This is a genomic window from Pseudomonas parafulva NBRC 16636 = DSM 17004, from assembly GCF_000730645.1.
Taxonomy (GTDB): Bacteria; Pseudomonadota; Gammaproteobacteria; order Pseudomonadales; family Pseudomonadaceae; genus Aquipseudomonas; species Aquipseudomonas parafulva.
In genome coordinates, this window is the sequence record NZ_BBIU01000010.1 from 1 (window position 1) to 50690 (window position 50690).

Here is a 50690-nt window from a genome sequence, read left to right on the forward strand (position 1 = left end):
ACAGGCCCCTGCTGAATCAACAGGTTATGTGCGGCTCTACAGGCCAGGCTCCATCACCGCTGCTCAATCGCCACAAATGGCCGCTGCTCCACGCCCACGTACTCGGCGCTTGGGCGGATGATGCGGTTGTTGGCGCGCTGCTCGAATACATGCGCGGCCCAACCTGTGAGGCGTGAGCAGACGAAGATGGGCGTGAACAGCTTGGTCGGGATGCCCATGAAGTGGTACGCCGACGCATGGTAAAAGTCAGCGTTGGGGAACAGGCGCTTCTGCTCCCACATGGTCTTGTCGATGGCCTCGGAAACCGGGTACAGCACCGTATCCCCCACTTCATCGGCCAGCTGCTTCGCCCAGCCCTTGATCACCTCGTTGCGCGGGTCGGATTCCTTGTAGATGGCATGGCCAAAGCCCATGATCTTGTCCTTGCGCTCAAGCATGCGCAGCAACTCGGTCGTGGCCTCCTGCGGGCTCTGGAAGCGCTCGATGAGCTCCATGGCCGCCTCGTTGGCACCACCGTGCAGCGGGCCGCGCAATGCGCCGATGGCGGCCGTGATGCACGAATACAGGTCGGACAGCGTCGAGGCGCATACCCGGGCGGTGAAGGTGGAGGCGTTGAACTCGTGTTCCGCGTAAAGGATGAGTGAAACGTTCATCACCTTCACATGCAGCGCACTGGGTTTCTTGCCGTGCAGCAGGTGCAGAAAATGGCCACCCAGGGTGTCTTCGTCACTGTGGCAGTCGATGCGCACGCCATGGTGGCTGTAGCGGTACCAGTAGCACATCACCGCAGGGAACAGCGCCAGCAAGCGGTCGGTCTTCTCGACTTGGGCGTCGAAGGTGAGCTCGGGCTCCAGCGTGCCGAGCATCGAACAGCCCGTACGCATCACATCCATGGGGTGGGTGTCACGCGGGATGCGCTCGAGCACCTCCTTCAAGGCCTGGGGCAGCTCGCGCAGACCTTTCAGCTTGTGCTTGTAGTCGGCAAGTTCGGCCTGGCTGGGCAGCTCGCCGTACAGCAGCAGGTAGGCAACTTCCTCGAACTCGGCACCGGCAGCCAGTTCGCGCACGTCGTACCCACGGTAGGTCAGCCCGGCACCGGCTTGGCCCACGGTCGACAGCGCGGTCTGGCCGGCCACCTGCCCGCGCAGGCCAGCGCCACTGAGTACTTTTGCTTCGGCCATGGTGTTTCTCCTTTCTTGAATTTGTTATGGGAATGCTGTTTGGCTGATGGAAGCCTTTATCGCGAGCGCTGCTCGCTCCTACAAGGACCGGGGGGGGTCAGGCCTTTTTCTGGGCAAACAGGGCGTCCAGGCTTTGTTCGAACGCGTGGTAGCCGATGGCATCGTAAAGCTCCATGCGGGTCTGCATGGTGTCGACCACGTTCTTTTGCGTGCCGTCGCGGCGCAGGGCCGCGTAGACGTTTTCAGCCGCCTTGTTCATGGCGCGGAATGCCGACAGCGGGTAGAGCACCAGCGACACGCCGACCGAACCCAGTTCATCGGTGGTGTACAACGGCGTGGCGCCGAATTCGGTGATGTTGGCCAGGATCGGCGCCTTTACCCGGTCGGCGAACGTCCGGTACATCGACAACTCGGTGATGGCCTCGGGGAACACCATGTCGGCGCCGGCTTCGACACAGGCGGCAGCCCGGTCCAGCGCGGCGTTCAGGCCCTCGACGGCCAGCGCGTCGGTGCGCGCCATGATCACGAAACTGTCATCGGTGCGGGCATCGACGGCCGCCTTGATGCGGTCGACCATTTCCTGCTGGCTGACGATTTCCTTGTTGGGCCGATGCCCGCAGCGCTTGGCACCAACCTGGTCTTCGATGTGAATGGCGGCAGCGCCGAACTTGCTCATCGAGCGCACGGTGCGGGCCACATTGAAGGCCGATGCGCCGAACCCGGTGTCCACGTCCACCAGCAAGGGCAGGTCGCACACGTCGGTGATGCGGCGTACATCCGTGAGCACGTCATCGAGGTTGCTGATGCCCAGGTCAGGCAGGCCGAGCGACCCGGCAGCCACACCACCACCGGACAGGTAGATGGCCTTGAAACCGGCGCGTTTGGCCAGCAGTGCATGGTTGGCATTTATGGTGCCGACCACCTGCAGCGGCTGCTCGGCGGCAACGGCTTCGCGGAAACGCTGGCCGGGTGTGCTCTTCACGGTCATTTCTCACCTCTTGGGCTGTCAGTGCGGGCGTCCAGGTAGTGGCGCTCGATGTTGCGCTTGGAGGCGCCGATGTGGCGGCGCATCAGGAGTTCGGCCAGCTCGCCATCACGCTCGGCAATGGCATCGAGAATACGGTGGTGCTCGGCAAATGCCTGGCGCGGGCGGTTAGGCGTTGCGGAGAACTGGATGCGGTACATGCGCACCAGCTGGTACAGCTCGCCACACAGCATCTTGACCAAGGTCTGGTTGCCGCTGCCCTGGATGATCCGGTAGTGGAAATCGTAATCACCTTCCTGCTGGTAATACCCCACACCCGCCTGGAAGGCAGCATCTCGCTCATGGGTGTCCAGCACCCGGCGCAGTTCTTCGATGTCGGCCACACTCATGCGCTCTGCTGCCAACCGGCACGCCATGCCTTCGAGCGACTCACGGATCTCGTACAGCTCGATCAGTTCGGCATGGTTGAGCGACACCACCCGCGCGCCCACATGGGGTATGCGCACCAGCAGGCGCTGCCCTTCGAGGCGATGGATGGCCTCGCGCAGGGGCCCACGGCTGATGCCATAGGTGCGGGCCAGCTCAGGCTCGGAAATCTTGCTGCCAGGGGCAATGTCACCTTTGACGATGGCCGCCTGGATGCGCCGAAACACATGCTCGGACAGGGTTTCCGATTCGTCCATCAAGGCCGGGCCAACGGCGGAGAGGTCCTGCATATTGTCGACACCTTATTCAATCCATGCGCTGAAATTAGCTAAAAAGGCATGATCAGTCAAAGGCTAAATATGGATTGTTGACAATTATGCTGACCAGAACTTCTCCTGCCCTGTTGCTGTCAGATCGCGCACCGCTGGCGTCAATACGTCGGCGTGATAGAATGCCGCGCCTCCGATGGAGTATGGATAGCCTGACTGCCAACGCCGTACGCGTGTTGACAGTTCAACGAGGAAGCTTGTGCAGCAGTTGCCAGTCGCCTTACCCCGAAACTTGCACAATACCGCGCCAGGACTATGAGACTTACACCTGCTTTATTACTGCTTTGCCTCACCCTGCTGCCGGCCCTTGGCCAGGCGGCGGGCAAGACCGTGTACGGGCTCAATGAGTACGCACGCCTGGGTGACCTTGACCTGGAGGTGGCGGCCAAGCTCGACACCGGTGCCAAGACCGCCTCGCTCAGCGCCCGCGACATCAAACGCTTCAAACGCAACGGCGAAAGCTGGGTGCGCTTCTACCTGGCCATCGACGCCGCCCACTCTCACCCCATCGAACGCCCGTTGGCGCGGGTGAGCAAGATCAAGCGCCGTGCCAGCGACTACGACGCTGACTCCGGCAAGGCCTATACCGCGCGGCCGGTCATAGAACTCGATATCTGCATGGGCCAGGCCCGGCGCACCATCGAAGTCAACCTCACAGACCGCAGCGCCTTCCAGTTCCCGCTGCTGATCGGCTCTGAAGCCCTGAAACACTTCGACGCACTGGTCGACCCCAGCCTTAAATATGCGGCCGGCAAACCTGCCTGTGCCACCGACGCTCCCAAAGCAGAGTAACCCCGATGCGCTCTCTTACCCTCCACCTGAAAGTCCTGATCACCGTACTGGTGCTTCTGGGCGTAGCCGTCACGGCCTATCAGATCCTGGTGCTCGGCATCCCGGTCACCGAGGATGAAACCGACGACCTGTGGAACATCGACGCCAAGATCGAATTCGTCGCCAGCACCAAGGACCCGGTCAAGGTGCAGATGTTCGTACCGCCACTGAACCGCGACTACGTGAGCCTCAACGAGAGCTTCATCTCCAACAACTATGGGGTCAGCGTCAACCGCGCCGACGGTAACCGCAAGGTCACCTGGTCGGCCCGCCGCGCCAGCGGCAACCAGACGCTGTACTACCGTCTGGTGCTGACCAAGCGCTACAGCACCGAAAAAGCCAAGATCAAGGGCCCGACCTTCCGTGACAGCCTGGCGGTGGACGGCCCCGAGAAGATCGCCGCAGAAGCGCTGATGGCACCGATTCGCCAGCATTCGGCCGATGTGGAAACCTTTGTCGGTGAGACCATCAAGCGGGTCAACAACCTCAACGACGACAATGTCAAGCTGCTGCTGGCCGGCGACACCTCGTCCCTGAAAAAGGCCCAGGTGATCGACCTACTGCTGTCCATCGCCCACGTGCCGATGGAAAGAGTGCACACCATCCGCCTGGTGGCAGACACCCCGCAAACCCCTGAGCTGTGGCTGCGCAGCTTCAATGGCAACGACTGGCTGTACTTCAACCCTGATACCGGCGAACAGGGCCTGCCAAGCGACCGCCTGCTGTGGTGGACCGGTGACGACAACCTGATCACCGTCGATGGCGGCAAGAAAGCCAACGTCACCTTCAGCATGAACAACAGCGAGATGAACGCCATCCGCCTGGCCAAGCTGACCGACGAGAACACCGACGCCGACTTCCTCGAGTACTCGCTGTACGGCTTGCCGCTGCAGACCCAGCAAACCTTCATGATCATGGTGATGATCCCGATTGGCGTGCTGGTGATCCTGATCCTGCGCAACCTGATCGGCATCCAGACCCTGGGCACCTTCACCCCCGTGCTGATCGCCCTGGCCTTCCGCGAAACCCAGCTGGGCTTCGGTATCGTGCTGTTCACGGTGATTACCGCGCTTGGCCTGTCACTGCGCTCCTACCTGGAACACCTGAAGCTGCAGATGCTGCCGCGGTTGTCGGTGGTGCTTACCTTCGTGGTGGTACTGATTGCCGCCATCAGCCTGTTCAGCCACAAGCTGGGCCTGGAGCGTGGCCTGTCGGTAGCACTGTTCCCCATGGTGATCCTGACCATGACCATCGAGCGCCTGTCCATCACCTGGGAGGAACGCGGGGGCGGCCATGCCATGAAGGTGGCCATCGGCACGTTGTTCGCGGCATCCCTCGCACACCTGCTGATGATGGTGCCGGAGCTGGTGTACTTCGTCTTCACCTTCCCGGCAGTGCTGCTGATTCTGGTGGGCTTCATGCTCGCGATGGGCCGCTACCGCGGGTACCGCCTGACCGAGCTGGTGCGCTTCAAGGCATTCCTGAAGAAGGCTGACGCCTGATGTTTGGCCTGATCAAGACGTGGAAAGCCCTGGAGGCCCGGGGCATCATGGGTATCAACCGGCGCAACGCGGACTACGTGTTGAAGTACAACAAGCGCCACCTGTACCCGATCGTCGACGACAAGATCATCACCAAGGAGCGTGCACTGGCTGCCGGCATTCATGTGCCGGAAATGTACGGCGTGATCGAGACGGAAAAAGAGATCGAAAAGCTCGACCAGATCATTGGCGGGCGCAATGACTTCGTTATCAAGCCGGCGCAAGGCGCTGGCGGTGACGGCATCATGGTGATCGCCGACCGCTTCGAGGACCGCTACCGCACAGTGTCGGGCAAGATCATCAGCCACGAGGAAATCGAACACCAGATTTCCAGCATCCTCACCGGCCTGTACTCGCTGGGCGGGCACCGTGACCGGGCACTGATCGAATACCGGGTCACGCCCGACCAGATCTTCAAAAGCATCAGCTACGAAGGTGTACCGGACATCCGCATCATCGTGCTGATGGGCTACCCGGTCATGGCCATGTTACGCCTGCCCACCCGCCAGTCGGGCGGCAAGGCCAACCTGCACCAAGGCGCCATCGGCGTGGGTGTAGACCTGGCCACCGGCGTGACCCTGCGCGGTACCTGGCTGAACAACATCATCAGCAAGCACCCGGACACCACCAACTCGGTGGATGGCGTGCAACTGCCCACCTGGGACGGCTTCATGAAGCTTGCCGCAGGCTGCTACGAGCTGTGCGGGCTGGGCTACATCGGCGTGGACATGGTGCTGGATCAGGAAAAGGGGCCGCTGATTCTGGAACTGAACGCCCGCCCGGGGCTGAACATCCAGATCGCCAACGACTGCGGCCTGACCCAGCGTACCCATGCCATCGAAGCCCACCTGGAAGCGCTGGCCAAGGAAGGTATCACTGAAGATGCCGAGCAACGCGTCCGGGTCGCACAGGGGCTGTTCGGGCACGTGCCCGGCCATTGATCGGGTGGGGCTGCCCTGCAGCCCCTTCCTTCACGTGGCATTGGGTGCGGGGGAATGTAAAGCCCGGTGCTAGGCGCAGTTCCTGCAGCGGTCTACAATTGCCCCCTCGCTTTTACATCGCCGTCCACACTGATGCCGACCTGTACGCTTTACCCCCTGCCCTACCAACCCGACCCCGCCACTTTTTTTGCCCGCCTGCGCCAGGCGCCGGGGGCGATTCTGCTGGACAGCGCACGCCCTGCCGCCGACCGTGGCCGGTTCGACCTGCTCAGCGCCTGGCCTGTGCAGCAGCTTCACGCACGGCCTGGCGAAGACGGCCGCGCGTTTCTGCACCGTTTGCGCGACAGCCTGGCGCAGCTTGGCACTGCACAGTTGCCAGCAGGCAGCGAGCTGCCGTTCGCCGGCGGCCTGATCGGCTACCTGAGCTACGACTTCGGTCGCCGGCTGGAGCAACTGCCCAGCCAGGCGGTGGATGACCTCGGCCTGCCGGATGCACAGTTGGGGCTGTATGCCTGGGCAATGGTCACCGACCATGTGCAGGGCACCACCCAGTTGGTGTTTCACCCAAGCCTGGCTGCTGACGAGCGTGACCGCCTGGTGAGCCTGTTCAGCAGCTCAGCGCCTGGTGCATCAGGCCCTTTCAAACTGCTCGCGCCCATGGCCGGCGACCTGCAGCCGGCACAGTACCAGGCCGCATTCAACCAGGTGCAGCGCTACATTCAGGCCGGTGACTGCTACCAGATCAACCTCACCCAACGCTTTCGCGCACCTTGCCAGGGCGACCCTTGGCACGCCTACCAGGCACTCCGTCGGGCCTGCCCCACACCGTTTTCCGGCTACCATCAACTGGCCGACGGCAGTGCTCTGCTGAGCTTTTCGCCAGAGCGGTTCATCCGGGTCAGCCAGGGCCAGGTAGAAACCCGGCCCATCAAGGGCACCCGGCCACGCGGCAGCACCCCGGCAGAAGACATGCGCAATGCCGAAGAACTGCTGCACAGCCCCAAGGACCGCTCCGAGAACCTGATGATCGTCGACCTGCTGCGCAACGACCTCGGGCGCACCTGCCAGATCGGCTCGGTCAGCGTGCCGGAGCTGTTCAGCCTGGAAAGCTACCCGAACGTGCATCACCTGGTCAGCAGCGTCATCGGCACACTGGCTGACGGCAGGGATGCACTGGACCTGATCGGTGACAGCTTCCCGGGCGGGTCCATTACCGGCGCACCGAAAATCCGCGCCATGCAGATCATCGACGAGCTGGAGCCCACCCGCCGCGCCCTGTACTGCGGGTCTTTGCTGTATGTAGATGTGCGCGGCGAAATGGACAGCTCCATCGCCATCCGCAGCCTGCTGGTCAAGGACGGGCACGTCAACTGCTGGGGCGGCGGTGCCGTGGTCGCCGATTCGCAATGGCAAGCTGAATACGAAGAGTCGATCGCCAAGGTACGCGTGCTGATGCAGGCCTTGCAGGCGCTGTAGAGCCGTCTGCCCCGTATTTTTTTGTTACCATCACCCCATTACGAGCGCACAGCGCCACAGCCAAGATGGAAACCGCCTGATGAGCCAACCCTTCGACGTCGCTGCCCTGGCCGCGGCCTATGCCAACAAGTCCCCGCAGGACATCCTCAAGCTTGCCTTCGAGCATTTCGGTGATGACCTGTGGATTTCGTTCAGCGGCGCCGAGGACGTGGTGCTGGTAGACATGGCCTGGAAGCTGAACAAGCAGGTCAGGGTGTTCAGCCTGGACACCGGCCGCCTGCACCCGGAAACCTACCGTTTCATCGACCAGGTGCGCGAGCAGTACAACCTGCCGATCGAAATCCTCAGCCCGGACCGCAACACGCTCGACCCTTTCGTCAAAGACAAGGGGCTGTTCAGCTTCTACCGCGACGGGCACGGTGAGTGCTGCGGCATCCGCAAGATCGAGCCGCTGCGCCGCAAGCTGGCCACGGTCAGCGCCTGGGCCACTGGCCAGCGCCGTGACCAGAGCCCCGGCACCCGCAGCCAGGTGGCGGCCCTGGAGATCGACAGCGGCTTTTCGACCCCGGAACGCACCCTGTACAAATTCAACCCACTGGCGCAGATGACCAGCGAGGAAGTGTGGGGCTACATTCGCATGCTGGAACTGCCCTATAACAGCTTGCACGAGCGCGGCTTCATCAGCATCGGCTGCGAGCCCTGCACACGCCCGGTGCTGCCTAACCAGCATGAGCGCGAAGGGCGCTGGTGGTGGGAGGAGTCCACCCAGAAGGAATGCGGCCTGCACGCTGGCAACCTGATCACCAAGGCCTGAAACCCATCACGGCCAGCTGCACGACGCTGGCCGGCAGCTGGCCGCAACCCATGGAGCTCAGTGCACAGGCAGTTCGACGCCTTCGAACAGGGCTTCGAGCTCCTGCTTGTTGTGGCACTGAATGGCCTTGGCCATCACTTCACGGGTGAGGTGCGGGGCGAATTTCTCGATGAAATCGCACATGAAGCCGCGCAGGAACGTACCTCGGCGGAAGCCGATCTTGGTGATGCTGGCTTCGAACAGCTCACTGGCATCCAGGGCGACCAGGTCACTGTCGAGCTTGGCGTCCACCGCCATGCCGGCGACGATGCCCACACCCAGGCCAAGGCGCACATAGGTCTTGATCACGTCGGCATCCGCCGCGGTGAAAACCACTTTCGGGGTGAGACCGCGGTGGTTGAAGGCCTCGTCCAGCTTGGAGCGCCCAGTGAACCCGAACACGTAGGTAACGATCGGGTACTCGGCCACTGCCTCCAGGGTGAGCTTAGGCAGCTTGGCCAACGGGTGGCCCTGAGGCACCACTACACAGCGGTTCCATTTGTAGCACGGCATCATGATCAGGTCGCCGAACAGCTCCAACGCTTCGGTGGCGATGGCAAAATCGACCGTGCCGTCAGCCGCCATTTCGGCAATCTGCATCGGCGAGCCCTGGTGCATGTGCAGCGAAACTTCAGGGTACTGCTTGATGAAGCTGCTGATTACCGGCGGCAACGCATAGCGGGCCTGAGTGTGGGTGGTGGCGATAGACAGCGTGCCCTTCTTCTCGTTGGAGAATTCCTGGGCAATCTGCTTGATGCTTTCAACCTTGCGCAGGATCTCCCCGGCGGTGTTGATGATGCGCTCACCTGCAGGGGTGACGCGGGTAAGGTGCTTGCCGCTGCGTGCGAACACTTCGACGCCCAGCTCATCTTCGAGCAGGCGGATCTGCTTGCTGATACCTGGCTGGGAGGTGTACAGGCTCTGGGCTGTCGCGGAGACGTTGAGGTCATGGTGCGCCACTTCCCAGATGTAGCGCAGTTGTTGAAGCTTCATAGGTTTCCCTCGGTTCAGCGATGAGTCAGCGGCAGCGGGCAGCGACGATATATAACTATATTAGTGGTTATTGAAATAAATCTAGAACTATTTTGTTACATGCCTAGGGAAGCGCCCTACACGCAGCTTCACGCTTTCCTACGACCTAGATGCTGCGACAGCGGCACCATGTAGACCGGCACCGGGGACAGCTGCAACAGCCTCACCGCTGTTCTGCCCAGGGGCACGTCAACCCCCGCGCCGGCGCTGTGGCTGCCAAATATCAGCAGGTCGACGCTAAGCCGCTGCGCCTGGTCGAGGATGACCTGCGCAGGGTCCCCCTGGCGAACGCGTACCGCCTTGAGCACGGCAAGGTCGGCGTCTTCACCCAGCTCATCACGCAGGTTTTCCAGCACACGCTGTTCGATGTTGGCCATCACCGTGCTTACGCCCTGACTGTGCAATTGATCGAGAGTCTGCTCGTCCAGGTAGCTCTGCAACAGGGATTCGGCAAACTGGCCCATGGGCTCAACGGCGTGTATCACATACAACTCCGCCGAAAAGGTGCGCGCCAGGGCCAGCGCATGCTGCATCACGAAAGGCGCATAAACACCGAGGTCGGTGGCATACAGCATGGATCGGATCATTCGACCTCCTCGACTGCCGCGGCGGCAGAGCAAGCTAGAGCTTAGCAGCGCGCCGCACACCCGCCTGGCCATCCGGCGCGCCCGCATCTGCCCAGGCCTCAGCGGTTGGCGCGGGCACTCAGGAAGGCCAGCGCCTGGTGGAGCATCTGTATGCGGGGCAAGCTGCAGCCGGCCGCTTGAGCGCGGGCCAGGGGCTCGGCATAGATGGCCTGCAGTTCGAGGGGGCGGCCGTGGGCGTGATCGTGGTACATGCTGGGCCAGTAATCTGGCATGCCTTCCGTCACTTCGAACAACTGCTGGGCGTAGCCCTCAGGCAGCACATGGCCACAGGCCGCTGCGCCCTGCACCACTTCATCCATCAGCGCCCGCACCAGCGCACGGCTGCTACTGTCGGCCATCAACAGCCCGGTACTGGCACCCAGCAGCACGGAAAGCCCGTTGTAGGGCACGTTCCACACCAGTTTCTGCCAGCGCGCCTGCGCGAGGTCGGGCATGGCCTGCGAGGCCACGCCTGCAGCCCTGAACAAACCCGCGCCCTGCTCGACCAGCTGCGCCCCGCCGTCGGCTGCCGGGCCGCTGTGGTAGCCGAGGTTGACGGTACCCAGTGCCTGATGGCAAATCACCCCGGGCGCCTGGCGATTCACGCAGATGAAGCACAGCCCGCCCAGCAGGTGCATGTCCGGGCGTAATGCCGGGCGCAGTTGCTCCTCGACCCCCAGGCCGTTCTGCAGCAGCACCACCTTTGCACCTGGCGCTGCGGCCTGCACGATCAACGGCGCCAGTTGGTGGTTGCTGGTAGCCTTGGCGCCAATCAGCAACCAGTCGCACGCCGGCATCTGGGTGCCCGAGGCATAGCATTGGGCGTTCAGATGCAGGGCACCGTGAACGGCACTTTCCACGGCCAGCCCGCGCTCGCGCACCGCCTCGTACTCGCTGCGCAGCAGAAAGTGCACATCAAAGCCTGCCCGGGCCAGCATCAGCCCGTAAAAGCCGCCAATCGCGCCACTGCCGATGATGCCGATGCGTGGGTTGGTTGTGCGCATGCCGCCCTCCTTGTGGATGTGAGGCTACTTTGTACACCGGATTGACCCATTCAGGTGGGGTAATCCCCATTGTGGCGCCAACGCTAACGCGCTAAGGTTCGGCTCCCCGCTGCGATTATTCTTGCTGCTGGGCCGCACGGGGACTGTTGGCGGCCGGCACCCGTGACCTGACGAGTAACACGATGGCTGATTTACCGATCGATGACTTGAACGTTGCCTCCAACGACACGCTGATCACCCCTGATCAGCTCAAGAAGGAAATCCCCCTCAGCACCAAGGCCCTGCAGACCGTTACAGCAGGTCGCGAAGTCGTGCGCAATATTCTGGATGGCAAGGACCACCGCCTGTTCGTTGTGGTTGGGCCGTGCTCCATTCACGACATCAAGGCAGCCCACGAATACGCCGAGCGCCTCAAGGTGCTGGCCGAGGAAGTGTCCGACACGCTGTACCTGGTCATGCGTGTATATTTTGAGAAGCCGCGCACTACTGTCGGCTGGAAAGGCCTGATCAACGATCCCTACCTGGATGACTCATTCAAGATTCAGGATGGCCTGCACATTGGTCGCAAACTGCTGCTGGACCTGGCGGAGATGGGGCTGCCTACCGCTACCGAGGCACTGGACCCGATTTCGCCGCAGTACCTGCAAGACCTGATCAGCTGGTCCGCCATCGGCGCCCGCACCACGGAATCTCAAACCCACCGTGAAATGGCGTCGGGCCTGTCCTCGGCCGTTGGCTTCAAGAACGGTACCGATGGCGGCCTTACCGTGGCCATCAATGCCTTGCAATCGGTGTCCAAGCCTCACCGCTTTCTTGGCATCAACCAGGAAGGCGGCGTGTCCATCGTCACCACCAAGGGGAACCCGTACGGTCATGTGGTGCTGCGGGGCGGTAACGGCAAGCCCAACTATGACTCGGTCAGCGTCGCGCTTTGCGAACAGGACCTGGTTAAGGCCAAGATCAAGCCCAACATCATGGTCGATTGCAGCCACGCCAACTCCAACAAAGACCCGGCACTGCAACCGCTGGTGATGGAGAACGTGGCCAACCAGATTCTCGAGGGCAACCAGTCCATCATCGGGCTGATGGTTGAAAGCCATTTGAACTGGGGCTGCCAGTCCATTCCGAAGGATCTGGCCCAGTTGCAATACGGGGTGTCGGTCACCGACGCCTGCATCGACTGGTCGGCAACCGAGAAAACACTGCGCAGCATGCGCGCCAAGCTCAAGGATGTGCTGCCACAGCGCAAGCGCGGCTGATCAGCACCTCGCTCAGCCTGACAGGTCGGTATGAATGTCAGGCTTTGCTGGAATGACGCTGCTGGCGTTCCATGTACCGCTCTACATACGAGCAGGACGGGATGACCGTGTACCCCATCTGCTCGGCGTACGCCAGGGCCTGCTCGGTCAAGGCTGCAGCGATACCCCGGCCCCGCAGAGCGTTGGGCACAAAGGTGCGGTAGATGTCGAGGGTCTGCTTGCCCAGGTCCATGTACGTCAGGTAGGCACGATGACCGTCCACACTGGTCTCGAACTGATGACCGGCCTGGTCATGGTGGATGGTCAGCGCTTCACTCATCACTACTCCTCGCAGGTCTTCCTGGCAGACCTTTTCGCCTTACAGCGGGTGGTTCATCCGGCGCACTATGCAGTACGCCGCCTCTTGGCTTTCGACCGATCCGCACAGCAGTGCGTTCGTTCGGATCTGTAGCACTCATAAGATAGTAGGCGCCCTACTAGGGGTTGCTCAAGGTGCGCACCCATGAAAGGGCAAACTCTGCTGTCGCAACTGTGGGTGGCTGCAAGCAATTGCTGTCGGATGTTGTAGGACTGAGACGTCCCATGACAGTGCAAGTCACTATTGGTTCCACAAAAAAGTACAGGTACTACAACCGCTTGCGATTACTGCACCTTTTTGTTTCACGCCTACCTTGCGCCTCTTTCTAGCGTGCAGCAGCGGGCTGTTTTTTTTTGCAGTTCTTGCGCTCTGTCAGTTTACTTACTACAAGTAATGGGTACTATGTACGCCGGCCAGTTTCTCTTTTCTGAGAGATGGCTATTTAATAGAAAGTCCTTGAAGGGGAACACGATGAACAACGTTCTGAAATTCTCTGCTCTGGCTCTGGCCGCAGTTCTGGCTACCGGTTGCAGCAGCGTCTCCAAAGAAACCGAAGCTCGTCTGACTGCGACTGAAGACGCAGCAGCTCGTGCTCAAGCTCGTGCCGATGAAGCCTACCGTAAGGCTGACGACGCACTGGCAGCCGCTCAGAAGGCTCAGCAGACCGCTGACGAAGCCAACGAGCGCGCACTGCGTATGCTGGACAAAGCCAGCCGCAAGTAATAATCCTCACGGATTGTTATCGAGCCGATCCACCTGTGGGTCGGCTTTTTTATTGCCCGCAATAAAGCGGTCGAGCTCATACAAAAAGGCCTGCGCAATGGCAGGCCCTGTCACACAGTAGGCGAGGCTACTGCAGCTCAGCCGGAATAGTGGATACCATCGGCGCATCGCCAGGGCCATTGGCCGGCACGGCAATTTCGACCGGCATGCCATCCTCGGCAGCCACCACGTCACGCACCATGTCCCAGTTCATGCGCACGTTGTTGGCCAGGTCTTCGCGCTTGAGCAGGGCGTTGATAACAGCCGTATGCTTGTCCACGACCGACGGGTTGCCTTGGTCATCCAGCGGCGTGTGGGCCTCCAGGTATACCTTGCCCTGACTGACCCCGAACTTGTAGGGCTCGTTGATGATGCGTACTGGCGTGCCCACCGGCACCATACCCGAGAGCTCCAGCACATTGTTGTTGAGCATGCGGAAGCAACCGTGACTGGTGCGCATGCCGATACCGAACTTTTTGTTGGAGCCGTGGATCAGGTAGCCAGGCACACCCAGCGTGAACTTGAAGGGCCCCAACGGGTTGTCGGGCCCTGCAGGGACGACGGCCGGCAGGATGTCACCGTCCGCAGCATGCTCGGCACGAATGGAAGCAGGCGGGGTCCAGGTGGGGTTCGGCGTTTTGGCAGTGATCTTGGTGTTGGCGACCGGCGACCCCCACCCCTCGCGACCGATACCCAGCGGGAAGGTGTGCACCACATTCTGCCCCTTGGGGTAGTAGTACAACCGGTACTCCGCCAGGTTGATGACGATGCCTTCACGCGGGCCCGGCGGCAGGATGTAGCGCGTGGGCAGGATGATTTCCGTACCGGCGCCAGGCAGCCAGGGATCGACACCGGGGTTGGCCGCGATCATTTCAAGGTAGCCCAGGTCGTTGGCGGTGCCGATGTCGGCGAAGGTGTCCTCATACTTTGCCTTGATGACGTGCACCTGACCGACCAGGTCATCACCGGGCGGTGGCAGCGGCAGCTCCAGCGCGGCGGCGGGGCCCGCTACCAGCAGGGCGGCCAGGGACAGGCTACGGGTGACGGCAGGAAAGCGCGGCAACATCCGGTAAATCCTTCGAAAGGTGAGTCAAGAGGTTCGATTGTACACCCGCCCCCGGGCCAGCGGGAGGCATTGGCGCGTTGCAAGCCTTTGCAGATGATGAAAGGGCCCGGCTTCAACTGGCCTGCAGTTCGGGCCAGATGGGCCGCATGCCACGCCGTTGTGCATCGAGTATGGCACGGCACAGGTCACACAGGCGGCCATCGCGGTAGATCGACTGCGGCACCCCGGACCAGCGAGGGTGAGCCGGCAGCAACCCCCCGCACAATGTCCTGTCGACCGGCACGCCCAACTCGAGCTGGCGGGCGACCAGGTGGACACGCACCTCCTGGCAGGCGAACAGGTCAAGCTGCTCGTCGGGCTCGATCAGTTGATAGGCATACAGGGACCAGGCGGGGCGCGGCATCGGGGGCACTCGAAACGGGGGGCGCAACATTAGCCGAAAGCCGGCCCCGTTTAAAGCGTCATAGCAACGGTTTTAGCGCCGGCCAGGCATTTTCCAGCAGGCGTTGCTGAGCACCTTGCGCAGGGTGGATACCATCGGCCTGCATCAATTCCGGCACACCCCCTACCCCGTCGAGGAAGAACGGCACCAACGCGACGTGTTTGTCCGCTGCCAATTGCTGGTAGACCTGTGCAAATGCCTCGGTGTAACGCACGCCATAATTTGGCGGCAGTCGCATGCCCAGCAACAGCACCTTGGCGCCGGCCTTGTGCGACTGCTCGATCATCGAAGCAAGATTTTGTTGCAATTGCCCGGGCGGCTGCCCACGAAGGCCGTCATTGCCCCCCAGTTCCAGCACTACCACCCCAGGCTTGTGCGCCGCAAGCAGCGCCGGCAGCCGCGCCTGGCCCCCCGCGCTGGTGTCACCGCTGATGGAGGCATTGACCACCTTGTCGTCGAAACCTTCCTGCTGCAGGCGGGTCTGCAACAGGGAGACCCAACCCTGGCGGGTATCCAGCCCGAAACCGGCGCTGATACTATCGCCAACGATCAGCAGTGTCCCCGCCGTGGCGTTCTGGGCCAGGCAACACAGGACCAGCACGGCACTCAACCACCTTCTTCGCATTGGATTCTCCATGGGCCCCAGCATTCTCGTTGCGCAGAACCTTAGCAAAGTGGTCCCCAGCGCGGAAGGCGAACTGGTGATTCTGCACGCGTTGTCACTGGATCTTGCCGCCGGCGATTCGCTGGCAATCGTCGGCGCCTCCGGCTCCGGCAAATCCACCCTCCTCGGCCTGCTGGCAGGCCTTGACCAACCCAGCGCCGGTCGCGTGCTGCTGGCAGGCCACGACCTCGGGCCGCTGGATGAAGACCAGCGCGCCAGGGTGCGCGCCGAACACGTGGGTTTCGTATTCCAGTCGTTTCAACTGCTCGACAGCCTCAACGCCCTGGAAAATGTCATGCTGCCCCTGGAGCTGGATGGCCGCCGCGATGCCAGGGAACATGCCCGCACCCTGCTGGAACGCGTTGGCCTGGGCCAGCGGTTGAGCCACACACCCAGGCAGTTGTCCGGTGGCGAGCAGCAGCGGGTGGCCATCGCACGCGCATTCGCCGCACAACCCGCCGTGTTGTTCGCCGACGAACCCACCGGCAACCTCGACAGCCACACCGGTGAGCGCATCAGTGACCTGTTGTTCGAACTGAACCAGGAACGGGGCACCACCCTGGTGCTGGTCACCCATGACGAACGCCTGGCGCGCCGCTGCCGCCGTCAGATCCGCCTGGATGCCGGCCACCTGGTCGCGCCATTGGAGGCAGGATGACACGGATGCCCCTGGCACGGCTGCTGGGGCTGGCTGCGCGCCAGCTGCTACGAGACTTGCGCGCCAGCGAAGTGCGCGTGTTGTTCTTCTCGTTGCTGGTGGCGGTGGCGGCAAGCACTGCCATCGGCTATTTCGGCGCCCGCCTGAACGGCGCCATGCAATTGCGTGCCAGCGAGTTCCTGGGGGCCGACCTGGTGCTGCAAGGGAGCGCGCCGGCTGCCGAACCGCAGATCACCGCGGGGACCGCCCAGGGTTTGCGCCACGCTCAAGTGGTGGAGTTCACCAGCGTGGTGGGCGGCGACAGCGGCATCGAGCTGTCCAGCGTCAAGGCCGCCGACAACGCTTACCCACTGCGCGGGCAACTGCGCAGCGCCGCCCAGCCCTATGCCGAAGAAACCCCCGGCGGCCTCCCCGCCCCCGGCGAGGCGTGGGTGGAGCCCCGGCTGCTGGCGGCACTGGGGCTGAAGGTAGGTGACAGTATCGACGTGGGCATGAAAACCCTGCGCCTGAGCCGGGTGCTGACGTATGAGCCAGACCGCGCCAACAACTTCTATAGCCTAACGCCGCGGGTACTGATGAACCTGGCGGACTTGCCCGCCACAGGCGTGGTCCAGCCAGGCAGCCGGGTTACCTATCGCGAACTGTGGAGCGGCACTACCGACGCGCTGGCGCAGTATCGCCAGGCTGTAGAGCCGCACCTGGCAGCCAGTCAGCGCCTGCGCGATACCCGTGATGGCAACCAGCAGATTGGCGGCGCGCTGGGTAAAGCCGAGCGCTACCTGAACATGGCGAGCCTGGTGGCGGTGCTGCTGGCGGGCGTTGCCGTCGCCATGTCGGCCAGCCGCTATGCCTCCCGGCGGCTCGATGCCAGCGCGCTGCTGCGCTGCCTGGGGCTTTCGCGCCCCCAGGCGCTGACCCTCTACAGCCTGCAGTTGGCCATGCTGGGCATCGCGGCGGCAGCCGCCGGTGCCGGGCTTGGCTGGCTTGCCCAGTTGGGCCTGTTCCGGCTGCTGCAAGGCCTGCTGCCCAGCACCGTGCCAGCGGGGGACGCCGCCCCTGCCCTTGCGGGGGTCGCCACCGGATTGGTGGCGCTGGCAGGTTTTGCCCTCCCGCCCATCGCAGCCCTTGGCCGGGTGCCGCCGCTGCGGGTGCTGCGCCGCGACCTGCTGCCCGTGCCGCCGGGCAGCTGGTTCGTGTACGGCGCGGCCCTGCTCGCGCTCGGCCTGATCATGTGGCGCCTGAGCCTGGACCTGCTGCTGACCTTCGCATTACTCGCCGGCGGCCTGGTGACAGCGCTGGCACTCGGCGGCCTGCTGTTGCTGAGCCTGCGCAGCCTGAGGCGCTTGCTGGCGAACGCGCCACTGGCCTGGCGCCTGGGGCTCGGCCAGCTGCTGCGCCACCCCATGGCGGCGGCGGGGCAAGCCCTGGCATTTGGCCTGATTCTCCTGGCGATGGGCCTTGTCGCCCTGCTGCGCGCAGAACTGCTGGACACCTGGCAGGCGCAACTGCCCAAGGATGCCCCGAATTACTTTGCACTCAACATTCTGCCAGACGATCGCGAACCCTTCGCGGCGCACCTGAAACAGATCAATGCAGCCGCAGCCCCGCTATACCCGGTCACCCCGGGCCGGCTGGTGCAAGTGAACGGCGAGCCGGTGCAGCAGATCGTCAGCAAGGACTCGGCGGGCGAGCGCGCCGTGCAACGTGACCTGAGCCTGACCTGGGCTCAGGACCTGCCCACGGGTAACGCCCTGACTGCGGGCCACTGGTGGCAAGGCCTGCCGGCAGGCGACGAAGTGCCCGGCGTGTCGGTAGAGGCGGAACTCGCTGTCAGCCTGGGGTTGAAGTTGGGTGACCTGCTGGCGTTCGATATCGGCGGGCAGCAACGTCAGGCCCGGGTGATCAACTTGCGCAGCGTGCACTGGGACAGCTTTCAGCCCAACTTCTACATGATCTTCCAGCCCGGCACCTTGCAGGGCCTGCCTACCACCTACCTGACCAGCTTCTACCTGGCGGCGGGGCATGACCTGGACGTCGTCGCGCTGTCGCGTGCATTCCCTGCGGTGACGCTGTTGCAGGTTGACGCCCTGCTGGATCAACTGCGCAGCATCCTCGCGCAGGTGACGCTGGCTGTGGAGTACGTCCTGTTGTTTGTGCTGGGTGCGGGGCTGGCCGTGCTGTTCGCAGGCCTGCAAGCCACGCTGGATGAGCGTATCCGCCAAGGGGCACTGCTGCGGGCGCTGGGGGCGGCGCGACCATTATTGGTAAAAGCGCGCCGTATCGAGTTTGGCCTGCTGGGCGCAGTCAGCGGGTTGTTGGCAGCCGCGGGTTGCGAGCTGATCACCTGGGTACTGTACCGCTACGCCTTCGACCTGCCCTGGGGGCCGCACCCCTGGCTGTTAGTGATGCCGGTGGCTGGCGCACTGCTGGTGGGCGGCGCCGGCGTGCTGGGCACCCGTAGGGCGCTGAATGCAAGCCCACTGGCCGTGCTGCGCGATGGCTAAGGCGACAGAGGAAGGCTTTGCGCCTACTGGGTGTAACTGATGGTGTTGATGTACCAGCTTGCCTCGCCGGTAGGGGTGTGCACCACCACCTCATCGCCCTGCTGTTTTTTCAGCAAGGCACGCGCCATGGGTGAATCGATCGAGATGTAATCATTGCGCCCATGGATTTCGTCGTAACCGACGATGCGAAAGCGCAGTGATACGCCGTCGTCATTCTCGATTTCCACCCAGGCGCCGAAGAACACCCGGCCTTCCTGCTCGGGCGCATAGCTCACCACTTTCACGTCCTCCAGGCGTTTGCGCAGGTAGCGCACCCGCCGGTCGATTTCGCGCAGAAGCTTCTTGTTGTACTGGTAATCGGCATTTTCGCTGCGATCACCCAGCGATGCCGCCCAGGTCACTTTCTGGGTGATTTCCGGGCGATAGACCCGCCAGAGATGATCCAGCTCTTTCTTAAGCGCCTCATGGCCCTGAACAGTGATGATGTTGGTACTCAACTGAGCGCTCCTCAGCGGCCTGTGATCAGGCCTTGGCGGGCAATGCGCACCAGGTTGCCGATGATTTCGGCAGCGTCTTCCGGCGCGGGCGCCTGGATGACCGCCAGGTCAAAGCGATCATTGGCGTACTGGGCAAGGTGCTGCCCGGTTTCGGCAAACTGGATCAGAAAGGCGCGGGCCTGGCCTCGGCGGCGAGACAGGCCTTCGAGATGGCGCAACAGGGTGGGCTGATGCTGACCACCGAGCAGGATGCGCGGTGTACGGGACGCCTGGCTGGCAGGCAAAGGGCTTAAACAGACACTGGTACGTGGGCAACTCATGGCGCTTTCTCTGCCTCGCAAATCCCGCTGGGCAGCGGTGGGAGGCATCACCGAACCAGCGCTTTAGCGGTATTTGAAAACACCCCTGGGGCGTTTTTGCGCCCCGCAAGTAGCTGTTTAAATCGGCGCAAGCGGTATGCTAGAGCGATGTGCCACAACTTGCAAGCGGCTCGGCTACAGCCTCCGCCAGCCTGGCCGCTCAGCGCTTCACCACGCGCTCGAGCACCCCACGCTGGCGGTTGAATGCCACGTAGTACTTGTTCACGCTGTTGACGAAGTTGACCGGCCCCATGCCCACCTGCTCCATGGCAATCCGTTCGGTCTGGAAAAACCACTGGTTACCGTTGAGGCCGCGTTTGCGGGCTTCGGCGCGCATGGCCTGCACCCGCTCCGGGCCCAGGTTGTAGGCCGCCAGAACGAAGGCCATGCGCTCACGCTCGTTGATGCGCGGGCTGGAGAAGAACTTGCGGCGGATCAGCGCCAGGTAGCGGGCACTCGCTTGCACATTGCCATCAACCGTTGACGTATTGCTCACACCTACCCGTTGAGCCGCCGAGGGGGTGATCTGCATCAACCCATGCGCCCCACCCGCGCCGCGCGCCGTCGGGTTCAGGGTCGACTCCTTGAACGCCAGCGCCGCCAGGTTCAGCCAGTCGATCTGCTGCGCATCACCATGCTTCTGCAAGACCGAGCGCACGGAGGCCAGGCGCTGGCGGGCCTTGCTTGCCAGGGGGTCATGCACACGGTACTGGCGGCGGTAGATACGCTCGAAAGCAGCGTCCTGGTTGCCCGGTGCACGGTAGCCCTGAAGAAACCGGTCGACCGCGGCCTGCAGCTCGGGCGTATCGCGCCCCACATACCAGCGCATGGCCTGCGGCGGCCCAAGGTGTACACCCGGGTTAAGGCGCAGGCGTGGCATCACCCTGGACCAACGCTGGGCAATCGGCTGCTCGACCACCGTGAGGTGATAGATGCCGGCCTGCACCATTTCCAGTACATCCTCCACCGCCAGCGTTGAATCCACCCATTCCACCTTGATGGGCGGGCGCTTGCGCAAGGCCAGCCGCTGGTTGACCTGCTGGATGAGCGGGCCGGCGGCACTGGCACTGGTCAGGGCGATGGTACGCCCAGACAACTGCTCCACCTGGGTGAAGCCGCGCTCACCCTTGCGCCCGACCAGCGTCAGCGCTACGTGGTCGCGTATGGGCGCAGTGGCCGTGACGCCACGCACTACCCCAGGGTCGAACAGTTCGCCCGGTGCTGCCAGGTCACCCTCGCCCCGCGCCAGGGCGCCCAGTAACTGCTCCTTGGCCCGTGGGATCAGCTTGAGCTGCAACCGCTGGCCGTCCTCGACACGCGCGTTGAGAAAATGCTCCAGGGCCCGTAGCCGGTAATATTCGATGCCCACCGGTTCGCCCTTCACTTCACCCGAACTGTTGCGGCTCTGGTTGACCAGCACGCGCAACACCTTGCTGCTGCGTATCTGCTGCAGGTCGCGGGCCTTGGCCGCAGGAATGTGCTGCGGGCCTGGCGCCCGCGCCTGTGCATGCGCAGCCATGGGCAGGCAGAGCGTTAGCAGGAAAACAAGCCAGTATCGCGGCATGGGCAGCGTATCCGTGGGGTGTGGGGGCCGGTCAACCAGGCCATCGCCACATGAGGTTTGACGGCAAAAGACCTCTACAAGCACATGAAGTTCTTGGATTTTCAGTAAAACGCAAGCTTTTGCTATGCTGGCCGCCCCGCGGCACGAGGTAGCACCATGCAACTGATCGATATCGGCGTCAACCTGACCAACAGCAGTTTCCAGGGCCGAGAGGCCGAGGTTTTCCAACGCGCCCTGCAGGCGAATGTGACGCAATTGGTACTGACCGGCACCAGCCTGCCTGTCAGCGAACAAGCGCTGGAGCTGTGCCATCAGCTTGACGAAACGGGCGCGCACCTGTTCGCCACGGCAGGCGTACACCCCCATGACGCCCAAGGCTGGGACAGCTTGAGCGAGCAGCGTTTACGCCAGTTGCTTAAAGAACCTCGGGTGCGAGCAGTGGGTGAATGCGGGCTGGACTTCAACCGCGATTTTTCCCCTCGCCCACAGCAGGAAGCCGCCCTGCATGCGCAACTGGCGCTGGCGGTGGAAACGCAGATGCCGGTTTTTCTGCACGAACGCGATGCCAGCGAGCGCCTGGTCGCGATTCTCAAGGAGTACCGCGACCACCTGGTAGGCGCGGTGGTGCACTGCTTCACCGGTGAACGTGAGGCGCTGTATGCGTACCTGGACCTGGATCTGCATATAGGCATTACGGGTTGGATTTGCGACGAACGGCGCGGCACTCACCTGCATGCGCTGGTGGGCAATATGCCTGCAGGCCGGCTGATGCTCGAAACCGATGCGCCCTACCTGTTACCCCGCAGCCTGCGGCCCAAGCCAAAAAGCGGTCGCAACGAACCGGCCTACCTGGGCGAGGTGCTGAGGGAGGTTGCGCTGCACCGCTCCGAACGTATCGAGACAACCGCTGCGCACACCACGGACACTGCACGCACCTTCTTCAGCCTGCCTTCAGTGCCCGTTGTTTCTTGATACATATCAACACCGTCGATGGCAGCCAGCGGCACAATGATGGCACCTTGCCAATGTTGTTTCCGCTCAACTCAGAGAAGACCTACCCATGGGTGCCTGGCTTAGCAATGTTTCACTGAAATACAAGTTCTGGGCCGTCAACGCGGTGGCCTTTGTCACGACCCTACTGCTGGTGCTGTATGCCGTGCACCTGGAGCAGCGTGCGCGCGCCGAGGCAGCGCAGCGCCAGGCCGTGGCGCAGGCTGAAGTGCTTGCGGCCTGGCCGGCAGGCCAGGCACTGCCTCGCGCTGCCGCCATCGTCAGCTGGTCGACCGGGCAAACGCCGACCTTTGCCGGCGAGCCCCTCGACGATCTGCGTAACGCTCAAGGCTGGGTGAGCCTGCCTGGCGATCACCTGCTGGGTGAGGACCCCATCGAGGGCGCGCAGGTACTGAGCCTGGGCGACCGCCAGGTCGCCGTGATCGCACAGGCGCCCAGCCTGCGTCAGGTGTTCGTGGAGCGGTTCACCAACTACGCGGTGTGCGTATTGATCCTGATGCTGGCCATGCTAGGTGCCTCGCAGTTGCTGATCCGCTTCTTGCTCAGCCAGCTGAACACCCTGAAGGATGTGATGCTGCACGTGGAAAAGACCGGCGACCTGGCCGCCCGGGTACCGCTGGCCTGCGGTGACGAAGTTGGCCAGATGGCCGGTGCGTTCAACGCCATGCAGACAACCTATCACCGGGTGGTCAGTACCGTCGCCCACACGGCAGCGCAACTGGACTCCGGCGCCGTACGCCTGGCTGCCAGCATGAGCGACGTGCGTCACGGCATGCTGGGCCAGCAGAGTGAGACTGACCAGGCGGCCACGGCCATCAATGAAATGTCGGCCACGGTGCACCACATCGCCCAGCACGCAGGGGCCACCCGTGACCTGTCGCAGACGGCCGACACCCTGGCAGGCAGTGGCAAGGAAGTGGTGAGCCGCGTCCAGACGTCCATTTCGGGGTTGTCCAGCGGCGTGCAGCAGACCGCCGAGATGATTCGCCAGCTGGCGGAAGACAGCCAGAAGATCAATGGCGTGGTCAGCGTGATTCACAGCATCGCAGAGCAGACCAACCTGCTGGCACTCAATGCCGCCATCGAGGCGGCGCGTGCAGGTGACCTGGGCCGTGGGTTTGCAGTGGTGGCAGATGAAGTGCGCAACCTGGCAAAGCGCGTGCAGACCTCCACCGACGAGATCACCACCATGGTGTCCGCCTTGCAGTCAGGCACCCGCGACGCTGTGGACTTCATGCAAGAAAGCTCCTACAAGGCCGACGACTGCGTCAGGCAGGCTCAGGAAGCCGGGGCCGCACTGGCGGAAATCACCGGGGCTGTGGCGCAGATGCGTGAGAGCAATACCCAGATTGCCGTGGCGGCCGAGCAGCAAAGCCAGGTTGCAGAAGAGATGAACCGCGCCGTGGTGAGTATCCGCGATGTCACCGAGCAGACGGTGCAACAGACCGTGGGCTCGGCCAACACGAGCACCGAGCTGGCTACCCTGGCCGGTGCGCTGAACAAGGCCATAGGCCAGCTAAAGCTATAGTCGCCATAGCCAGCCTCGATTGGCCCTCTGCATGGGGCCGCACTAAGCTTTGGGCATGACCGAGAGGAACTGCCCATGAACAAATACTTGCCCCACCTGCCCGCTTGGCAATGGCGACGCCACGCCCACAATCACCGCCACTCGGGCAACCCTGCGCCACACTTCATTGCCGTGCCTTTGTGCATACTGGGTGGGTTACTGGTGCTGTCAGGCCTGTTTGGCATCGACCTGACGCAAACTGCCGTCGGCGCCATTGCCCTGGTTGCAGGCGCAAGCCTGCAGCGACACAGCCATCGGCATCCGGGCTAGATCAGGCGAATACGGTGACAGTCTGCCGGCTCAATGCCAGTAAAGCCCCATCGGCGGCCCACAACGCGGCCGCCGCATGGCCATAACCGTCACGCGCATGTTCGGTTTCCACGCAGTAGCGGTACCAGTCAGTCGCAGACGCCTGCGCGATCGGCTGGACGAACTCAATGGTCCAGGTCAACGTGCTGCCCGCAGCAGGATGCTTCAAGAACGGAAGCAGGCTGGGCGGCCAGGCATCCACCAATGCCAGCAGGTGAGCTTCACTGAGCGGCTGCGCCGCGATGTCGCGCAGGCGCACCCAGCCACCCATCTTGCGTGCGCTGCTGCCTGTGAACGGCAAGTCGCCCACGCCCCAGCGCAATGCCACGTGCCGCATGAACGCGGGTGTAATCCCTGGCATGAAGGGCAGTTCCTCCGCTGAATCAGCCAGGGCTTTCATGGGTTCGGGCGGCAAGGCAGGCACCTGCACCACCGAAGCGCGTGAGGCACCGAAGTTACCCTGGACCAAGGTGACCACCTGGCCGTCCTGCACGGCCCGACCCAACAAGGTGCTGACCCCCTTCCCCTCGCGCAATAACTCGATTTCGAGCCGAAGCGGTACCTCGGGCGCCGCCGGCGCAACAAAGCTGATAGCCAGCGAGCGCACGGGGCGATCACCCTCCACCCGCTGGCGCATGGCCTCGAACACCATCGCTGCCATCAGCCCCCCAAACACCGCCCGCCCCTGGCCCCAGCTGACCGGCACGGTGATCTTGTCGGGGTTGGCCCTGGCGGCCTCGAGCATCTGAGTGAAATTCATCGGGCAATTCCTGAGCAGGTCGCAATCGACATGTCTGCCCATCCTAGCCACCAACTGCTCACACCACAGCCTTCATATCGGTCAATGTCCAGGCTTGCGACGCACCAACGCCTTGCGCAGGGCCTCCAGCGTCTTGTCAGACCTGCGTTCAGCCTGATGCAGCTCCTGCTCCCACTCACCTTGGCAAACCAGCAAGTCTGGATATTCACGCACCTGAAGCAGCCACTGCAGGCGGTCATGCCAGTCTCCAAGGTCGCCTTGTGCGCGCTTGAGCACCTGCTGCAGGCGCTTGCCGGCGTGGTTGAGCTGCGGGTACGCCTCATCGCCGTAACGTGCGCGCTTGATCAGCAGGCGCAGGCGGTGGCGGTCGTGCGCAGGGTCCTTCAGGGCAGCTTCGAGTTTTCGCCACTGCTTGATCAGGCCCTTGTCGATGCGTTTGCTCAGGGACCTGGTGAGGCCTTCGCGCCCGGCTGCCCGCAGGAACAACGGGAACGCATCGACAATGGCCAGCACGCGTGTCAGCTGCGGGCTGGCGGCGACGCTGGCATAGCCGCTGGCGCGGCCTTCCAGGCGTTTTTGCCCAGGCTGCGCATGCCCTCGCGCCACCAGCTCTGCAGCCAGCACCTCATTGTCGCGCAGCGGTGTCGTCAGCGTGCCCAGCGACTTTGCAGCCTCTTCGAGCTGCTCGACACCGGGCAGCCCACGCAGCGGCCGCAGCAGGCTACGCAAGCGGCGCAAAGTAGTCCGCAGGTCGTGCAGGGCCTCGCTGTCGGTGTCAGCAGCAAGTCGCTCGCGGCAGGCCAACAGCCGTACCTGTACGGTGATTACCTGTGCGACCAGATGATCGAGCATGTCAGACATGTGGCGCTCCTTGGTCAGCGACCGGCACGCGACTCACGAATGTAGAAACGGGCCTTTTCGGCTTTGCGGGTGCAGCTCTCATACCCTTCGAACTGTTGCTGGGTCTTGGCACCGGTGAGCAGTGACAGCGCCTTGGAGTAACTCACTGCGCCTGCGAAGCCTTCAGCCTTGGCCAGGTCCAGCTCTTTCCAGGCCGTATCCAGTTGGGTGGCACAGCTGTCGCGGTACGCGGTTTTGCCTGCGCAGCCGGCAAGGGCCAGGGCAATCAGGGGAAGGCAGATCCAGGCTTTCATTGTTAAGACCTCGAAGATAAGAAAACAGTGGCGTTTGGACGCTCGGGCATCTGAAAAGTGCCCCCCTGGCCCCGGCTTGCTGCACCACGCGGGTAGCCCCGCACAATGCGCATTGAAGCCCGGGGTGGGTTCAGTGCATTGTAGGCTCATGGTTACACGGGCTGGGGACTGTACATGAGCAAACGCGTGGCACTGGTACTGGGATCGGGCGGCGCCCGGGGGTATGCGCACATCGGCGTGATCGAGGAAATCGAACGCCGCGGCTATGAAATCGCCTGTGTTGCCGGCTGCTCCATGGGGGCGGTGGTGGGCGGCATCTATGCTGCAGGCAAGCTGGGCGAGTACCGCCACTGGATCGAAAGCCTGGACTACCTGGATGTGCTGCGCCTGGTGGATGTCAGCTTCCGCCTTGGCGCGATCCGAGGCGACAAGGTATTCGGCCAAATTCGCAAGATCGTTGGCGAAATCAACATCGAGCAGTTGCAAATCCCCTACACGGCAGTCGCCGCAGACCTCACCAACCAGCAGGAAATCTGGTTCCAGGAGGGTTGCCTGCATCAGGCCATGCGCGCCTCGGCCGCCATCCCCAGCCTGTTCACCCCAGTGATGCAGGGCAACCGCATGCTGGTCGATGGGGGCATCCTCAACCCGTTGCCGATCGTGCCTGTGGTATCCAGCCATTGCGACCTGATTATTGCAGTCAACCTCAATGCCACCAACCAGAAGCACTACCAACTGCCGGTGATCGAGCGGCCGGCTGCTTTCAAGATGCGTTTCGACGCGCTGTTGAATTCATTGGGTTCACACTTGCCGTTCCGCCGTAAACCAGCCGAGCAGCTAGTGCGCATCGCTCAGGGCATGGGTACCGAAGGCTTGGTGCCGCCAAACCCCTGGCTGGCCGATGCAGCTAACCCGCAGGCCCAGCAACCCACCGCCGCGCCCGAGCACGAGGGGGCGCCGAAGTCGGCAACAGGTTCGTTCATCATCGATAACGTGGGCCCTGCTTCCCTGCTGGACCTCATCAACCAGAGCTTCGAGGTGATGCAAACCTCGCTGGCACAGTACAAGATCGCCGGTTATCCGCCAGACGTCCTGATCAACGTGCCCAAACGTGTTTGTCGGTTCTTCGAGTTCTACAAAGCGCCAGAGCTGATTGCGCTGGGGCGGGAGATTGCGCGAGACACGCTGGACAATTACGAGGGGGCCAAGCGCTAGCGCAAGGCTGGGAGATGGGGATTGAATACTGGGGCTGCTGTGCAGCCCCAGGTGATCATCTCAGTAGCGGGTGATGTCGGCGTTGGCTTCCAGCTGCTTGCGGTACGCAGCGAAGTCCTGCTGGCCGGCGCGGGAGGCAAGGTAGCGGCGGATCTGCTGCTTCTCTTCGTCAGTCGCTGCGGTGCCTTCGTTCACCCCCTTGAGTTGCAGCACCACCAGGCTTCCGTCACGCAGCACCACGCTGCCATAGACTGGTTTGTCCTTGGCCTGAGGCTTGCCCAGACGGAAGAGCGCCTGCAGTTCAGCCGGGTCAATCCCGTCCTCGCCACGGGTCACCGCCTCATAGGCCTTCCAGCCCTGGCCTTCGTGCACGCTGCCAGCAGCGATGGAACCGTCACGCAGGCCGGCGATCAGCTTGTCCGCCTTGGCTTTGAGTTCGGCAGTTGCCTTCTCCTTGGCCAGGTGGTCGCGGATACTCTTGGCGACTGCCTCCAGCGGCAATTGCTCAGGCTTGCGGTGCTCCTTGACGCGCAGCACGACGGTGGTTTCCGGGTCCAGCTCGATGGCGGTGCTGTTGGCACCCTCCTCCAGCACTTCTTCGGAGAATGCAGCCTGCACCACGGAACGGTTGGCGGTGATGCCCTCGCCGCCTTCACGACCGAACGGCGCGGAGGTATGTACCTTAAGGTTCAAGTCCTGAGCAGGTTGCCCAAGGTCGGAAGCCTCGTAGGCCGCGTCCTGCAACTGCTTGCTGGCATCCACGTAACGCTGCTCTACCATTGGCGTCTTCAGGTCACGGGTCAGCTTGTCTTTCAGGCTGGCGAAGCTCGGCACCTCAGGCGCCTCCACACCCAGCAGCTTGATCAGGTGGTAGCCGTACTCGGTACGCACCGGAGTAGAGACCTGGCCATCGTGCAGCTTGTACAGCGCCTGCTCGAATGCCGGGTCGTAGACCCCAGGGCCCGCGAAACCGAGGTCGCCGCCGTTGCTGGCCGAGCCTGAGTCCTGGGAATACTCCTTGGCCAGCGCGGCGAAGTCCTCACCTTTGGCCAGGCGCTTCTCGATCTCTTCAGCGCGGGCCTTGGCCTGGGCGTCGGTGACCTTGTCGTTGACCTCGATCAGAATGTGGGCGGCACGACGCTGTTCGGCAAGGTTGGCGATTTCCTTCTCGTACTGCGCCTTGAGTTGCTCGTCAGTAACCTTGGCCTGGTCGAAGAATGCCGACTTCTTCAGCTCGACATAATCAATCACCACCTGGTCGGGTGACATGAATTCCTTGGCGTGCTGGTCATAGTGCTGCTTGACCTCTTCATCGCTGACCTTCACCGAGGCCGGGTCGACCTTGAAGGTGAGGGAGGCAAAATCGCGGGTCTGCTTTTCCAAGCGGGCGAATGCATCTACCTGCTGGTCGGTCACGAAGCTGCTGCCGGCCAGGCCGGTACGCAGTTGCCCGATGAGCATTTCTTCGCCGAGCATGTCGCGGAACTGCATGCGGCCATAGCCCATCTGGCGGATGACCTGGTCGAAGCGGTCGGCACTGAACTTGCCATCGACCTGAAATTCCGGCGTCTGCAAGATTACCTGGTCGAGGGCAGCATCGGAGAAGGCGAACTTGGCATCCTTGGCGCCTTCGAGCAGCAGCTTGCGGGCGATCAGGCCCTTGAGTGCTTCTTCGCGCAGCAGCTTGTCATCCAGCAGCGCAGGGTCGAAGTCCTTGCCCAGCTGTTGCACCAGCTGGCGGCGCTGCATGTCGGCTGCCTGGCTCAGTTCGTTCTGGCTGATGGTTTCGCCGTTGACCTTGGCGGCGTCCTGGCTATGGGTGGCGGCTTGGAAGATAGCTTCGAAACCGGTCAATGCCATCAGAACGACGATGAGGCCGATGATGGTCTTGGCAATCCAACCTTGTGAATTGTCCCTGATATTTTGCAGCATGCGTCCCCCAGAGACGGCTGTACCACTGCGTCGACAACCGCGGAGCGTGGGTAGAGTCCTGATAAAAGAAAGGCGCATCCGAGGATGCGCCTTTTCTTAGCAAACGTGTCAGGCGAGAACGTTTGCGCCTCGCCTTCGGCGTGCTCGAACCTGGCAGTGCCCGGTTCGGCTGAAAGAGACGACTTGTTAGTTAACGGCGTCTTTCAGACCCTTGCCAGCCTTGAAGCCCGGCACCTTGGCAGCGGCAATCTTGATCGCCTTGCCGGTTTGCGGGTTACGGCCAGTGCGCTCAGCGCGGTCTTTTACAGTGAAAGTACCGAAGCCCACCAGTACCACATCGTCGCCTGCTTTCAGGGCACCGGTCACAGACTCGATGACTGCGTCCAAGGCGCGACCAGCAACAGCTTTCGGGATGTCAGCGGATGCGGCGATAGCGTCAATCAGTTCCGACTTGTTCACTCTAAGTCCCCTTATCTCTCTAATGAGTATGTTTCTAAGTATGTAATCAAAAACGTTTGAAACGTACGCTGGGTGGCCTGATGACAATAGCGTGCCGCTTTATAGCAAGGCCCCGAAAATACTGTCAAGGAAAGCCCCCCAGCCTAAAACTGCTAGTGCGTGCTGATTCTTTCCTTAGCATCGCTGTCGCGCTTTTCGTCCTTGGCGACAATCTCGGAAGCCACATCTGGCAAGGGCTCCGGGGCGTATTGCAGCGCAATTTGCAGGACTTCGTCAATCCATTTGACCGGTTTGATCTGAAGATCCTGTTTGATGTTTTCAGGAATCTCCTTCAAATCGCGCACATTCTCCTCCGGGATGATCACCGTCTTGATGCCGCCACGGTGAGCCGCCAGCAGTTTTTCCTTCAAGCCGCCGATCGCCAGCACCTGCCCGCGCAGTGTAATTTCGCCGGTCATGGCGACGTCGGCGCGTACGGGTATCTGGGTCAGTGCCGATACCAGCGCCGTGCACATGCCAATGCCAGCACTCGGGCCATCCTTGGGTGTAGCACCCTCGGGCATATGGATGTGAACGTCATGCTTTTCATGGAAATCAGCAGCGATCCCCAGGCTACGCGCCCGGCTACGCACAACCGTCTGCGCGGCCGTGATCGACTCGACCATGACGTCACCCAGCGAACCGGTCTTGATCAACTGGCCCTTGCCAGGAATGACCACGGCTTCGATGGTGAGCAGTTCACCGCCAACCTGCGTCCAGGCAAGGCCTGTGACCTGGCCGATCTGGTCCTTCTGCTCCGCCAGCCCGTAGCGGAACTTGCGTACACCCAGCAGGTGCTCAAGCTGTTCGCCAGCCACCTTGACCTTCACCTGCTTCTGGCCAGCATGTTCCTTGACCACCTTGCGGCAGACCTTGGCAATCTGCCGCTCCAGGCCACGCACGCCAGCCTCGCGGGTGTAGTAACGGATGATGTCACGGATCGCCGATACGTCGACCTCCAGCTCGTCCTTCTTCAACCCGTTGGCCTTGACCTGCTTGGGTACCAGGTATTTGACCGCGATGTTGATCTTTTCGTCCTCGGTGTAACCCGGCAGGCGGATGATCTCCATACGGTCCAGCAACGCTGGCGGAATGTTCATCGAGTTGGAGGTGCACAGGAACATTACGTCCGAAAGGTCGTAGTCGACCTCCAGGTAATGGTCGTTGAAATTGTGGTTCTGCTCGGGGTCAAGCACCTCGAGCAGCGCCGAGGCCGGGTCGCCACGCATGTCGCTGCCCATCTTGTCGATTTCATCGAGCAGGAACAGCGGGTTGCGCACGCCCACCTTGGTCATCTTCTGGATCAGACGGCCCGGCATGGAGCCGATGTAGGTGCGGCGGTGACCGCGGATTTCTGCCTCGTCACGCACACCGCCAAGGGCCATGCGCACGAACTTGCGGTTGGTGGCCGTAGCGATGGATTCAGCCAGCGAGGTCTTGCCGACGCCGGGTGGGCCAACCAGGCACAGTACAGGGCCACGGATTTTCTTGACGCGTTTCTGTACGGCAAGGTACTCAAGAATGCGTTCTTTGACCTCTTCAAGGCCATAGTGGTCGGCATCGAGGATTTCCTCGGCCTTGTTCAAGTCCAGGCGTACCTTGCTCTGGGCCTTCCACGGCACCTGCACCAGCCAGTCGAGGTACGAGCGCACCACCGTGGCCTCGGCCGACATCGGTGACATCTGCTTGAGCTTGTTCAGCTCGGCCTGAGCCTTGGTCATGGCATCTTTCGGCAGGCCCGCGGCTTCGATGCGCTTTTTAAGCTCTTCGACCTCGTTGTGGCCCTCGTCGCCATCACCGAGCTCTTTCTGAATGGCTTTCATCTGCTCATTCAGGTAGTACTCGCGCTGGCTGCGCTCCATCTGCTTCTTGACCCGACCACGGATGCGCTTCTCGACCTGCAGCAGGTCGATTTCGGCGTCCAGCAGCGCCAGTACGTGTTCGACACGCGCCGACAGGTCGACAATCTCCAGAATCTCCTGCTTCTGCTCGATTTTCAGCGCCATATGCGCAGCCATGGTATCAACCAGGCGGCCAGGCTCATCGATGCTGTTAAGCGATGACAGGACTTCGGCGGGGACTTTCTTGCCCAGCTGCACGTACTGCTCGAATTGCGAAAGCAGCGTGCGCACGAACACTTCCGACTCACGCTCCGCAGCGTCGGTTTCATCGATCAACGACACTTCGGCACGCACATGGCCATCGACTTCGCTGAAACGCTCGACCGCACCGCGCTGCTCACCCTCGACCAGCACCTTGACGGTGCCATCCGGCAGCTTGAGCAGTTGAAGTACAGTGGCTACGGTGCCGACGCGGTACAGCGCGTCCTCGCCCGGATCGTCATCGGCCGGGTTTTTCTGGGCCAGCAGTAGAATCTGCTTTTCGCCCGTCATCGCCGCCTCTAGGGCTTCGATGGACTTTTCACGCCCCACGAACAGCGGGATGACCATGTGCGGGTAAACAACGACATCGCGCAATGGCAAAAGAGGCAAGTCGAGGGTGGTCTTCATGATTTCGCCTCTACAGCGGCCCTATGGCCGGAAAACGTTGGAAATTATGCTTGGACCTAATGTGGGGGCATGCCTGCGAAATTACAAGCGCTAGCGCAGGAAAAGCAAAAAGGGGCCCGTGGGCCCCTTATGCAGGTACTTCAACCGACCATGCCCGTATCAGGCGTCGGGTGCGGCCTTGGCTTGCGGCTCGCTGTTTTCGTAGATCATCAGCGGCTGCGAAGTGCCTTCGATGACGCTCTCATCAATGACCACCTTGCTGACATCCTTCGAGGAAGGGATCTCGTACATGGTGTCGAGCAGAACGCCCTCGAGAATGGAGCGCAGACCACGAGCACCCGTTTTGCGCTCAAGGGCCTTGCGTGCCACGGCCTTGAGCGCATCAGAGCGGAACTCAAGGTCGACGCTTTCCATTTCGAACAGCTTGGCATACTGCTTGGTCAAGGCGTTCTTCGGCTCGGTCAGAATCTGGATCAGTGCAGCTTCGTCCAGTTCGTCAAGCGTCGCCAATACGGGCAGACGGCCGACAAATTCAGGAATCAGGCCAAACTTGACCAGATCATCCGGCTCGACTTCACGCAGCGACTCGCCAACCTTCTTGCCTTCTTCCTTGCTGCGCACTTCAGCGCCAAAGCCCATACCACCCTTGGTAGAGCGGTTTTGTATGACCTTTTCCAGGCCGGAGAAGGCGCCACCGCAAATGAACAGGATATTGCGGGTATCAACCTGCAGAAATTCCTGCTGCGGATGCTTGCGGCCGCCCTGAGGCGGTACCGAGGCAACGGTCCCCTCGATGAGCTTGAGCAGCGCCTGCTGCACGCCCTCACCCGAAACATCACGGGTAATCGACGGGTTATCAGATTTGCGCGAGATCTTGTCGATTTCGTCGATGTAGACAATGCCCATCTGGGCCTTCTCCACGTCGTAGTCACACTTCTGCAGCAGCTTCTGGATGATGTTTTCGACGTCCTCACCCACATAACCAGCTTCGGTCAGGGTGGTGGCGTCTGCAATGGTGAACGGTACGTTCAACAGGCGAGCGAGGGTTTCTGCAAGCAATGTCTTACCCGAGCCGGTAGGCCCGATGAGCAGAATGTTGCTCTTGCCCAGTTCGACTTCGTCGCCCTTTTTGTCACGCTGATTCAGGCGTTTGTAGTGGTTGTACACCGCTACGGCAAGCACCTTTTTTGCGCGCTCCTGACCAATGACATACTGGTCCAGGATGCCGCTGATTTCTTTCGGCGAAGGCAATTTGTGCGCGCTGCTCTCGGCCTGGGCTTCCTGCACCTCCTCACGGATGATGTCGTTGCACAGGTCGACGCACTCGTCGCAGATAAATACCGAGGGCCCGGCAATCAGTTTGCGTACTTCGTGCTGGCTTTTGCCGCAGAAGGAGCAATAAAGCAATTTGCCGCTGTCCTCGCCGTTACGGGTGTCAGTCATTCGATCGATCCAATCCGGTAGGCTTGCAACACAAGATGAAGGCAATTGCGGGCTTTTTCAAGTCCGCAGGCAGGCGCCATGTGCGCCCACCTGCTCTGGCTGCCAGGGTCAGGAAGCCAGTTGCCGCTTGTCGTATACCGAGTCGATCAGGCCGTACTCGGCCGCGCGCGAGGCGCTCATGAAGTTGTCGCGCTCGGTGTCACGCTTGATGGTTTCCAGGTCCTGGCCTGTGTGGTACGCCAGCAGCTCGTTCAGGCGGGCCTTGATATTGAGGATTTCCTGGGCATGGATCTCGATATCGGTAGCCTGGCCCTGGAAGCCGCCCAGTGGCTGGTGAATCATCACGCGCGAGTTAGGCAGGCAGTGACGCTTGCCCTTGGCACCGGCAGCCAGCAGGAACGCACCCATGCTGCAGGCTTGGCCAATGCAGATGGTGGAAACGTCCGGCTTGATGAACTGCATGGTGTCGTAGATCGACATACCTGCGGTCACCGAACCGCCCGGGGAGTTGATGTACAGATGGATATCCTTGTCCGGGTTTTCCGCCTCAAGGAAGAGCATTTGCGCAACGACCAGGTTCGCCATGTAGTCTTCTACCGGGCCAACCAGGAAAATCACACGCTCCTTCAACAGGCGCGAGTAAATGTCGTAAGCACGCTCGCCACGGGCGGACTGCTCGATAACCATCGGGACCAGGCCGCCTGCAGCCTGGATGTCAGAGCTCTGCTGAATAAAAGAATTGCGGGACATGTCCTGCGCTCACTCCCAAATAGTCATGGCTTGAATACGCACAAGCCAGCGCGAAGGCTGGCTTGTGGGGGTTTCCTACGAGAAGGGCCCGTTACTCGGCTTCGGCGGGTGCCTCGGCAGGTTTAACGGCTTCTTCGTACGAGACCGACTTGTCGGTCACAGTCGCTTTCTGCAGAACAGTATCTACAACTTGTTCTTCCAGCACAACCGAACGAACCTCGTTCATCTGCTCGTCGTTCTTGTAGTACCAGGCGATGACCTGCTCAGGCTCCTGATACGCCGAGGCCATTTCTTCGATCATCTCGCGAACCTTGGCTTCGTCTGGCTTCAGCTCGTTCTGCTTGACCACTTCGGCCACGATCAGGCCCAGCACGACGCGGCGCTTGGCCTGCTCGTCGAACAACTCGGCCGGCAGTTGGTCAGGCTTGATGTTGCCACCGAACTGCTGAACAGCCTGCACGCGCAGACGGTTGACTTCGTTTTCCAGCAGCGCCTTTGGCACTTCGATCGGGTTGGCGGCCAACAGACCGTCCATGACCTGGTTCTTGACCTTGGTCTTGATCGCCTGGCGCAGTTCACGCTCCATGTTCTTGCGAACTTCGGTGCGGAAGCCTTCCAGGGTCGATTCCTTGATGCCGAACTGGGCGAAGAACTCTTCGTTCAGTTCTGGCAGCACAGGTGCCGCAACGCTGTTGACGGTGATGGTGAACTCGGCGGCTTTGCCAGCCAGGTCCAGGTTCTGATAGTCCTCAGGGAAGGTCACGTTCACAACGCGCTCTTCGCCCGCCTTGGCGCCTACCAGGCCTTCTTCGAAGCCAGGGATCATGCGGCCCGAACCCAGAACCAGCGGGGTGCCTTTGGCCGAACCACCTGCGAAGGCCTCACCGTCTACCTTGCCAACGAAGTCGATGTTGACCTGGTCGTCGTTCTGGGCGGCACGCTCGACAGCCTCGAAACGGGTGTTCTGCTTGCGCAGCACTTCCAGCATGCTGTCCAGGTCGGAATCAGCCACTTCGGCGCTCAGGCGCTCGACCTTGATGGTTTCGAGGCCAGCCACGGTGAACTCGGGGAACACTTCGAAGATAGCGACAAATTCCAGGTCCTTGCCTTTTTCGAAGGACTTGGGCTCGACGGCAGGGGCGCCAGCCGGGTTCAGCTTCTGCTCGACGATCGCTTCATAGAAGGAAGCCTGGACCAGGTCACCGAACGCCTCTTGACGGGCATCGGCTTCGAAACGCTGGCGGATCACGCTCATCGGCACCTTGCCTGGACGGAAACCGGCAACCTTGGCGCGCTTGGCAGTCTGCTGCAGACGCTTGTTGACTTCGTTCTCGACGCGCTCGGCCGGAACGGCGATGGTCATGCGGCGCTCGAGAGCGGAAGTGTTTTCAACAGAAACTTGCATGGATATTCCTCGTTGCACAGACGTTAGCCGGCGTTTGCCCGACTCCAGAATCAAGGGCAAGCATTCTAGTGAGTCACGCAGCAGAAGTCACCCCACCCGGGATGCCCCCTGGACGACGCCGGTCGATTGGCTTTAAAGGCTCAGGCGGCAAGCCGCCGAACCTGTCTCAATAGGGGCCGCAGGACGCCCATGACGGTCTGCGGCCGAAATATCTTGTTCAACAACTACCTTCAACGACATCGCTACCTTTATGCAGGGTCGATTTCGTTGAAATGGCAGTATTCCTCCCAGCCCATGCCCAGCGCCTCTGCCACCTCCCGATGGGTTTCCAGGCGCATCGCCTGCAGTTGCTCGGGGCTTTCGGCAATCAACTGCAGCGCCAACTCCCAAGGCTGAAGGCCTTGCTCATGAGCGGCATCTTCGAACGCCCACTCGATTTGCTGCGCCTGCTCATGCGCATCAAGCTGACGGACCTCTTCCAGCAGCTGTGGATGGGCCTGGGCAAAGCGCTGCAGCGCAAGGGCCTGACGGGCTTCTTTTGCAATCATTGGGCTGCTCCTCCGCCGACTCAACGGGCCGGGATTTCAACTGGCTGAAATCTAACAGCTTTTATTGGGCCCTCACCAGCGGATTGCAAGGGCCGAGCCGTGATATGCCCTGAAAATACTTGCCATGGGCTGCGCGCGACGCGCAACAAAAAAGGCGCCCGGTCCATGACCAAGGCGCCTTTCGAAAGATGGGGTGGACGATGGGAATCGAACCCACGACAACTGGAATCACAATCCAGCGCTCTACCAACTGAGCTACGCCCACCATGTTGCGGTGTTGCGGTACTGCCTTACAGAAGCATGGTGCGGACGAAGAGACTCGAACTCTTACAGCTTGCGCCGCTGGAACCTAAATCCAGTGTGTCTACCAATTTCACCACGTCCGCGTAACGCTTAAAACAAAGGCGCCAGATGCTATCGCGGCGCCTTTGAAGAATATGGGGTGGACGATGGGAATCGAACCCACGACAACTGGAATCACAATCCAGCGCTCTACCAACTGAGCTACGCCCACCATATTGCATTACAGCCTACTTGCTTGCCAAAGCTGCCTAAGTGGCGCACCCGGCAGGACTCGAACCTGCGACCATCCGCTTAGAAGGCGGATGCTCTATCCAGCTGAGCTACGGGCGCTTAAGCATGAAGCCTAACCGAACGAGAAGTTTTGCAGGCTGCTGCCAAACGGCTCATTCTGCCCGACTTCGCCAACCAGTGCTAGGCTGTGCCCGACAAGTGCGGCGAATCTTATAGGCGACCCTGTAGGTCGTCAACACCTTTTTCAAAAAAATATAAATTATTGAAGGGGTTAGGGCATTTGCCCGACCACCCGCCTTTGCCCTTGGCCGATGTCGTGCGAGAATGCGCCCTCTTTATTGTTTCCTTCTCGATGGTTAATCACGCGTCTATGACTGCACACCTAATCGATGGCAAGGCGATCGCCGCCAAGCTGCGCCAGCAGATCGCTCAACGTGTCGTGGAGCGGCGCCAGCAGGGCCTGCGTACACCGGGGCTGGCAGTGATCCTGGTCGGCACCGACCCTGCCTCCCAAGTCTATGTCTCGCACAAGCGCAAGGACTGCGAAGAAGTCGGCTTTATCTCCCAGGCGTTCGACCTGCCTAGCCAGACCACCCAACAAGCACTGACCGAACTCATCGACCGCCTTAACGATGACCCAGCCGTCGATGGCATTCTGCTGCAGTTGCCACTGCCGGCGCACCTGGACGCCTCACTGCTGCTCGAGCGCATTCGCCCGGACAAGGACGTGGACGGTTTCCACCCTTACAACATCGGTCGCCTGGCCCAGCGTATCCCGCTGCTGCGCCCGTGCACACCCAAGGGCATCATGACCCTGCTCGAGAGCACGGGCCAGGACCTGTACGGCATGAATGCCGTGATCGTCGGCGCCTCCAACATCGTTGGCCGGCCGATGGCCATGGAGCTGTTGCTTGGCGGCTGCACCGTGACCGTCTGCCACCGCTTCACCCAGGACCTGGCTGGCCACGTTGGCCGTGCTGACCTGGTGGTCGTGGCTGCCGGCAAGCCGGGGCTGGTCAAGGGTGAATGGATCAAGGAAGGTGCCATCGTGATTGATGTGGGCATCAACCGCCAGGAAGACGGCAAGCTGGTCGGCGATGTGGTCTACGAGACCGCCCTGCCCCGCGCCGGCTGGATCACCCCGGTGCCAGGCGGCGTCGGGCCGATGACCCGGGCCTGCCTGCTGGAAAACACCTTGTATGCAGCAGAAGAGCTGCACGGCTGATACTGTTGGCCACCCACGACGGCACCTCATGCAGGTGCCGTTTTTTTTTGCCTTGCATTTGAGCAGCAGCCAAGCTGCCGGGGAGCTGGCAAGCAGATTGCAACCCGCTACGTTGCACTGTGCAGTCACCCCCGCATGCGGTTCGGCAAAAACCACTGCACGCACCGTAGTAGAGCCCGGGGCACTGAAGTGCACCACAACTGGTCAGACCGGTAAGGCCAAAAACCCTTGCATTGCAGGATATTTCGGGGTTTTATGACCACGCGCTGAACAAACCGGTAAGACCACAATAATTAAGTCCTGCGCTCTTTCGCCCTATGCGGCTACCGAAGCAGGGACACCGATCAGAGATCACTTCCATGCTCAAATGGTGCTCGCGTTCGATCTTTCTTCAAGTCGTGTTAGGCCTCGCCCTCGGCGTCGTCTGCGGACTCAGCTTCCCCGACCTTTCCCTGCAACTCAAACCCTTGGGTGACGGCTTTATCAAGCTGATCAAGATGCTCATCGGCCTGATCGTCTTCTGCGTGGTAGTGAGTGGCATCTCCGGCGCAGGTGACCTGAAGAAAGTCGGCCGCATCGGCCTGAAATCGGTGATCTATTTCGAGGTATTGACCACACTGGCCCTGGTTATCGGCCTGGTGTTCGCCTTCACCAGCGGTATCGGTACCGGTGCCAACATTCATCTGGACCAGTTGTCCAGCGCCGACGCCAGCAGCCTGGCGGAGCGCGGCCAGCACATCCATGGTGCCACCGCCTTCTTCATGGACCTGATCCCCAACTCGGTGGTCGGGGCCTTCGCCGACAACAATATCCTGCAAGTGCTGCTGTTCTCGGTACTGTTCGGCAGTGCACTCAACCTGGTGGGTGATTCGGCGGCCGGCATCTCGCGGCTGATCAACGAGCTGAGCCATGTGATCTTCCGCATCATGGGCATGATCGTGCGCCTGGCGCCCATTGGCGTATTCGGTGCCATCGCCTTCACCACCAGCAAGTACGGCCTTGAATCGCTGCAGCACCTGGGCGGCCTGGTAGCGTTGTTCTACCTCACCTGCGCAGGGTTCGTGCTGATCGTGCTGGGCACCGTGATGCGCTTGTCTGGTCTCAAGCTGCTGCCCCTGATCAAATACCTGCGTGAAGAGCTCACCATCGTGCTGGGCACCGCTTCGTCCGACGCCGTGCTGCCGCAGATCATGCGCAAGCTGGAGCATCTGGGCATTGGCAGTTCCACGGTGGGGCTGGTGATTCCTACCGGCTACTCGTTCAACCTCGATGGTTTCTCCATCTACCTCACCCTGGCCATCGTATTCATCGCCAATGCGACGGGTACCCCGCTGGAAATGACCGACCTGCTGACCATTTTGCTGGTGTCACTGGTGACTTCCAAAGGCGCTCATGGCATCCCAGGCTCTGCACTGGTGATTCTGGCGGCGACCTTGACCGCTGTGCCGGCAATACCCGTGGTTGGCCTGGTGCTGGTACTGGCTGTGGACTGGTTCATGGGCATCGGCCGGGCGCTGACCAACCTGATTGGCAACTGCGTCGCCACGGTGGCCATTGCACGCTGGGAAAAGGACATCGACCTTGAGCGGGCCAACAATGTGCTCGACGGTAAACCCGGCTTTGCGCACACACCCCGCAAGCAACCAGGCACCCATCAACAGGACTTTTGAAAGCGTGCGGCCGGCCCCCGTGCCGGCCCTCCAAGGAGCGAACTTTGATCAGCTCATCCACCGTCGTCAATTCAGTGGTTGAAAAACTGCGCCAGGCCCTGGCCAGAGGCCAATGGCGCAGCGGGGACATGCTGCCTGGCCAGCGCGAGCTGGCCGAGCAAATGGGCATCAGCCGGCCGAGCCTGAGAGAGGCGGTAACCGTTCTGGAAACCCTGGGCCTGGTCAGATCATTGCCAGGCAAAGGCGTACTGGTGCTCGAGGGTGAGGGTGCAGTTCAAGAACGTACGCTGGACACCGGCGCGGCGGCGAGCCTTGCCGATGTGCTGGAGCTGCGCTACACCCTGGAGCCGTTCATCGTCGGCCTGGTGGCGCAATCGGCCAACAGCCAGGACATCGGCCAACTACGCCTGACCCTCATGGACATGCGCGAAGCACTGGAGGCGCACGACAGCGAGGCGGGGGTAAAAGCCTACATCGCTTTCCACGAAGCGCTGTTCGCCCTTACCACAAACCCGATCTTCCAGAGCGTGGTGCAACAAACCGGCAACGCCCTCAAGCAGAGCGCCGACATGCTGCGCAACTCACCGGAGCATCTGGCAGCGCGGCTGAAAGAAAATGAAGCCGTCGTGCGTGCCATACGCGAGCGCAGCAGCGCGCAAGCCAGCGCGCAGATGCGACAGCACATTCTGGCAGAAGGGCTGCGTATGGGTATTGCCCTGAATGTACCCGATGAGCACCCGACCCCTTGACCTCAGGAGAGCGACGATGAACGGCGCCCACCCTTTGCCTGCCCTGCTTGCTGCGGGGGAAACCCGGCTCTCGGCCGAGCAGATCTACCCGCGGCTGTTCGATGCGATCCTCGAACAGCGCTTGCCGCCTGGCAGCCTGCTACCCGAACAGGCACTGGGCCATGCCTTCGGCGTCAGCCGTACGGTCATTCGCCGGGTACTTGGGCGCCTGTGCGACCAACAGGTGGTGGTGCAACGCCCTAGCCACACGGCACACCTGGCGGCGCCCGACCCTGAGCAGGCACGCCAGGTGCTGAGCGCCCGGCGCCTGGCCGAAACCACCCTGATTACCCTGGCGGCTGAACGTGCCCGGCCAGCGCAGGTGCGCCAGCTTCGCCAGTTGGTGGAACGCGAACGCCAGCACCACGACAATGGCGAGCGCTGCGCAGCCATCCGGCTGGGCGGCGAGTTTCACCTCAAACTGGCGCAGGTGGCGGCCAATGCCCCGCTGGCGCGCTTTCTCAACGGGCTGGTACCGATGACCTCGCTGATCATCGCCCGCTACGAATCCCCCTGCTGCGACCACTGTGCATGGCAGGAGCACGCCGCGATCATCGATGCGGTGGAGCAAGGCGACGCGCCCGCTGCGCTGGCACTGATGCACAAGCACCTCGACCGGCTTGAAGGCAAGCTCCAACTGGGTTGAGCAGTTGGCGGCGCCGGATCAGGCGGGCGCCATGGCTGATTTTGGCAGGCCGAACAACCGGTCGAATGCCCAGTTGTAGGCAAAGGTGTAGCACGGCACCAGGATGATGAACGCCATGTCTACCAGCAGCGCCTCCACAAGGGTCATGCCCAGCCACCAGGCAATCAGCGGTATCAAGTAGACCACCAGCGTCAGCTGGAAGCCGATGGCATGCACGATGCGCCTTGCCACGCTGCGCCCACGGGTACGCTGGCGGCTTTCCCAATACTCGAACACCATGTTGTAGATCAGGTTCCAGAGCATGGCGATGGTGGTGATCATCACCGCCAGCGGGCCAGTGTGAGACGCCTGGGTGTCAGACAGGTAAGCGAGCCCGAGCGTGGACATGCACAACCCAATCAACTCGTAGAACGTCACGTACACCAGCTTGCGTTTCAGACCCTGCACAGCGTTTTCCTCCAACCTCACAACATGATTGCGCAAAGTTTGCTTCACCCTGCTTGACAGTAAAAGTCAGCAGCTGTCAGATGAGCTGACAGGAGAGCCCGATGAATTTTTCCAGCGACAATATTCAGCTGTTTCTCAGCGTACTCGACCAAGGGTCGTTCTCAGCGGCCGCACGCACACTCAAGCGCGTACCCTCAGCTGTGAGCATGGGCATTGGCAACCTGGAGGCCGAGCTTGGCTACAGCCTGTTCGAAAGGGGCGCACGGGAAGTGCGCCCCACCGCGCAGGCCTTGGCGCTGGAGCCGCATGCCCGGCTGATAGCCGAGCAGTTGGGGTTGCTGCAGGTGCATGCGCTGGAGTTGTCGCGAGGGCTGGAAAGCAGCCTCACGCTGGCGGTAGCCCCTGATATCGATCACGGCCCGCTGCTAGCGGCCATCGCCCGGCTGGGTGAACGCTATCCCCTGTTGGACATCACCTTGCTCAGCGCCCCTCAGGAAGAAGCGCTGCAATTGCTGGACAGCGGCCGCGCGGACCTGTGCGTGGCCTTCGCCGGTTTGCAGGTGGAGAGCCACCGTGGTTTCCAATTCATAGGTGAAGAGTCGCTGGTAGCGACCCTGGCCCCCACTCACCCTGCCCTGGACGGCGGCGCCATACATTACCTGGAGGACCTGACCCGGGTACGGCAGATTCTGGTGCGCAGCCGCGACCTGCCGTTGGCCGACCCGCGCCCCTTGATCGGCGCCGCGCATTGGTCCACCGACAGCTTTGACCTTGCCCTGCAGATGGTCGAGGCCGGCCTAGGCTGGGGCGACCTGCCACTGTCCCGGGTGGCGCCATTGCTGGCCAGCGGCCGGCTGGTGAGGCTGCACTTTCGCAACACACGCAACGCCCTGCAGCTACCGGTGCATATCCTCTGGCGCAAGCAGCAGCCGCTGCAACAAGCTGCGCGGCTGCTGATCGAACAGCTGGCAGCCTGCTGAACGCCGTTTGTCGAAACGCCCTTAAGAAATTTCCGTAGGTGTATCAACCTTTTACCGGGTGAGCCGATACCCCGGTCGACAGGCCCCGCAGTGCGTCATGAGCGCACGGCGCCCTCCCCTCATTGGCTCAAGGTCTCGAAACATGAACCTGAAATTTCGCCACAAGATCCTGCTCAGCGCCTGCGGTGTCGTGGTGCTGGCATTCGCCCTGTTCACCCTCTACAACGATTATCTGCAACGCAACACCATCCGCCAGAACATCGAAGCCTCGGTGGAACAGTCGGGGGCGCTGACGGCCAGCAGTGTGCAGAACTGGATGGGCGGGCGCATTCTGGTGCTGGAAAACCTGGCACAGGACATTGGCCTGCTGGGCGCCGGTAACGAGCTGGCCGGGTTGGTCGAGCAGCCCTCGTACACTCGCAACTTCCTCTTCACCTACTTTGGCCAAGCCAACGGCAACTTCACCCAGCGCCCCGATGCGCAGATGCCCGCAGGTTATGACCCCAGGCAGCGGCCATGGTATGGCGTGGCTGCCAGCGCAGGGCAGACTGTACTGACAGCGCCCTACCAAGGTGCCGTAGGCGGCCTGATGGTAACCGTCGCCGTGCCCGTCAAGAGCAAGGCCAATGGCGAGATGATGGGCGTGGTGGGGGGCGACGTGAGCCTCGATACCCTGGTCGAAATCATCAACTCGGTCGACTTTGGCGGCATTGGCCACGCCTTCCTGGCAGACAGCACTGGCCAGGTGATCGTGAGCCCCGATAAAGACCAGGTCATGAAGAACCTGAAAGACATTTACCCCGGCAGCAACCTGCGGGTCGCTGCAGGCATGCAGGATGTCACCCTCAACGGCCAAGAGCGCCTGATTTCGTTTGCTCCGGTTGCCGGCCTGCCGTCGGCGCAATGGTACATTGGCCTGTCGATCGACAAGGACAAGGCCTACGCCGCGCTCAGCCAGTTCCGCACCTCTGCAATCATTGCCATGCTCATCGCCGTGGCGGCCATCGCCGCTGTGCTCGGCCTGCTGATCCCGGTGCTGATGCGGCCGCTGACGACCATGGGCCGTGCGATGCGCGATATCGCCGAAGGCGAAGGCGACCTCACCCGCCGCCTGGTTGTGCAGAACCAGGATGAGTTCGGTGAGGTGGCAGCCTCCTTCAACCGGTTCGTCGAACGCATTCATGCGTCCATCAGCGAAGTATCATCGGCCACGCGCCTGGTTCACGACCTGTCCGAGAAAGTGGTCAGTGCATCCAACGCGTCCATCAATGGTTCTGAAGAGCAGAGCATGCGCACCAACAGCGTGGCCGCAGCGATCAACGAGCTGGGGGCTGCGACCCAGGAAATTGCCCGCAATGCCGCCGATGCGTCGCAGCACGCCAGCGGCGCCAGCGAGCAGGCCCATGGTGGCCGGGCGGTTGTCGAAGAGGCGATCAGCGCCATGACCGCCTTGTCGCAACGCATCAGTGAGTCCTGCGCGCAGATCGAGACGCTCAACGCCAGTACCGATGAAATCGGCAAGATCCTCGACGTGATCAAGGGCATCTCCCAACAGACCAACCTGCTGGCCCTCAACGCGGCAATCGAGGCCGCACGTGCGGGTGAAGCGGGCCGCGGGTTCGCCGTGGTGGCCGACGAAGTGCGCAACCTGGCACACCGCACCCAGGAGTCGGCAGAAGAAATCCACCGCATGATCACCAGCCTGCAGGTGGGTTCGCGGGAGGCCGTGCACACGATGAACACCAGCCAGGTGTCCAGCGAGCAGACGGTACAGGTTGCCAACCAGGCGGGCGAACGCCTGGCCAGCGTCACCCAGCGGATCGGTGAAATTGATGGCATGAACCAGTCGGTCGCCACCGCTACCGAAGAGCAGACAGCTGTTGTCGAAAGCCTGAACCTGGACATCACCCAGATCAACGCGCTGAACCAGCAAGGGGTGGAGAACCTTAATGAAACCCTGCTGCACTGTGACCAGCTGGCTCAACAGGCCGGGCGCTTGAAGCAACTGGTGGGCAGCTTCAGGATCTGACCCAGTGGGGGTGGCGCAACCTGGCGCCACCCTTGGTTATAACCTAATAACGAACAAGTCTATTTGGCTATAAAAAAATCTATATGCTGGCTGCATCCGATAACGGGCAAAGCTGGGCAGTCGAGTAGCGTATGGATGTAGGTTCTTTTGGGTTCACCATTGCAGGGCTGGTTGTAGGCTTCATCGTCGGCATGACCGGGGTAGGTGGCGGCTCACTGATGACCCCGATCCTGTTGTGGTTCGGCATCAACCCGGCCACGGCTGTTGGCACTGACTTGCTCTACGCGGCCATTACCAAGGCCAGCGGCGTGTGGGTACATGCGCGTAACAAGAACATCGACTGGAAGATAACGGGCCTGCTCAGCCTGGGCAGTGTACCGGCCGCAGCGCTGACCCTGTGGTTTCTCAGCACCCTGCACACAGACACCACGGCGGTGAACGCCATCATCAAGCAGGGCCTCGCTGTGGTGTTGATCCTCACCGCGCTGGCGATCCTGTTCAAGTCCCGCCTGCAGGCCTTTGCCAGCCGCCATGCCGGCGACCATTATCACCTGAGCGACCGTAGCCTCAATACCCTGACCATCCTCACGGGCGTGGTACTGGGCGTGATGGTCACGCTTACGTCCATCGGCGCCGGTGCGTTGGGCACGGTGGCGCTGTTCCTGCTCTACCCTTTCCTGATCACACGTCGCCTGGTGGGCACAGAGATCGCCCACGCCGTCCCGCTTACCCTGGTGGCCGGCCTGGGGCATGCCGGCATGGGCAACATGGACTGGTCGCTGCTGGGTTATCTGCTGCTGGGTTCGTTGCCAGGCATCTACCTGGGCAGCCATCTCACCGGGCGGATCTCGGACCGTGTGCTGCGCCCCTGCCTGGCTGCGATGCTGTTGCTGATCGGCTATAAGCTGGCGTTTTGAGGCTCAGCTGACCCGCAGGCGCCACTGACCGGTATAGGCGAGCTGCAGGCGCGATAATGGCAGGATGTCGATGCGCTGGGCTGCACTGAGTGGGCAGCCCAGCACCTGCACCAGCACAGCGCGTATTACCCATGGGTGAGTCACTGCCAACCACGCCCCAGGCCTGTCGAAGGTTACCAGCCATGCCGCCACGCGCTGGCACAGCGCAGCGAAGGACTCGCCACCGTGCACCGTGCTGGCCGGGTCCTGCAGCCAGTCAGCAAGCGCCTGCGGTTGCTCTGCCTGCAACTGCTTCAGCGGCATCCCCCGCCAGTCACCGAGGTCGCAATCAGCCAACGACGGCGCTACCCGTGCGTGTCCGAACCTGCTTGCCGTTTCGCGCGCACGCGGCTCGGGAGCTGTGATCACGTGTGTATCTGGCGGTGTCTCGAAGGCTTGCCAGGCTGACTGGACCAGGAGGTCGCCAGGTGCGGGCAGGCGCCCGGCCTTCTGCGACTGGGTCAAGGCATGGCAAACGAGGGTAAGGTGCGTGGCTTTCAATGCTGAGGTCTCGCGGGAACAAGCGTACGGTTTAGCACGCCTGCTGCCCGGACATCAAAGGCAGCCGCCCCAGGAGCGGGGCGTCCGGTGCGTCAGAAGTTGATATTCAATGCCATGAACAGCGCCCTGCCCGGCTGGTTGTAGGTGTTGGCACCTGAGGTGCTGGCATTGCCACCGCGCAGGATCTGCTTGTCGAAGACGTTGTTCACTCCAACCCGCACATCGTAGTTGGCATTGAATGCGTAGCCTGCACTGACATCCACCAGGCCGTAGGCGTCTACATCCTGCTGCGCACTGGCATCGTAGTCCTGTTGGGTGCGGTAGTTGTAGGACGGCGACTTCTGCTTGCCGAACCAAGTCCCCGCCACCTGCAACGACAGCTGCTCGGTGGCGCGCCAGTCCAGGGTAGTATTGACGGTGAAGCGCGGGATCACCGAGAGCGGCTCCCCCGTTTCACGGCTATGGTTGTCCAGCATCCAGGTGAGGTTGGTATTCCAGTCCAGGGTGGGCGTCAATTCGATGAAGTAGTTGCCCTCGATGCCCTCCACGCGCGCCTTGCCGGCGTTGTCCCACTGGGTCACACGGCTACCAGTGCCGAGGGTATACAGCACATCGGTATCGCCGATGATCTTGTTTTTATAGTCATTGCGAAAGTACGTGGCACTGGTGCGCCAGTTGCCTTGCTCGTATTGTAGCCCGATCTCCTTGTTGACGCTGATTTCAGGCTTGAGGTCCGCGTTACCCTGCAGGTAGCAACCGCCCCGGTTGGTTTGCAGGACACTGCAGCCGTTGCCTCGGCTGTACAGCAGGTAATTGGGGTTCGACTGGTACAGGTTCGGGGTTTTGTAGGCCCGTGCGATGCCCCCCTTGAGCGACAATGCGTCGGTGAGCTTGTGGGAAAGGTTAAGGCTGGGGCTGAAGTTGTCGCCGAAGGTTTCGTGGTGGTCGAAACGCAGGCCAGGCGTGACGGTCGTATTGCCAACCACGATGTTGTCTTCGACGAAAAATGCATGGCTGCGGGCCGTCATCTTGGAGTTGCTGCGCTCGAAGCCGGCAATACCTCCACCGCCGGCAGGGTCAGAACTCTGCGGGCGTAACGAGCCTTGGTCGTTGAGCGCCTCGTACAGGTACTCGCCACCCAGGGTCAGTACGTGTTCGGTGCTGCCCAGTGCAAACGGCAGGTTCACCTCACTGCTCAACCGGGTGTTGCGCAACCGCGACATGGCAGCGCCTTCGCCATTTGGGGCACCCTCCGTGCGGCCTGCCAGGCCTTCGTTGAGGCGCCAGTTACGGACGTACTCGTAGCCTAGCGAGGTTTTGCTGGTGCCCCAGGTGAAATCCCCAAGGTGCGTGAGGTCGTAAGTGCTGCGCTGCATGACATTGGTTTCATGGCCATACAAGCTGGAAACAAAATCAACATCACCACCGGCGTTGCTGTTCATGGTATCGCCCGCGAACACATTGCCCTGACGGCTGTAGCCCGCACTGGCTTCGAGACGATGCTCATCGTTAAGCCTCAAGCTCGCCAGGCCATTGATGTCCTTGTTGCGCACACCTTCGCGGCCCGCCACCAACGCGCTGGTGGCGTGGCCGTCGTTGATGTCCAGGTCGTCGGCATCGGTTTTGGCCCACCCCCCGTAAACCCGCAGGCCAAGGTTTTCGGTAAGGCCGCCGCTCAGGTTGAAGTTGGCCCGCCGGCTGGCGCCTTCGGCGCTGTCTTCAGGCAATTGGGTGTACAGGCTCACGCCACCCTTGAGTTCATCGGAAGGGCCCTTGGTGATGATGTTCACCACCCCGCCCATGGCGCCCGAGCCGTAGCGGGCGGCAGCCGGACCGCGCAGGATCTCGATGCGCTCGACTGCCTCGGCCGGCACCCAGTTGGTTTCCCCACGGGTGTCACGGTCGCCGTTCCAGCCATAACGTACCGCGTTGCGGGCGTTGGACGGCTTTCCGTCGATCAAAATCAAGGTGTTTTCAGGGCCCATGCCGCGCAGGTCGATCTGCCGGTTGTTGCCCCTCGCACCGCTTGCACTGTTACCGGTCAGGTTCACACCCGGCTCGCGGCGGATGATATCGGACAAGTCATTGGCTGGTGGGTGGCGCTTGATGTCTTCAGCCGTGATGATCGAGGTGCCCAGTGCTTGCCGGGCTTCACGCTCGGCTGTGATCAGTGTGTCCTGAATCACCAGGGCGTTGTCGGCAGCTTGGGGATTCAGACCTTCACCCCTATCGTCCGTCGAGGCGGCGGTGGCCATCACGGCCGGTGACACCAGCGAGAAAAGCACCAGGGCCAGGCTGTTGGGTGAAGTTCTGCACTGCATCGGTACATCTCCTGCTGTTCAAAGACGAAACGGCACACTCGGGGTCACCGGGAGCCCTCGCCCACCGGCCCGCACTGCTCGAGCGGCCAACAGGGATGGAAAATACATTTATTCTCAATTGTGTTTATATCGTATTTACGAAATTTACACCTTCGCAACGGAACCTTCTACAAAGCTGCGACCAGCGCTCACAAGGGTTCCATGCCCCAGGCACCCTGGCCATCCAAGCGCAGTCGATGAGTATGCAGCGCGGCGAGTGTAGTGCGGTGCCCCACACTGACAAGCAAGGCATGTGGTATCTGCTGCCGAAGCAGGGAATACATGGCCTGTTCCAGGCCCTCGTCCATTGCCGATGTGGACTCATCGAGAAACACCACCTCAGGGCGATTGAACAGTACGCGTGCGAAGGCAAGACGCTGCTGTTCACCGAGGGACAGCACGCCTGACCAGTCGCATTGAGTGTCGAGCTGGTCGCGCAAGTGGCCCAGGCTCACCTGGCTCAGCACCTGCGCCACCCGCTGTTCATCACTGAGCGAGTAAGTGGCCGGGTAAGCGATGATGGTGCGCAGATTCCCCAAGGGCAGGTATGGGCGCTGTGAAAGGAACAGCGCATGCAGGCCTGAAGGACGCCGCACCGCACCGTCAGCGTAAGGCCACAGACCTGCCAGCGCGCGTAGCAGCGTGGTCTTGCCGCTGCCCGAAGCACCCTGAATCAACAGTGCATGGCCAGCACGCAGGTCCAGATGGAGGTCTGAGATCAGCGGGACGCCGTCCGGGCGCCTGACCTGCAAGCCCTCAACAAGCAGCCCATCGGGCTGGTCGCTCACCTCGGTGCGGGGTAACGCCCTGGCCTGCTGGTTAGCACTCAAAAAACCGGTCAGACGATTCAGGGTGGCACGGTACTGGGCAAATGCATCGTAGGACTCACGGAAGAACGACAGCGAATCTTGTACCTGACCAAACGCCTGCGAGGTCTGCATCACATCGCCCAGCTTGATCGCACCACTGAAAAACCGGGGAGCCTGGAGAATGAAGGGGAACACCACTGCAACTTGGCTCACCCCCAGGTTGAAACCGCTGAACTTGAGGTTTCTGAAAACAAGCGCCCAGGCATTGAGGATCAACGCCCCGAACCGGCCTAGCAGCGTGTGTCGCTCAAGCGTGCCACCTTGGTAGAAAGCGATGTTCTCGGCGTTCTCGCGCATGCGCATCAAGGCGTAACGGAAGTTGGCAGTGAGTTTTTCGTTGAGGAAGTTGAGCTTGATGAGTGGCTTGCCCAAGCGGAAGGCTACCCAGGTGGCCAATAGCACGTACACGTACACTGCAAACACCATGGCCCTGGGGATGTCGATGCCGGAAACCGTCAGCGGCGCCGATAACCCCCAGAGGATGCTGGTAAAGGCGACCAGTGAAACCAGAGCGCTCACAGCCCCTAAGGCCAGCGTCAGGGAGCTGCTGACGAACACGCTGGCATCCAGTTCGATCCGCTGATCCGGGTTGTCCACGGGCTCACTCACGAAACGACCTCGGTAGTAGGCGTCGTCCTGGGTCCAGTCACGGGTCAGGCGCTCGGTAAGCCAAACCCTCCACCGGATGCTGAAAGCCTGCCTGACGTAGAAAGCGACCAACGAGCGCAGCACGTGGATGGTTGCCAGTATCGCGAACACGCCAAGCAGTGACCAGAACGCCGTTTGGTCAAGGCCCTGCAGCGCACTGTAGAAGCCGTTGTACCAGTAAGAAAACAGCACTTCCAGGCGGACCGAAAACAGCGTCAGTATCAGCAGCGCAGCGAAGCCCAGCAGGGGCTTGCAGCTGCGCCTGGGGTTGAAATACGGGCCTGCCACCTGCCAGAACTGCTGGCCCCAGCGCGCGTAGCGAACAGCCAGGGCCGCCGTGATGGCGAAGCAGGCGAACGTAATAAACGAGGCAATTGCAAGCCAGGTCAGGCTCTGTTGCAGGGCCTGGTGCCAGTTCATTTCCATGGTGAAGTACCCTTACGGAGTTTCCGCGAGCGTAGCACCGGCCCGGCAGGCATCAGGCATAGATGACGCAGGTTTCATATTTGCGTCAGGATTTAATAAACCATAAAGACAAAACCCCTACCTGCATACGCAGATAGGGGTTTTCGAAATG

General features: G+C 61.7%; 46 protein-coding genes, 4 tRNA genes and 1 pseudogene. 20 read left to right on the forward strand and 31 right to left on the reverse strand.

The genetic code is table 11. The annotated features are described in order from the left end of the window. Positions 1–53: 53 nt before the first annotated feature. From prpC to PPA02S_RS07975, 3 genes are all read right to left on the reverse strand, one after another. Positions 54–1181, reverse strand: coding sequence for a bifunctional 2-methylcitrate synthase/citrate synthase (gene prpC / locus PPA02S_RS07965; protein ID WP_028634514.1), 1128 nt, complete (start codon positions 1179–1181; stop codon positions 54–56). Between the two features lie 97 nt (positions 1182–1278). Further along, positions 1279–2169: a methylisocitrate lyase gene (gene prpB / locus PPA02S_RS07970; protein ID WP_028634515.1), complete on the reverse strand. Its 891-nt coding sequence runs from the start codon at positions 2167–2169 to the stop codon at positions 1279–1281. Further along, positions 2166–2882, reverse strand: a complete 717-nt coding sequence (locus tag PPA02S_RS07975; protein ID WP_028634516.1) for a GntR family transcriptional regulator — start codon at positions 2880–2882, stop codon at positions 2166–2168. Before PPA02S_RS07975 ends, prpB begins: the two co-directional genes overlap by 4 nt. 294 nt (positions 2883–3176) lie before the next feature. Here PPA02S_RS07975 and rloA point away from each other — a divergent pair, with 294 nt between their 5' ends. The 5 genes from rloA to PPA02S_RS08000 all read left to right on the forward strand — a co-directional run bounded on the left by rloA (position 3177) and on the right by PPA02S_RS08000 (position 8524). After that, positions 3177–3713 (forward strand): retropepsin-like aspartic peptidase RloA, encoded by a 537-nt coding sequence (rloA, locus tag PPA02S_RS07980; protein ID WP_028634517.1) that lies wholly within the window; start codon positions 3177–3179, stop codon positions 3711–3713. A gap of 5 nt (positions 3714–3718) precedes the next feature. Further along, positions 3719–5254: an osmotic stress tolerance membrane protein RloB gene (gene rloB / locus PPA02S_RS07985; protein WP_028634518.1), complete on the forward strand. Its 1536-nt coding sequence runs from the start codon at positions 3719–3721 to the stop codon at positions 5252–5254. After that, a complete protein-coding gene (locus PPA02S_RS07990; RefSeq protein ID WP_028634519.1) occupies positions 5254–6234 on the forward strand; it encodes an alpha-L-glutamate ligase-like protein in 981 nt (326 codons plus the stop codon). The genes rloB and PPA02S_RS07990 overlap by 1 nt, the downstream gene beginning before the upstream one ends. Positions 6235–6366: 132 nt before the next feature. Then, positions 6367–7710: an aminodeoxychorismate synthase component I gene (pabB, locus tag PPA02S_RS07995; protein WP_028634520.1), complete on the forward strand. Its 1344-nt coding sequence runs from the start codon at positions 6367–6369 to the stop codon at positions 7708–7710. Between the two features lie 79 nt (positions 7711–7789). Beyond that, positions 7790–8524 carry a phosphoadenylyl-sulfate reductase gene (locus PPA02S_RS08000; RefSeq protein WP_028634521.1) on the forward strand — a complete coding sequence of 245 codons (735 nt, stop codon included), beginning with the start codon at positions 7790–7792 and terminating at the stop codon, positions 8522–8524. Between the two features lie 57 nt (positions 8525–8581). Here the strand turns inward: PPA02S_RS08000 and cysB are convergent, their stop codons facing one another. The 3 genes from cysB to PPA02S_RS08015 all read right to left on the reverse strand — a co-directional run bounded on the left by cysB (position 8582) and on the right by PPA02S_RS08015 (position 11225). Further along, complete coding sequence (cysB, locus tag PPA02S_RS08005) at positions 8582–9556, reverse strand: HTH-type transcriptional regulator CysB (RefSeq protein WP_003250297.1); 975 nt, start codon at positions 9554–9556, stop codon at positions 8582–8584. A 128-nt stretch (positions 9557–9684) separates the two neighbouring features. Further along, entirely contained in the window at positions 9685–10182 is a 498-nt protein-coding gene (locus tag PPA02S_RS08010; protein ID WP_028634522.1) for a universal stress protein, read from the reverse strand. Between the two features lie 98 nt (positions 10183–10280). Further along, positions 10281–11225: a putative 2-dehydropantoate 2-reductase gene (locus PPA02S_RS08015; protein ID WP_028634523.1), complete on the reverse strand. Its 945-nt coding sequence runs from the start codon at positions 11223–11225 to the stop codon at positions 10281–10283. A gap of 182 nt (positions 11226–11407) precedes the next feature. Between PPA02S_RS08015 and PPA02S_RS08020 the strand changes: the two genes are divergently transcribed. Continuing rightward, positions 11408–12484 carry a 3-deoxy-7-phosphoheptulonate synthase gene (locus PPA02S_RS08020; RefSeq protein ID WP_028634524.1) on the forward strand — a complete coding sequence of 359 codons (1077 nt, stop codon included), beginning with the start codon at positions 11408–11410 and terminating at the stop codon, positions 12482–12484. 37 nt (positions 12485–12521) lie between these two features. Here the strand turns inward: PPA02S_RS08020 and PPA02S_RS08025 are convergent, their stop codons facing one another. Continuing rightward, positions 12522–12803, reverse strand: a complete 282-nt coding sequence (locus PPA02S_RS08025; RefSeq protein ID WP_028634525.1) for a GNAT family N-acetyltransferase — start codon at positions 12801–12803, stop codon at positions 12522–12524. A gap of 510 nt (positions 12804–13313) precedes the next feature. Between PPA02S_RS08025 and oprI the strand changes: the two genes are divergently transcribed. Next, the gene (gene oprI, locus PPA02S_RS08030) at positions 13314–13565 is read left to right on the forward strand and encodes an outer membrane lipoprotei OprI (RefSeq protein ID WP_003259780.1); all 252 of its coding nucleotides are present in this window, start codon (positions 13314–13316) and stop codon (positions 13563–13565) included. A 127-nt stretch (positions 13566–13692) separates the two neighbouring features. Here the strand turns inward: oprI and PPA02S_RS08035 are convergent, their stop codons facing one another. The 3 genes from PPA02S_RS08035 to PPA02S_RS08045 form a co-directional block, all read right to left on the reverse strand. Next, on the reverse strand, positions 13693–14670 hold the full coding sequence (locus PPA02S_RS08035) for a L,D-transpeptidase family protein (RefSeq protein WP_028634526.1): 978 nt from the start codon (positions 14668–14670) through the stop codon (positions 13693–13695). Positions 14671–14782: 112 nt separating this feature from the next. Then, positions 14783–15073, reverse strand: coding sequence for a hypothetical protein (locus PPA02S_RS08040; protein WP_028634527.1), 291 nt, complete (start codon positions 15071–15073; stop codon positions 14783–14785). 58 nt (positions 15074–15131) lie between these two features. Then, positions 15132–15737: an arylesterase gene (locus PPA02S_RS08045; RefSeq protein ID WP_028634528.1), complete on the reverse strand. Its 606-nt coding sequence runs from the start codon at positions 15735–15737 to the stop codon at positions 15132–15134. A 10-nt stretch (positions 15738–15747) separates the two neighbouring features. Between PPA02S_RS08045 and PPA02S_RS08050 the strand changes: the two genes are divergently transcribed. Further along, positions 15748–16434: an ABC transporter ATP-binding protein gene (locus tag PPA02S_RS08050; RefSeq protein ID WP_028634529.1), complete on the forward strand. Its 687-nt coding sequence runs from the start codon at positions 15748–15750 to the stop codon at positions 16432–16434. Further along, positions 16431–18938: an ABC transporter permease gene (locus tag PPA02S_RS08055; RefSeq protein WP_028634530.1), complete on the forward strand. Its 2508-nt coding sequence runs from the start codon at positions 16431–16433 to the stop codon at positions 18936–18938. Before PPA02S_RS08050 ends, PPA02S_RS08055 begins: the two co-directional genes overlap by 4 nt. A gap of 23 nt (positions 18939–18961) precedes the next feature. On the opposite strand, the gene greB is transcribed toward PPA02S_RS08055, so the two are convergent. The 3 genes from greB to PPA02S_RS08070 all read right to left on the reverse strand — a co-directional run bounded on the left by greB (position 18962) and on the right by PPA02S_RS08070 (position 21358). Further along, the gene (gene greB, locus PPA02S_RS08060) at positions 18962–19435 is read right to left on the reverse strand and encodes a transcription elongation factor GreB (RefSeq protein WP_028634531.1); all 474 of its coding nucleotides are present in this window, start codon (positions 19433–19435) and stop codon (positions 18962–18964) included. Between the two features lie 11 nt (positions 19436–19446). Next, positions 19447–19755 (reverse strand): hypothetical protein, encoded by a 309-nt coding sequence (locus PPA02S_RS08065; RefSeq protein ID WP_028634532.1) that lies wholly within the window; start codon positions 19753–19755, stop codon positions 19447–19449. 199 nt (positions 19756–19954) lie between these two features. Then, positions 19955–21358 (reverse strand): MltF family protein, encoded by a 1404-nt coding sequence (locus tag PPA02S_RS08070; RefSeq protein WP_028634533.1) that lies wholly within the window; start codon positions 21356–21358, stop codon positions 19955–19957. Between the two features lie 156 nt (positions 21359–21514). Here PPA02S_RS08070 and PPA02S_RS08075 point away from each other — a divergent pair, with 156 nt between their 5' ends. The 3 genes and pseudogenes from PPA02S_RS08075 to PPA02S_RS08085 form a co-directional block, all read left to right on the forward strand. After that, positions 21515–22330, forward strand: coding sequence for a TatD family hydrolase (locus PPA02S_RS08075; protein WP_028634534.1), 816 nt, complete (start codon positions 21515–21517; stop codon positions 22328–22330). 88 nt (positions 22331–22418) lie between these two features. Then, positions 22419–23897 (forward strand): methyl-accepting chemotaxis protein, encoded by a 1479-nt coding sequence (locus PPA02S_RS08080; protein ID WP_028634535.1) that lies wholly within the window; start codon positions 22419–22421, stop codon positions 23895–23897. A gap of 75 nt (positions 23898–23972) precedes the next feature. Further along, positions 23973–24194, forward strand: a pseudogene (locus PPA02S_RS08085) (terminase); the annotation flags it as partial. A gap of 13 nt (positions 24195–24207) precedes the next feature. Here the strand turns inward: PPA02S_RS08085 and PPA02S_RS08090 are convergent. The 3 genes from PPA02S_RS08090 to PPA02S_RS08100 all read right to left on the reverse strand — a co-directional run bounded on the left by PPA02S_RS08090 (position 24208) and on the right by PPA02S_RS08100 (position 26159). Then, complete coding sequence (locus tag PPA02S_RS08090) at positions 24208–25005, reverse strand: acyl-CoA thioesterase (protein ID WP_028634536.1); 798 nt, start codon at positions 25003–25005, stop codon at positions 24208–24210. 81 nt (positions 25006–25086) lie between these two features. Next, a complete protein-coding gene (locus PPA02S_RS08095) occupies positions 25087–25866 on the reverse strand; it encodes a CHAD domain-containing protein (protein ID WP_028634537.1) in 780 nt (259 codons plus the stop codon). A gap of 14 nt (positions 25867–25880) precedes the next feature. Next, positions 25881–26159 (reverse strand): hypothetical protein, encoded by a 279-nt coding sequence (locus PPA02S_RS08100; protein WP_028634538.1) that lies wholly within the window; start codon positions 26157–26159, stop codon positions 25881–25883. A 174-nt stretch (positions 26160–26333) separates the two neighbouring features. Here PPA02S_RS08100 and PPA02S_RS08105 point away from each other — a divergent pair, with 174 nt between their 5' ends. Further along, the gene (locus PPA02S_RS08105; protein WP_028634539.1) at positions 26334–27374 is read left to right on the forward strand and encodes a patatin-like phospholipase family protein; all 1041 of its coding nucleotides are present in this window, start codon (positions 26334–26336) and stop codon (positions 27372–27374) included. A gap of 60 nt (positions 27375–27434) precedes the next feature. Here the strand turns inward: PPA02S_RS08105 and PPA02S_RS08110 are convergent, their stop codons facing one another. From PPA02S_RS08110 to PPA02S_RS08160, 11 genes are all read right to left on the reverse strand, one after another. Continuing rightward, positions 27435–29306, reverse strand: a complete 1872-nt coding sequence (locus PPA02S_RS08110; RefSeq protein WP_028634540.1) for a SurA N-terminal domain-containing protein — start codon at positions 29304–29306, stop codon at positions 27435–27437. A gap of 186 nt (positions 29307–29492) precedes the next feature. After that, positions 29493–29765: an HU family DNA-binding protein gene (locus tag PPA02S_RS08115; RefSeq protein WP_028634541.1), complete on the reverse strand. Its 273-nt coding sequence runs from the start codon at positions 29763–29765 to the stop codon at positions 29493–29495. Positions 29766–29917: 152 nt separating this feature from the next. Further along, on the reverse strand, positions 29918–32314 hold the full coding sequence (lon, locus tag PPA02S_RS08120) for an endopeptidase La (RefSeq protein ID WP_028634542.1): 2397 nt from the start codon (positions 32312–32314) through the stop codon (positions 29918–29920). Positions 32315–32473: 159 nt separating this feature from the next. Then, the gene (clpX, locus tag PPA02S_RS08125) at positions 32474–33757 is read right to left on the reverse strand and encodes an ATP-dependent Clp protease ATP-binding subunit ClpX (RefSeq protein ID WP_028634543.1); all 1284 of its coding nucleotides are present in this window, start codon (positions 33755–33757) and stop codon (positions 32474–32476) included. Positions 33758–33865: 108 nt separating this feature from the next. Continuing rightward, complete coding sequence (gene clpP / locus PPA02S_RS08130) at positions 33866–34507, reverse strand: ATP-dependent Clp endopeptidase proteolytic subunit ClpP (RefSeq protein ID WP_023536171.1); 642 nt, start codon at positions 34505–34507, stop codon at positions 33866–33868. A gap of 91 nt (positions 34508–34598) precedes the next feature. Beyond that, positions 34599–35912: a trigger factor gene (tig, locus tag PPA02S_RS08135; protein ID WP_028634544.1), complete on the reverse strand. Its 1314-nt coding sequence runs from the start codon at positions 35910–35912 to the stop codon at positions 34599–34601. A gap of 248 nt (positions 35913–36160) precedes the next feature. Then, positions 36161–36460: a DUF6388 family protein gene (locus tag PPA02S_RS08140; protein WP_028634545.1), complete on the reverse strand. Its 300-nt coding sequence runs from the start codon at positions 36458–36460 to the stop codon at positions 36161–36163. 189 nt (positions 36461–36649) lie between these two features. Beyond that, positions 36650–36725, reverse strand: a tRNA-His gene (locus PPA02S_RS08145). 36 nt (positions 36726–36761) lie between these two features. Further along, positions 36762–36846, reverse strand: a tRNA-Leu gene (locus PPA02S_RS08150). A 52-nt stretch (positions 36847–36898) separates the two neighbouring features. Further along, positions 36899–36974, reverse strand: a tRNA-His gene (locus PPA02S_RS08155). Positions 36975–37016: 42 nt separating this feature from the next. Then, positions 37017–37093 (reverse strand) — tRNA-Arg (locus tag PPA02S_RS08160). Positions 37094–37364: 271 nt separating this feature from the next. On the opposite strand from PPA02S_RS08160, the gene folD reads away from it, so the two are divergent. The 4 genes from folD to PPA02S_RS08180 all read left to right on the forward strand — a co-directional run bounded on the left by folD (position 37365) and on the right by PPA02S_RS08180 (position 41323). Next, positions 37365–38219 (forward strand): bifunctional methylenetetrahydrofolate dehydrogenase/methenyltetrahydrofolate cyclohydrolase FolD, encoded by an 855-nt coding sequence (gene folD, locus PPA02S_RS08165; RefSeq protein WP_028634546.1) that lies wholly within the window; start codon positions 37365–37367, stop codon positions 38217–38219. A gap of 359 nt (positions 38220–38578) precedes the next feature. Continuing rightward, positions 38579–39889: a C4-dicarboxylate transporter DctA gene (locus tag PPA02S_RS08170; RefSeq protein ID WP_028634547.1), complete on the forward strand. Its 1311-nt coding sequence runs from the start codon at positions 38579–38581 to the stop codon at positions 39887–39889. 44 nt (positions 39890–39933) lie between these two features. Beyond that, positions 39934–40638 (forward strand): FadR/GntR family transcriptional regulator, encoded by a 705-nt coding sequence (locus PPA02S_RS08175; RefSeq protein WP_028634548.1) that lies wholly within the window; start codon positions 39934–39936, stop codon positions 40636–40638. Positions 40639–40654: 16 nt separating this feature from the next. After that, positions 40655–41323 carry a GntR family transcriptional regulator gene (locus tag PPA02S_RS08180; RefSeq protein ID WP_028634549.1) on the forward strand — a complete coding sequence of 223 codons (669 nt, stop codon included), beginning with the start codon at positions 40655–40657 and terminating at the stop codon, positions 41321–41323. Positions 41324–41341: 18 nt separating this feature from the next. Here the strand turns inward: PPA02S_RS08180 and PPA02S_RS08185 are convergent, their stop codons facing one another. After that, positions 41342–41770, reverse strand: a complete 429-nt coding sequence (locus PPA02S_RS08185; RefSeq protein WP_028634550.1) for a PACE efflux transporter — start codon at positions 41768–41770, stop codon at positions 41342–41344. A 101-nt stretch (positions 41771–41871) separates the two neighbouring features. On the opposite strand from PPA02S_RS08185, the gene PPA02S_RS08190 reads away from it, so the two are divergent. The 3 genes from PPA02S_RS08190 (at position 41872) to PPA02S_RS08200 (ending at position 45696) form a co-directional block, all read left to right on the forward strand. Then, positions 41872–42750, forward strand: coding sequence for a LysR family transcriptional regulator (locus PPA02S_RS08190; RefSeq protein ID WP_028634551.1), 879 nt, complete (start codon positions 41872–41874; stop codon positions 42748–42750). 142 nt (positions 42751–42892) lie between these two features. Next, entirely contained in the window at positions 42893–44779 is a 1887-nt protein-coding gene (gene mcpA, locus PPA02S_RS08195) for a methyl-accepting chemotaxis protein McpA (protein WP_028634552.1), read from the forward strand. A 131-nt stretch (positions 44780–44910) separates the two neighbouring features. Beyond that, on the forward strand, positions 44911–45696 hold the full coding sequence (locus PPA02S_RS08200; protein WP_028634553.1) for a sulfite exporter TauE/SafE family protein: 786 nt from the start codon (positions 44911–44913) through the stop codon (positions 45694–45696). 3 nt (positions 45697–45699) lie between these two features. On the opposite strand, the gene PPA02S_RS08205 is transcribed toward PPA02S_RS08200, so the two are convergent. The 3 genes from PPA02S_RS08205 to PPA02S_RS08215 all read right to left on the reverse strand — a co-directional run bounded on the left by PPA02S_RS08205 (position 45700) and on the right by PPA02S_RS08215 (position 50539). After that, positions 45700–46236 carry a histidine phosphatase family protein gene (locus tag PPA02S_RS08205; protein WP_028634554.1) on the reverse strand — a complete coding sequence of 179 codons (537 nt, stop codon included), beginning with the start codon at positions 46234–46236 and terminating at the stop codon, positions 45700–45702. A gap of 92 nt (positions 46237–46328) precedes the next feature. Beyond that, positions 46329–48557 carry a TonB-dependent siderophore receptor gene (locus PPA02S_RS08210; protein WP_028634555.1) on the reverse strand — a complete coding sequence of 743 codons (2229 nt, stop codon included), beginning with the start codon at positions 48555–48557 and terminating at the stop codon, positions 46329–46331. Positions 48558–48745: 188 nt separating this feature from the next. Then, positions 48746–50539, reverse strand: coding sequence for an ABC transporter ATP-binding protein/permease (locus PPA02S_RS08215; RefSeq protein WP_028634556.1), 1794 nt, complete (start codon positions 50537–50539; stop codon positions 48746–48748). Positions 50540–50690 lie beyond the last annotated feature (151 nt).

Coding starts and splice junctions, on each gene's coding strand:
- PPA02S_RS08000 (WP_028634521.1), top strand. CDS start 7,790: ATGAGCCAACCCTTCGACGTCGCTGCCCTGGCCGCGGCCTATGCCAAC.
- pabB (WP_028634520.1), top strand. CDS start 6,367: ATGCCGACCTGTACGCTTTACCCCCTGCCCTACCAACCCGACCCCGCC.
- PPA02S_RS08210 (WP_028634555.1), bottom strand. CDS start 48,557: ATGCAGTGCAGAACTTCACCCAACAGCCTGGCCCTGGTGCTTTTCTCG.
- PPA02S_RS08215 (WP_028634556.1), bottom strand. CDS start 50,539: ATGGAAATGAACTGGCACCAGGCCCTGCAACAGAGCCTGACCTGGCTT.
- PPA02S_RS08070 (WP_028634533.1), bottom strand. CDS start 21,358: ATGCCGCGATACTGGCTTGTTTTCCTGCTAACGCTCTGCCTGCCCATG.
- PPA02S_RS08090 (WP_028634536.1), bottom strand. CDS start 25,005: ATGAATTTCACTCAGATGCTCGAGGCCGCCAGGGCCAACCCCGACAAG.
- mcpA (WP_028634552.1), top strand. CDS start 42,893: ATGAACCTGAAATTTCGCCACAAGATCCTGCTCAGCGCCTGCGGTGTC.
- PPA02S_RS08045 (WP_028634528.1), bottom strand. CDS start 15,737: ATGCGAAGAAGGTGGTTGAGTGCCGTGCTGGTCCTGTGTTGCCTGGCC.
- PPA02S_RS07990 (WP_028634519.1), top strand. CDS start 5,254: ATGTTTGGCCTGATCAAGACGTGGAAAGCCCTGGAGGCCCGGGGCATC.
- PPA02S_RS08180 (WP_028634549.1), top strand. CDS start 40,655: ATGAACGGCGCCCACCCTTTGCCTGCCCTGCTTGCTGCGGGGGAAACC.
- PPA02S_RS08025 (WP_028634525.1), bottom strand. CDS start 12,803: ATGAGTGAAGCGCTGACCATCCACCATGACCAGGCCGGTCATCAGTTC.
- cysB (WP_003250297.1), bottom strand. CDS start 9,556: ATGAAGCTTCAACAACTGCGCTACATCTGGGAAGTGGCGCACCATGAC.
- oprI (WP_003259780.1), top strand. CDS start 13,314: ATGAACAACGTTCTGAAATTCTCTGCTCTGGCTCTGGCCGCAGTTCTG.
- PPA02S_RS08035 (WP_028634526.1), bottom strand. CDS start 14,670: ATGTTGCCGCGCTTTCCTGCCGTCACCCGTAGCCTGTCCCTGGCCGCC.
- PPA02S_RS08080 (WP_028634535.1), top strand. CDS start 22,419: ATGGGTGCCTGGCTTAGCAATGTTTCACTGAAATACAAGTTCTGGGCC.
- lon (WP_028634542.1), bottom strand. CDS start 32,314: ATGAAGACCACCCTCGACTTGCCTCTTTTGCCATTGCGCGATGTCGTT.
- PPA02S_RS08015 (WP_028634523.1), bottom strand. CDS start 11,225: ATGCGCACAACCAACCCACGCATCGGCATCATCGGCAGTGGCGCGATT.
- clpP (WP_023536171.1), bottom strand. CDS start 34,507: ATGTCCCGCAATTCTTTTATTCAGCAGAGCTCTGACATCCAGGCTGCA.
- PPA02S_RS08105 (WP_028634539.1), top strand. CDS start 26,334: ATGAGCAAACGCGTGGCACTGGTACTGGGATCGGGCGGCGCCCGGGGG.
- PPA02S_RS08020 (WP_028634524.1), top strand. CDS start 11,408: ATGGCTGATTTACCGATCGATGACTTGAACGTTGCCTCCAACGACACG.
- prpB (WP_028634515.1), bottom strand. CDS start 2,169: ATGACCGTGAAGAGCACACCCGGCCAGCGTTTCCGCGAAGCCGTTGCC.
- PPA02S_RS08140 (WP_028634545.1), bottom strand. CDS start 36,460: ATGATTGCAAAAGAAGCCCGTCAGGCCCTTGCGCTGCAGCGCTTTGCC.
- PPA02S_RS07975 (WP_028634516.1), bottom strand. CDS start 2,882: ATGCAGGACCTCTCCGCCGTTGGCCCGGCCTTGATGGACGAATCGGAA.
- PPA02S_RS08075 (WP_028634534.1), top strand. CDS start 21,515: ATGCAACTGATCGATATCGGCGTCAACCTGACCAACAGCAGTTTCCAG.
- folD (WP_028634546.1), top strand. CDS start 37,365: ATGACTGCACACCTAATCGATGGCAAGGCGATCGCCGCCAAGCTGCGC.
- rloB (WP_028634518.1), top strand. CDS start 3,719: ATGCGCTCTCTTACCCTCCACCTGAAAGTCCTGATCACCGTACTGGTG.
- PPA02S_RS08100 (WP_028634538.1), bottom strand. CDS start 26,159: ATGAAAGCCTGGATCTGCCTTCCCCTGATTGCCCTGGCCCTTGCCGGC.
- PPA02S_RS08040 (WP_028634527.1), bottom strand. CDS start 15,073: ATGCCGCGCCCCGCCTGGTCCCTGTATGCCTATCAACTGATCGAGCCC.
- PPA02S_RS08055 (WP_028634530.1), top strand. CDS start 16,431: ATGACACGGATGCCCCTGGCACGGCTGCTGGGGCTGGCTGCGCGCCAG.
- tig (WP_028634544.1), bottom strand. CDS start 35,912: ATGCAAGTTTCTGTTGAAAACACTTCCGCTCTCGAGCGCCGCATGACC.
- PPA02S_RS08010 (WP_028634522.1), bottom strand. CDS start 10,182: ATGATCCGATCCATGCTGTATGCCACCGACCTCGGTGTTTATGCGCCT.
- PPA02S_RS08190 (WP_028634551.1), top strand. CDS start 41,872: ATGAATTTTTCCAGCGACAATATTCAGCTGTTTCTCAGCGTACTCGAC.
- PPA02S_RS08065 (WP_028634532.1), bottom strand. CDS start 19,755: ATGAGTTGCCCACGTACCAGTGTCTGTTTAAGCCCTTTGCCTGCCAGC.
- PPA02S_RS08200 (WP_028634553.1), top strand. CDS start 44,911: ATGGATGTAGGTTCTTTTGGGTTCACCATTGCAGGGCTGGTTGTAGGC.
- rloA (WP_028634517.1), top strand. CDS start 3,177: ATGAGACTTACACCTGCTTTATTACTGCTTTGCCTCACCCTGCTGCCG.
- PPA02S_RS08110 (WP_028634540.1), bottom strand. CDS start 29,306: ATGCTGCAAAATATCAGGGACAATTCACAAGGTTGGATTGCCAAGACC.
- PPA02S_RS08095 (WP_028634537.1), bottom strand. CDS start 25,866: ATGTCTGACATGCTCGATCATCTGGTCGCACAGGTAATCACCGTACAG.
- PPA02S_RS08170 (WP_028634547.1), top strand. CDS start 38,579: ATGCTCAAATGGTGCTCGCGTTCGATCTTTCTTCAAGTCGTGTTAGGC.
- prpC (WP_028634514.1), bottom strand. CDS start 1,181: ATGGCCGAAGCAAAAGTACTCAGTGGCGCTGGCCTGCGCGGGCAGGTG.
- clpX (WP_028634543.1), bottom strand. CDS start 33,757: ATGACTGACACCCGTAACGGCGAGGACAGCGGCAAATTGCTTTATTGC.
- PPA02S_RS08050 (WP_028634529.1), top strand. CDS start 15,748: ATGGGCCCCAGCATTCTCGTTGCGCAGAACCTTAGCAAAGTGGTCCCC.